Source organism: Glaciecola siphonariae (assembly GCF_042652645.1).
Taxonomy (GTDB): domain Bacteria; phylum Pseudomonadota; class Gammaproteobacteria; order Enterobacterales; family Alteromonadaceae; genus Glaciecola; species Glaciecola siphonariae.
In genome coordinates this window covers 1-57671 of sequence record NZ_JBHSGU010000017.1, presented here as the reverse complement: position 1 = coordinate 57671, position 57671 = coordinate 1, and the positions used below count along the sequence as shown (strand labels likewise).

46 protein-coding genes and 4 tRNA genes are annotated in these 57671 nt (G+C 44.8%); 29 read left to right on the top strand and 21 right to left on the bottom strand.

Annotated features, from left to right (window positions below; translation table 11 throughout):
• Positions 1-9: 9 nt before the first annotated feature.
• The 8 genes from ACFO4O_RS15550 to ACFO4O_RS15515 all read right to left on the bottom strand — a co-directional run bounded on the left by ACFO4O_RS15550 (position 10) and on the right by ACFO4O_RS15515 (position 13417).
• Positions 10-801, bottom strand: coding sequence for a carboxylesterase family protein (locus ACFO4O_RS15550; protein WP_382410180.1), 792 nt, complete (start codon positions 799-801; stop codon positions 10-12).
• A gap of 13 nt (positions 802-814) precedes the next feature.
• Entirely contained in the window at positions 815-2203 is a 1389-nt protein-coding gene (locus ACFO4O_RS15545; protein WP_382410178.1) for an SLC13 family permease, read from the bottom strand.
• Positions 2196-3308, bottom strand: coding sequence for an alpha/beta hydrolase (locus tag ACFO4O_RS15540; RefSeq protein WP_382410176.1), 1113 nt, complete (start codon positions 3306-3308; stop codon positions 2196-2198). The genes ACFO4O_RS15545 and ACFO4O_RS15540 overlap by 8 nt, the downstream gene beginning before the upstream one ends.
• Positions 3309-3410: 102 nt before the next feature.
• A complete protein-coding gene (locus ACFO4O_RS15535; protein WP_382410174.1) occupies positions 3411-6881 on the bottom strand; it encodes a DUF7133 domain-containing protein in 3471 nt (1156 codons plus the stop codon).
• Positions 6878-7618 (bottom strand): DUF6445 family protein, encoded by a 741-nt coding sequence (locus tag ACFO4O_RS15530; protein ID WP_382410172.1) that lies wholly within the window; start codon positions 7616-7618, stop codon positions 6878-6880. Before ACFO4O_RS15530 ends, ACFO4O_RS15535 begins: the two co-directional genes overlap by 4 nt.
• A gap of 84 nt (positions 7619-7702) precedes the next feature.
• Complete coding sequence (locus ACFO4O_RS15525) at positions 7703-9178, bottom strand: tryptophan halogenase family protein (RefSeq protein ID WP_382410170.1); 1476 nt, start codon at positions 9176-9178, stop codon at positions 7703-7705.
• Positions 9179-9206: 28 nt separating this feature from the next.
• Entirely contained in the window at positions 9207-10256 is a 1050-nt protein-coding gene (locus ACFO4O_RS15520; RefSeq protein ID WP_382410168.1) for a cupin-like domain-containing protein, read from the bottom strand.
• Between the two features lie 131 nt (positions 10257-10387).
• Complete coding sequence (locus ACFO4O_RS15515) at positions 10388-13417, bottom strand: TonB-dependent receptor (RefSeq protein WP_382410166.1); 3030 nt, start codon at positions 13415-13417, stop codon at positions 10388-10390.
• A 530-nt stretch (positions 13418-13947) separates the two neighbouring features.
• Between ACFO4O_RS15515 and ACFO4O_RS15510 the strand changes: the two genes are divergently transcribed.
• Complete coding sequence (locus ACFO4O_RS15510) at positions 13948-14670, top strand: SapC family protein (RefSeq protein WP_382410164.1); 723 nt, start codon at positions 13948-13950, stop codon at positions 14668-14670.
• A gap of 143 nt (positions 14671-14813) precedes the next feature.
• Here the strand turns inward: ACFO4O_RS15510 and ACFO4O_RS15505 are convergent, their stop codons facing one another.
• Both ACFO4O_RS15505 and ACFO4O_RS15500 read right to left on the bottom strand, forming a co-directional pair.
• Positions 14814-16775, bottom strand: coding sequence for an endo-1,4-beta-xylanase (locus ACFO4O_RS15505; RefSeq protein WP_382410162.1), 1962 nt, complete (start codon positions 16773-16775; stop codon positions 14814-14816).
• A gap of 121 nt (positions 16776-16896) precedes the next feature.
• Entirely contained in the window at positions 16897-17664 is a 768-nt protein-coding gene (locus ACFO4O_RS15500) for an AraC family transcriptional regulator (RefSeq protein WP_382410160.1), read from the bottom strand.
• 200 nt (positions 17665-17864) lie between these two features.
• On the opposite strand from ACFO4O_RS15500, the gene ACFO4O_RS15495 reads away from it, so the two are divergent.
• From ACFO4O_RS15495 to ACFO4O_RS15480, 4 genes are read left to right on the top strand one after another with little or no spacing between them, the layout of a single operon-like run.
• Positions 17865-18920, top strand: a complete 1056-nt coding sequence (locus tag ACFO4O_RS15495; protein WP_382410158.1) for a sugar phosphate isomerase/epimerase family protein — start codon at positions 17865-17867, stop codon at positions 18918-18920.
• A gap of 26 nt (positions 18921-18946) precedes the next feature.
• Positions 18947-20188 (top strand): MFS transporter, encoded by a 1242-nt coding sequence (locus ACFO4O_RS15490; RefSeq protein ID WP_382410156.1) that lies wholly within the window; start codon positions 18947-18949, stop codon positions 20186-20188.
• Positions 20189-20201: 13 nt separating this feature from the next.
• The gene (locus tag ACFO4O_RS15485) at positions 20202-20816 is read left to right on the top strand and encodes a gluconate 2-dehydrogenase subunit 3 family protein (RefSeq protein ID WP_382410154.1); all 615 of its coding nucleotides are present in this window, start codon (positions 20202-20204) and stop codon (positions 20814-20816) included.
• A gap of 17 nt (positions 20817-20833) precedes the next feature.
• Positions 20834-22567: a GMC oxidoreductase gene (locus ACFO4O_RS15480; RefSeq protein ID WP_382410152.1), complete on the top strand. Its 1734-nt coding sequence runs from the start codon at positions 20834-20836 to the stop codon at positions 22565-22567.
• 194 nt (positions 22568-22761) lie between these two features.
• Here ACFO4O_RS15480 and ACFO4O_RS15475 read toward each other — a convergent pair whose 3' ends face one another.
• The 3 genes from ACFO4O_RS15475 to ACFO4O_RS15465 are packed head-to-tail and all read right to left on the bottom strand — an operon-like array spanning position 22762 to position 28112.
• Positions 22762-26160 carry a 3-keto-alpha-glucoside-1,2-lyase-like domain-containing protein gene (locus ACFO4O_RS15475; protein ID WP_382410150.1) on the bottom strand — a complete coding sequence of 1133 codons (3399 nt, stop codon included), beginning with the start codon at positions 26158-26160 and terminating at the stop codon, positions 22762-22764.
• A gap of 15 nt (positions 26161-26175) precedes the next feature.
• Complete coding sequence (locus tag ACFO4O_RS15470; RefSeq protein ID WP_382410148.1) at positions 26176-26949, bottom strand: 3-keto-disaccharide hydrolase; 774 nt, start codon at positions 26947-26949, stop codon at positions 26176-26178.
• 26 nt (positions 26950-26975) lie between these two features.
• Positions 26976-28112, bottom strand: a complete 1137-nt coding sequence (locus ACFO4O_RS15465) for an SGNH/GDSL hydrolase family protein (RefSeq protein WP_382410146.1) — start codon at positions 28110-28112, stop codon at positions 26976-26978.
• 388 nt (positions 28113-28500) lie between these two features.
• Here ACFO4O_RS15465 and ACFO4O_RS15460 point away from each other — a divergent pair, with 388 nt between their 5' ends.
• Entirely contained in the window at positions 28501-29346 is an 846-nt protein-coding gene (locus tag ACFO4O_RS15460; RefSeq protein ID WP_382410144.1) for a sugar phosphate isomerase/epimerase family protein, read from the top strand.
• 14 nt (positions 29347-29360) lie between these two features.
• Here ACFO4O_RS15460 and ACFO4O_RS15455 read toward each other — a convergent pair whose 3' ends face one another.
• On the bottom strand, positions 29361-29774 hold the full coding sequence (locus ACFO4O_RS15455; protein ID WP_382410142.1) for a transmembrane 220 family protein: 414 nt from the start codon (positions 29772-29774) through the stop codon (positions 29361-29363).
• Between the two features lie 174 nt (positions 29775-29948).
• On the opposite strand from ACFO4O_RS15455, the gene ACFO4O_RS15450 reads away from it, so the two are divergent.
• Entirely contained in the window at positions 29949-31349 is a 1401-nt protein-coding gene (locus ACFO4O_RS15450) for a sugar porter family MFS transporter (RefSeq protein ID WP_382410140.1), read from the top strand.
• Positions 31350-31471: 122 nt separating this feature from the next.
• Here ACFO4O_RS15450 and ACFO4O_RS15445 read toward each other — a convergent pair whose 3' ends face one another.
• Positions 31472-32653 carry a XylR family transcriptional regulator gene (locus ACFO4O_RS15445; RefSeq protein WP_382410138.1) on the bottom strand — a complete coding sequence of 394 codons (1182 nt, stop codon included), beginning with the start codon at positions 32651-32653 and terminating at the stop codon, positions 31472-31474.
• Positions 32654-32799: 146 nt separating this feature from the next.
• Here ACFO4O_RS15445 and xylB point away from each other — a divergent pair, with 146 nt between their 5' ends.
• The gene (gene xylB / locus ACFO4O_RS15440; RefSeq protein ID WP_382410136.1) at positions 32800-34266 is read left to right on the top strand and encodes a xylulokinase; all 1467 of its coding nucleotides are present in this window, start codon (positions 32800-32802) and stop codon (positions 34264-34266) included.
• A 53-nt stretch (positions 34267-34319) separates the two neighbouring features.
• On the top strand, positions 34320-35633 hold the full coding sequence (gene xylA / locus ACFO4O_RS15435) for a xylose isomerase (RefSeq protein WP_382410134.1): 1314 nt from the start codon (positions 34320-34322) through the stop codon (positions 35631-35633).
• A gap of 77 nt (positions 35634-35710) precedes the next feature.
• On the opposite strand, the gene ACFO4O_RS15430 is transcribed toward xylA, so the two are convergent.
• On the bottom strand, positions 35711-37246 hold the full coding sequence (locus ACFO4O_RS15430; protein ID WP_382410132.1) for a GntP family permease: 1536 nt from the start codon (positions 37244-37246) through the stop codon (positions 35711-35713).
• Positions 37247-37277: 31 nt separating this feature from the next.
• Here ACFO4O_RS15430 and ACFO4O_RS15425 point away from each other — a divergent pair, with 31 nt between their 5' ends.
• From ACFO4O_RS15425 to ACFO4O_RS15410, 4 genes are all read left to right on the top strand, one after another.
• Positions 37278-37826, top strand: a complete 549-nt coding sequence (locus tag ACFO4O_RS15425) for a gluconokinase (RefSeq protein ID WP_382410130.1) — start codon at positions 37278-37280, stop codon at positions 37824-37826.
• Between the two features lie 255 nt (positions 37827-38081).
• Complete coding sequence (locus ACFO4O_RS15420) at positions 38082-40235, top strand: FG-GAP repeat domain-containing protein (RefSeq protein ID WP_382410128.1); 2154 nt, start codon at positions 38082-38084, stop codon at positions 40233-40235.
• A 4-nt stretch (positions 40236-40239) separates the two neighbouring features.
• Entirely contained in the window at positions 40240-41508 is a 1269-nt protein-coding gene (locus ACFO4O_RS15415) for an FG-GAP repeat domain-containing protein (RefSeq protein ID WP_382410126.1), read from the top strand.
• 156 nt (positions 41509-41664) lie between these two features.
• Positions 41665-42780, top strand: a complete 1116-nt coding sequence (locus tag ACFO4O_RS15410) for an MBL fold metallo-hydrolase (RefSeq protein ID WP_382410124.1) — start codon at positions 41665-41667, stop codon at positions 42778-42780.
• On the opposite strand, the gene ACFO4O_RS15405 is transcribed toward ACFO4O_RS15410, so the two are convergent.
• From ACFO4O_RS15405 to ACFO4O_RS15395, 3 genes are all read right to left on the bottom strand, one after another.
• Positions 42755-44365, bottom strand: coding sequence for a PH domain-containing protein (locus tag ACFO4O_RS15405; protein WP_382410122.1), 1611 nt, complete (start codon positions 44363-44365; stop codon positions 42755-42757). The two genes, ACFO4O_RS15410 and ACFO4O_RS15405, sit on opposite strands and share 26 nt — an antisense overlap.
• Positions 44358-44888, bottom strand: a complete 531-nt coding sequence (locus tag ACFO4O_RS15400; protein WP_382410120.1) for a PH domain-containing protein — start codon at positions 44886-44888, stop codon at positions 44358-44360. Before ACFO4O_RS15400 ends, ACFO4O_RS15405 begins: the two co-directional genes overlap by 8 nt.
• Before the next feature lie 140 nt (positions 44889-45028).
• Positions 45029-46900 (bottom strand): diguanylate cyclase, encoded by a 1872-nt coding sequence (locus ACFO4O_RS15395; RefSeq protein ID WP_382410118.1) that lies wholly within the window; start codon positions 46898-46900, stop codon positions 45029-45031.
• Positions 46901-47031: 131 nt separating this feature from the next.
• On the opposite strand from ACFO4O_RS15395, the gene murB reads away from it, so the two are divergent.
• From murB to tuf, 8 genes are all read left to right on the top strand, one after another.
• Positions 47032-48027, top strand: coding sequence for a UDP-N-acetylmuramate dehydrogenase (gene murB, locus ACFO4O_RS15390; protein WP_382410116.1), 996 nt, complete (start codon positions 47032-47034; stop codon positions 48025-48027).
• 2 nt (positions 48028-48029) lie between these two features.
• On the top strand, positions 48030-49037 hold the full coding sequence (gene birA, locus ACFO4O_RS15385; RefSeq protein ID WP_382410114.1) for a bifunctional biotin--[acetyl-CoA-carboxylase] ligase/biotin operon repressor BirA: 1008 nt from the start codon (positions 48030-48032) through the stop codon (positions 49035-49037).
• Positions 49021-49785: a type III pantothenate kinase gene (locus tag ACFO4O_RS15380; RefSeq protein WP_382410112.1), complete on the top strand. Its 765-nt coding sequence runs from the start codon at positions 49021-49023 to the stop codon at positions 49783-49785. The genes birA and ACFO4O_RS15380 overlap by 17 nt, the downstream gene beginning before the upstream one ends.
• A 154-nt stretch (positions 49786-49939) precedes the next feature.
• Positions 49940-50015: transfer RNA gene (locus tag ACFO4O_RS15375), tRNA-Thr, on the top strand.
• 9 nt (positions 50016-50024) lie between these two features.
• Positions 50025-50109 (top strand) — tRNA-Tyr (locus ACFO4O_RS15370).
• Positions 50110-50142: 33 nt separating this feature from the next.
• Positions 50143-50217: transfer RNA gene (locus ACFO4O_RS15365), tRNA-Gly, on the top strand.
• An 8-nt stretch (positions 50218-50225) separates the two neighbouring features.
• Positions 50226-50301 (top strand) — tRNA-Thr (locus ACFO4O_RS15360).
• Positions 50302-50350: 49 nt separating this feature from the next.
• The gene (tuf, locus tag ACFO4O_RS15355; protein WP_382409983.1) at positions 50351-51535 is read left to right on the top strand and encodes an elongation factor Tu; all 1185 of its coding nucleotides are present in this window, start codon (positions 50351-50353) and stop codon (positions 51533-51535) included.
• Positions 51536-51634: 99 nt separating this feature from the next.
• Here tuf and ACFO4O_RS15350 read toward each other — a convergent pair whose 3' ends face one another.
• Positions 51635-52591, bottom strand: coding sequence for an integron integrase (locus ACFO4O_RS15350; RefSeq protein WP_382410110.1), 957 nt, complete (start codon positions 52589-52591; stop codon positions 51635-51637).
• Between the two features lie 451 nt (positions 52592-53042).
• Here ACFO4O_RS15350 and ACFO4O_RS15345 point away from each other — a divergent pair, with 451 nt between their 5' ends.
• The 7 genes from ACFO4O_RS15345 to ACFO4O_RS15315 all read left to right on the top strand — a co-directional run bounded on the left by ACFO4O_RS15345 (position 53043) and on the right by ACFO4O_RS15315 (position 56073).
• Positions 53043-53312 (top strand): hypothetical protein, encoded by a 270-nt coding sequence (locus ACFO4O_RS15345; RefSeq protein ID WP_382410108.1) that lies wholly within the window; start codon positions 53043-53045, stop codon positions 53310-53312.
• A gap of 85 nt (positions 53313-53397) precedes the next feature.
• Complete coding sequence (locus ACFO4O_RS15340; RefSeq protein WP_382410106.1) at positions 53398-53712, top strand: hypothetical protein; 315 nt, start codon at positions 53398-53400, stop codon at positions 53710-53712.
• An 89-nt stretch (positions 53713-53801) separates the two neighbouring features.
• On the top strand, positions 53802-54200 hold the full coding sequence (locus ACFO4O_RS15335) for a hypothetical protein (protein WP_382410104.1): 399 nt from the start codon (positions 53802-53804) through the stop codon (positions 54198-54200).
• A 139-nt stretch (positions 54201-54339) separates the two neighbouring features.
• Positions 54340-54585 (top strand): hypothetical protein, encoded by a 246-nt coding sequence (locus ACFO4O_RS15330; protein ID WP_382410102.1) that lies wholly within the window; start codon positions 54340-54342, stop codon positions 54583-54585.
• A gap of 98 nt (positions 54586-54683) precedes the next feature.
• Positions 54684-55109, top strand: a complete 426-nt coding sequence (locus ACFO4O_RS15325) for a hypothetical protein (RefSeq protein WP_382410100.1) — start codon at positions 54684-54686, stop codon at positions 55107-55109.
• Between the two features lie 133 nt (positions 55110-55242).
• Positions 55243-55671 carry a DUF4265 domain-containing protein gene (locus ACFO4O_RS15320; protein WP_382410098.1) on the top strand — a complete coding sequence of 143 codons (429 nt, stop codon included), beginning with the start codon at positions 55243-55245 and terminating at the stop codon, positions 55669-55671.
• 78 nt (positions 55672-55749) lie between these two features.
• A complete protein-coding gene (locus ACFO4O_RS15315) occupies positions 55750-56073 on the top strand; it encodes a hypothetical protein (protein ID WP_382410096.1) in 324 nt (107 codons plus the stop codon).
• A 38-nt stretch (positions 56074-56111) separates the two neighbouring features.
• Here the strand turns inward: ACFO4O_RS15315 and ACFO4O_RS15310 are convergent, their stop codons facing one another.
• The gene (locus ACFO4O_RS15310; protein ID WP_382410094.1) at positions 56112-57062 is read right to left on the bottom strand and encodes an IS110 family RNA-guided transposase; all 951 of its coding nucleotides are present in this window, start codon (positions 57060-57062) and stop codon (positions 56112-56114) included.
• A gap of 291 nt (positions 57063-57353) precedes the next feature.
• On the opposite strand from ACFO4O_RS15310, the gene ACFO4O_RS15305 reads away from it, so the two are divergent.
• The gene (locus ACFO4O_RS15305; protein ID WP_382410092.1) at positions 57354-57575 is read left to right on the top strand and encodes a DUF4288 domain-containing protein; all 222 of its coding nucleotides are present in this window, start codon (positions 57354-57356) and stop codon (positions 57573-57575) included.
• Positions 57576-57671: the final 96 nt, after the last annotated feature.

The following is a 57671-nucleotide window of genomic DNA, read 5'->3' as shown; positions in this document are numbered from 1 at the left end:
ACTTGGCTCTCAGTTTTTGAGGTGAGAAAACACCCAAGGTAGCAAGTTCGCCTCAGCAAAGGCATTATCCCAGCTGTTGTGCTTCACATCAGGGTAAATAGTAAGCTTCGCATTTCCACCTGCAGCATTGATTGCGTTGACCATCTTTTTCGATTCAGCCACTGCTACCACATCGTCAAGCTCACCATGAAAGGCCCAAACCGGCGCACTTAAATCCATAGTATTAACTAGGTCAGGATGGCCGCCTCCGCAAATAGGCACGGCAGCTTTAAATGTGCCCGGCAGGGTAGAAATAATGTCATAGGTTCCCATTGCGCCCATAGAAAGTCCCATAACTGCCATCTTATCTGAGTCAATGTATGGAGTGTTTGATAGTTCTTCTACTAAGCCTAAAAGTAACTGCATAGAAGGCGTTTTGGCTGCATCCACTTTAAAAGTGAACTCAATAGGTCGAGTGTCGCGCTTAACATCCACATTTACCCAGTAATCATCTTTGGCAGCCTGCGGAAAAACAATAATGGCAGGATAGGTCGACCTGAATTGCTCAGTCAAAAACATCTCAGCACCATGGGTAAGCTGTGCAATGTTATCATCGCCGCGCTCGCCCGCGCCGTGTAGCATCAATATCAGTGGGTACTTTTTCTTAGCATCGAAATTATCGGGCATGAGCATACGATAGGGCAACGACTGATTTTGCACAATATCAGCATTGGCGTATTGATGTTTTTCATACTGAGAAAAGTCCGTAGCGTGAGCCTTAAGTCCGAGCAACAACAAAAGTGTTACCAATAGCGTCTTCATAATTGATATTTCCTTATAGGTTTAGAATAAACATAAGCACCACAACGGCCACAACGCAAGCCACATTTAGCGGCGCACCCATGCGCAACATGTCTTGTATAGCAATACGCTGCGTGCCAAATACGATAGCGTTTGGCGCAGTTGCCATAGGCATCATAAACGCGCAGCTAGCGGTCATCGCGGCCGGCAGCATTAGTAACATTGGGTCTACATTTATTGCAATCGCAAGGGCTGCAAGAATGGGCATCATGAGCGCCGCGCATGCCGTGTTGCTCATAATTTCCGTGATAAACGTAATCGATAAACAAATGAGCCCAATCATCAGCCAAATCGGCCAGTTTGAAAAGGCTTCAAAATGCTTGGTAAAATCGCTGATTAAGCCGGTATTGCGAAGCGCAAGCGAGATTGCAATGCCACCCGATACCAATAAAATTACTCCCCACGGTAATTCTTTGGCTTGCTCCCATTCGAGTAAAGGTTTGCCATGCCCATTTGGCACTACAAACAGTGCAATTGCACCTAATAGCGCAGTATACCCGTCGTGAGCAGCAGGGAGATTAAACCATTGGCTCCAGCCACCAAACGGGTCCCCTCGAGTCATCCATGCGATGATAATAAGCACAAAAATAGCCAACACTCGTCGTTCGTCGGTTTGCCATGCGCGCTTTTGAAAATTGCTGTCACACGGTGCATTAGTGCATCGCGAGGTAAGTCTAAAGGTGACGATGGGAAGAAGCACAATTACAAAGGGTATTCCCCACAACATCCAGTCAATAAAACTGATGCTCGTGCCTGTGGCTTGCTCATAGGCCTGCATAAAAACTAAATTTGGCGGTGTACCGATAGGCGTTGCCAAACCTCCCACGCTTGCGGCATAGCAGATGCCCAGTAAGAGCGACACGGTGAATGCAGGTTTACTCTTGGCTTTATCTAAGGTGGCAAGTGCAGCAGGAATAAGCATCATTGCCGCCGCAGCGTTTGATATCCACATACTGAGTAAAGCTGAGCACATCATAAAAGCGACTACTATTTGCTTTTCGGTTTTAGGCCGCAGGAGGCTGAACAACAAGCTGGCTAAGCGCAGGTGGGCATTAGATTTGACCATCGCTATCGACAGCATAAAGCCACCAATAAGCAAAAAGTTGATAGGATTGCCAAACGCGCTGCCAAGTTCACTGCGAGATATCACGCCGCTCAACGGAAAAGCAGCCAATGGAATACATGCGGTCATGGGGATGGGAATAGCCTCAGTTATCCACCAAATCGCGCACAAAGTAACCACAGCTATTGTAAAGCTAGCGTCAAAACCGAGCCCGCTAGTCAAGGCAAAAATAAGGCCGAAAACGGCAACCCCTCCACCTGCAATGAGACTTTTGGGTCTTATCGTTTGAGCGCTACTCACGCGCTTGTGAGCCTAAATGTTGTTCAAAAAAACGCTGCATAATTGTTGTTGTCTGTACAGACTCTGGCACATACATACTCATAAATTGAGCATGCGTGAAACCCTCAAATACATGCAGTTGCGCGGCCTTATTAAGTGCAATGAGTTTGGCATGCATCGCCACCATCGGACTAAGTGAATAGTCGCGGGTCGACGTTATCATTAGTGCCGGTGGAAAGACGGTCAAAGCATCAGAAAAATCGCCCGGAAACGCATCTTTATTATTGCTGTCTAGGCCCTCCCAATACTCTACATCAGATATTTGAAGGGGCTTGCGCTGCTGTAGCGCAGCTGCATAATAATTACTGTCACCATTTAAGGCGGTGGGCGCAGAGCACAAAAAAGCAGCAGCGCCTGGAGAGGGCAAGTCTTGCTTGTGTAACCATACAATTGCTTGCCCGGTTACACGACTGCCGGCAGAGCAACCAAATATGCCAATATTCTCGGCAGGGTAGGTTTTCAATAGATGCCGATATACTGTTTCTACGTCCTTATTGGCGGCTGGGAAGCGGTAATCGGGCGCTTTTTTATAATCAATCGCAATGACTTTGATACCCGCTTGGCTAGCAATTGGCATGCTTTCGAGCTGTCCACCAAAGCGACCGCCATATTTAAAGCCACCACCATGTAGGTTTATCAGAACTCTGTGTTGATTGTTTGCACTGATGCCGTTTTTAGGCACAACAACATCTGTCTGTACACCATCAATCATGAGCGGCGTTATATCAACCTCAAATCGCGCTAAGGCTTTTGGCATAATAACGCTATACATTTGAGCCTCACAGGTGCGAATGTCTTGTGCACTCGTTTTTGTATAAGGATTACATTTGGCGCGAGCTTTTTGCATAAGCGCGTCTTGCTGGGCAAGTCCGTTTATGGTGGCCTGACTAAAATATTTTGATTGTTTGGGTAAACTAAATGCCTCAACTTCAATGTGTTCAGCTTTGCTTTTTGATGGTTTTACTTGCGCATAAGTAAACGTCGCAGCCGATAGCGTGAGTAGAATAATTACGGCATAAATGCTCGAAAAAATGCTCAATCGAAGTTGTACTCGTTTTGTTAACATAGCGGCTATATCCCTAGCGTCATATCTCAGTGATGATTATCTTTTTGAGGTCGATGTTTACATTCAATGTTCACGCCCAATGCACGCATTCATTGCACGCAATTAATGCACATCCTCAACTTTTTCATATTCACGTTCTAGACTTGCCAAATATGCGACTAGATCGCGAATTTGATATTCATCCAAAAAGCGATGCATAGGAGGCATGCCCGACATTGGACGTTGCAGTGTCTCAATATCTTCAAATGCAAACTCTTCAATCAAGTTTTCTTCACGTTCAATTTTAATTATCTGTTCAGTTTCTCCCTGATAGATGCCCGAGAGAGTGCGCCCGTCTTTAAGATTGAGTACCACTGTTCCAAATCCAGGCGCAATAGCGGCGCCCACATCAACAATAGATTGCAAGAGGTATTTATTGTCGTGCATCCGGCCAATATCAGACAAGTCAGGACCGACATCTCCACCGCTCCAGTTAACCATGTGACAGCGCATGCATTCACTTGCACCGCCGCCGGCAAAAATATTGCGCCCTTGTTCAACGCTTCCGCCATATAAACTACTGGCGTATCGCGTCATGATATCTGCGCTCTCGATATAGTTTGAATATTCATTGAGGGCCAACTGAACCGCTTCGTTGTCTCGTGAGCGGGCAAAGTCCAACATTTCCAGCGTCGCACCATTGGTTTGTTTAGACCTGTTGAGTTCGGTCATCGCGCTAAGCGCAATTTCATCATACTCAGGCCCTTTGCCTTTGCTAAGCACCGAATATGCGACTTGATTGTCTTTGCTGTACTCGCTTTGTAAAAACAGCTTCGCCTGCGCAAGGCCTGCTTCTGGATTAATATCAAAAAGCTTGGTGAGCGCATCGCCGCGAACCTCGATGTCTGCGTCTTTGCTTAGTTCATATAAAACATCTTCAATATTATTAAATGCGCGGCTATTTAAATATGTGAGCGCTTGGATGCGCACTTTTGCGCTATTTTCAGTGTTCTGAGCAGCCGCCAGTAAAACGCTGTTAGGAATGTCCATTGCGTTGGTCTCAGCTAAGCGGATAGTTTGCACCAAGGCCTGTACTTGTACCTTTGCCAGTACTTTTGGCAAATATTCTGCCACTGCGGCTTGAATAGGCTCTCTATTGCGAGCCGCTTGCGTAGGTAAACCAGTCGTTGTGTCGATAGGGTTAACATTGTTCCATGCCTCAATCGCAGAAAGAGCTTCGCTGGCAAGGCGAGTCGGTAATCCGTCACTGGCTGCATATTGCAATAAATTTACGGCGTCTTGGACAGTGCCTTGCGCATAGGCTGCATTGATCACGCGATGATGTTGCCATTGCCCGACCTTGTCTTGCGGGTACTGCTCTGAGGGAAGTCCAATTTGCGTTGTTAAATAATGGGCGAGGGCGGGGCGTGCTTCCACAATGGCTAAATCGTTTATTGCGGTAATGGCTTCATTAACAATATGCTCAGCATCATCATTTAAGAATGCCGCAATGTCGGGGCTCTTCAACCTGCGCGCCGCCAACAATATGCCCATACGCACATGTTCTGAATCATCCTGATAATACGACCACCATAAAGACTGTGGCAAACCAGAAAGCGCCATGGTGAGGCCATGTCTTACCCACAGATCTTTATCTTGATATTTTTTGAGCGCGGCTATAATGCTTGGCACACTGGGCGCATAAGATAAACGACCCAAACCGATGCCTGCATACATGACTACGCGCAAATGCTCATCGTTTAAAGCATCTACTAACTTTTGTGCGCTCGGTGCATAACGATGATCGCCCATTGCTCGTGTTGCTTGAATGCGTACCTGGGCATTATCGTCGTCTAGCAGACCCATGATGGTATTAAGCATAGGTTCTGGCGCTTGCGCATAATAAGACATTTGGCTTAAACCCCATACTCCATGTAAGCGCGTTATCTCATCTAATTCTGTGTCTTTTGCTAATGCAGAGAATATCGATGCACCGGCATCACCGCGCTTGGCTAATTCAAACTGCGCGCGCTGCCGTATACGCATATGCTTATTCTTAATTAGGCTGACAAGTTCGTCGTTATCGAAGTCTGCGAAGTCACTGGTCAGTATCTCTTCATTTAACTTTACCGTATTGGTATTGCCATAATCTGGATTTGATAAGCGATATACCGCGCCCTGAGATTCAGGCTCCCAACCGCCATAATTATATTCAGAGATATACATCGCGCCATCGGGGCCAAAATCCAAATCTACCGCGTTGAAGCCTTGCAAGAAGGTATCGTTGCTTACCATGTTGAAGGTAGCGCCGTCATCCTCTAGCGTAAATGTGGTGATATTCGATTGTGCTGGAGAGCCCATATAATGAATGACAAAAAAGGTATCTTCTAAATCGGGGCCAAAACTGCTGCCGGGGTTGTAAACTAAGCCAGAGGGCCCGCCATTTAGGGGGCCAACCGCTGGTAGCATAAACGCGGGTTGTTTATCGTTGCGAGGCTTGTACTGGTCTTGTGTCATCCACGCATTCGGGATTTTGGGATCACCGGTATAATAAGAAGAACGAAGTTTTAAACGCTCAGTAAAGCTCATAATGCTCTGATGGCCAGCATGCCAGCCTGAGTCGCCGCCTTCCACCAAGTAATTGACTCGCTCTAGATCTCCGCCATCGCCATCGTTGTCTGCGGTAAATAGATTGCCGTATTCATCAAAAGCAAGTTCTTGTGGGTTTCGAAGACCTGTATAGAAATACTCAATGTTTGAACCATCGGGGTCTGAGCGAAAGACACCACCTAGATTAGGGCCGTAAAAATGATTCCCCTCTTTGGTGGTGACGTTAAAACCTCGGTCGCCAATGCTCCAGTATAGTTTACCGTCAGGTCCCCATATCAAGCCGTGCAAATCATGCCCGTAAAAACTAATGCGTATTCCAAAGCCGTCCTGTAATGATTCTCGCTTGTCTGCGCTCCCATCACCATCGGTATCTTCAAGCTGCCAAAGATGGGGAATGTTGGTGTAATAGACTTTTCCGTCTCGCTCAATCACTCCTGCGCCGATGCCGTCGAGTACGTCATTGTAGCCATCAGAAAATACTTGGCTATGGTCAGCTCTGTTATCGTCATCGGTATCTTTGAGTAAGCGAATAATGTCATCGCCGGTGCGATAGTATGACATAGGGCGTTCATCGGCGTACCTTTCATACATCGCAAGACGGTCTTCATTGGACGTAATGTAGATATCCTCGACGGTTTTATTTTCGTGACCGCGAATATCATCTACGCCAGCGGTAAAGCGGGCGGTTTCAACCATCAGCATGTCGCCCTTTGAATCAAAGGTAAAATAGGCGGGGTTTTGCGTTTGTGTCTCGTCAGCCCAAAGAGATATTTCAAAGCCTTTTGGCAGCTTGAAATTATTCATTCTCAATTCAGCTTCACGTTCAATTTGCTCGATGCTTTTGTCTTGAACCGTGCTCGAGGTTTTATCCTTAGCAGTCGGTGCCGGTTCGTTAAGCTGCTGCTCGGTCGACTCTTGAGGCGAGCAAGCCATGCATGCAAAAATACTGATGACTAGTAAAACTTTTTCCGATAGATGCTTCATTTTTGTTTGCCTGCTTCAACGTGCTTTGACTGAAATTTAAATAAGAAATTGCTCGATAACCGCCCCTTAACTGGGTCTTCACAAATGTCTCGCTCGGGCTGGTCAATATAAGCTGAATGTAAAATAGAGGTGGGGTAGGCCACGAAACGATTTGGTTTATAGTCGACTTTGTGAATCAATTCGTAATGGTGGTCTGAGTCAGTAAAATATTGCCGTTTAGGCGCACCTTTGCTGTCAAATACCTGCTGCATTGACGCAAAATAACTCGACTCTCTGTGCGAAGTAATGTTTTCATATCCGCTAGGACGATGGCGGTAAAAGCCGGTTCCGCCAAACACCCCGGGATTCATATAGTGCAAGACGGCAAAACAGTTTGGCTCTGACGTATCGAAGTGAGGAACGCACTGAGCTAATTCCATATCTTGGGGCTGTTTTGTAAGGAGCGAGTAGTTTGCATTCATTGGAACGACTTGCATATTGCGCGACAGCCGCAGCCTTTGGTGCAAGGTTTTTGCTGCAAATTGCAATATAGGCAAGCCATAGTCTTTTCTGAGAGGAGCACGCACGCCAGGATAAAAAGCACCGACATCTTCTCTACGTGCAGAGTAAGCAGCCTGCCCCGCTTCTTGAATTGCCAGGTCATAATTAATAAAAAAATCATCTACAATAATTACGCTAGTATTCTCGTGTCCGATATTCTCAATCATTACCTGCATTTTGGGGTTTAACTCAAACATTTTTATCCTGTTGGGGTTGATAAAACCGAATTATGAATAGTTTGCGATGCGTTATTCAATGCGCGTCCTCAACCCAGCCTGCATCTATCTATAATGACTGATAAAGTCCTTGTGCTTCGGCATTTTTTGCACCGCAGCCTCAACACTTTGCTTATAAGAGTTCAAAAATTTATCTAGTTCTGGCACTTGCATCGCTTTAACGCTCGGATGGTACTGTTTGGGTAAAACGCCTTGACCAAGCAGAACTTGCACCCACGAGTCAATTTGAAAAACATCAAACTCTGATTCAAATACATTTGCGCTCTGTTCAAACAACTCGATTCTATGTTTTAAGCTCTCGGGTATTTCCATATTTGACAGGTAGCGCCAAAAATCTGAATCGTCGCGTTCATTTACATGATAATGCAACACTATAAAATCTCGTATGCGTTCGATTTCTGTGGCGGTCTGCTTGTTATACTCTTCAACGTTTGCTTCACTAATATTCGAGTTCGGCAGTAAACGCAGCAAGCGTATGATACCGGTCATGAACAGATGTATGCTGGTTGATTCTAGCGGTTCAATAAACCCGCTAGATAAGCCTAGTGCGACACAATTTTTGTTCCACACTTTTGAGCGCCGGCCAGTTAAAAATTTGATCAGTCGTGGTTCACTGGTCAACTCGCCGTCTACAGACTGGATAAGCTTGTCTTTGGCCGTGCTTTCATCCATGAATTTGGTGCTAAAAACAAGCCCGTTTCCCGCTCTGTTTTGCAACGGAATACGCCACTGCCAGCCGCTTTCATGTGCAATGGCACGCGTATAGGGCGGTAGCTTATCGGCCAAGGTAGTCTGTACTGCCCATGCTCTATCGCATGGAAGCCAATGAGACCAATCTTCGTAGCCAGTTTTCAAAGCATCCTCAATGAGTAAGGCCTTGAAGCCAGTGCAGTCTATAAATAAATCACCTTCAACGTTTTGCCCTGAATCCAGTGTTAAAGAAGTGATATTTCCTGATTCGGGGTCAATATTGACCGCGCTGATTTTGCCCTCGATACGCTGCGCGTTGTTCTTTTCACTGAGCTTTCTTAGGTATTGAGCATATTTGCCTGCATCAAGATGATAAGCATAGTTAATGTTCGCTTTTTCAGACGTTGCAAATTTGTCGTTTAACGCGCATTTAAATTCGAAACAATAATCACCATAAGTGTCAACGAGTCCTTGTTCGCGGCCGTACAGCCAGAAGTGTTGAAAACCCGCTAGATATGAGTCTTTGCCTGTTTTGCCAAAAGAATGGAAGTAAGATTCGCCCTTTACGCGCCAGTTTTCAAAATTAATACCCAATTTGAATGTTGCGTTAGTCTCCCGCACAAACTCTTGCTCGCTAATACCAAGCAATTTATGAAAAACGCGCACAGTGGGGATGGTGGCTTCACCAACACCAATCGTACCGATATCGTCAGATTCAATGAGAACGACATCGAAAATGCTGCTCAGTTGTTTTGACAGCGCAGCCGCTGCCAACCAACCAGACGTTCCGCCACCGGCGATAACAATTTTCTTTCGTTCGAGCTTACTCACACACTACTCCTCAACGTCATGCTTGTATCTATTTGTTTAACCTATCTATTATTAGCGACCGTAGTCGTCTAGCGTGGTTTTCATCCAGAGGCGCTAATATGCCTTTTGCATTTTCAGGCAGATGGTCATGGCTTTGTTCAGCGTCACCAAAAATATAATAATCAAATACGTGTTTCCATGCTTGCTTCTCTGCTTCGCTTCGATCGCGTATTGACAGCATTGCATCATGCAAGGCGTTAATGGGTGAACCCAAATAGCGTGGTGATTCATCCCACCAATAATTTACTAAGACGTTGAATGGGTTCAATCCCTCCACGTGATGCCACCAAAGAGGGGGTATATATAAAGCATCTCCAGGCGATAGCTCGACCTCTTGAGCCGACGATAGTGCATCTTTAAACCTCGGATGCTTGGTAAAATCTGGCGCGGCAAAATCTACCATCGAGATAACTGGACCGCCGGGCGTTACCTCAAAAGGACCAGGATATAGATTGTTTATTTGCTCTGGTGGAAACAAAGTAAACTTGCGCTTACCCGTGGTACAGCACGCTATATTTTTGTGCACATCATAGTGACATGAGGCAATTGTTTTGCCCCCAATCCACAAGTTCGGCACGATACCTTGGCGTGCCTCATCGTTTTGCCCATCGCTTTCAATAACGATGGCATGATCATCCGTAAAACCCGGGAAATGAGTGTTTGCTGGATTTGACGGGATATAATAGTTGTCACCGCCGGCTTCGCTTTCTATGCCTTTTCGAATTGCGTTTAAGACATCATCGATGCGCATCCGTGAAGTGGTGTAATTTAACTTTGTTACATCATCGTTGTAAAAAAAACGTCCACCGTCTTTGCCCAGACCCTTGCAGCTTAGTGTCGTTTTTCCGTTATAAAAAGAAAGAAGATAGTCGATTGCATGGTTGCTTGAACGCATGCTTTTTTGCACTAATGGCCACTGAGACACTAATCCCTTGAGTAAAACAGGCGAATCAGAATTCACCACAGTGCTTGGCACAACATTTGTGTCGCTCGCATCAATGGTGCTGATTTGCCATGTTGTCATAGTGTTAAACGCCATAAGGATAATTCTTCAATACTACTGGTTTATCTTGCAATTTTATTCAGAAAATAAAATAAAAAATAGCCGCTAATGGAAGCGGCTATTTACACAAGATAATGTTTCTACATTGCTAATCTAAATCATTCAGATTAGAAAACGTAACGAGCACCTAATTGGTATCTAGCGCCCTGATCATTCAATCTCCAAAGCTGACGTTCGTTTCTCACGTGAGAACGTTCGTCTTCATCGGTGATGTTGATGGCTTCGAGGAAGACAGATAACTGGTCGTTCACATCGTAGCTAAGATTAACATCAATCTGATCATAAGCTTCAACAAAGATTGGGTTATTGAAACCGCCTCTAGACGCTGTTGCTAGATAATCATCACGCCAGTTCCACGCGATTCTTGCAGCAAATCCATCTTTTTCATAGAAACCAACAAAGTTTGCTGTGTCACTTAAGCCCACTAGCGCAAATTGTGATTCGCTAGGCAGTGCTTCGGTATCGTAGGCAACGTCGCCGTTTACTATGGTGTAGTTCGCTTGGAATCCGAAACCACTTTCACCGAAGAAATGTTGAATAGCGAATTCTGCACCGCGTATCTCAGCATCTTCGTTGTTTAGAGGTTGCGTCGTTCTGAAGACCATTTCAGGGTCACCGGCTTGTGGGATGATATCCACTGCCAATTCAATCTCCTGAACCTGCTGCTCTGAACCGGTGTAGTCAGCCGGTGAGCCACCTTGTTGGATAATACCCATCATGGTAAACAATGAACGGTTATCAACCGCTACGCCTAGGTCTTGAAGCGCTTGTCGTGCCGCTTGCGCTCTTGGGCCAGCAGTTTGGTCTAAGATGCCAGCGAAAGTTCTATCAACCGTACCTATACCGATGAAGTTTGAAACACGCTTTTCAAACAAGCCTACAGATACATAACTATCGTCATAATAATATTCTAACGAAACGTCAAAGTTATCTGATTCAAGCGGTAGAAGCCCCGGGTTAGACGAGTTGGCAGTTGGAATAGCGCTCAGCAACGATGAACCGTTAGTACTAAACCCACCGGCTGATGCTCTAAGCGCACCATATCCAGCTCTTGCGATTGTTTTACTATAAGAAAAACGGCCTTTCAGGTCTTCCGTAAACATGATGTCAAAGTCCATGCTTGGAAGAATATAATCGTAATCAGACTCTTCGCTTAGTGGCGTAGCCTCTGTATCGGCAGGTGTAAAGCTGCTAAAGTCATTATCACTTGCCCACACTAGGTAAGATGGAGCAGTGAATAATGATGTTGACGTTACATCAGTTTTCTCGTAGCGCATACCTGCTAGGAAATTAGTTTCCATTCCGCCAAGTTCACCTTGAAGGGCAACTTGGAAGTAGGCTGCAAATGAATCTTCTTGGAGATTGTCTCTCGCTTCAAAGATGGGGTTAGGCGCGTAGTTATTGTTTGGATCAGGGTATAAACCCAAAGCAAAGCGCATTAGTTCAGCAGCATCACCAATAAAGCCTGTGTTAGGGTTATCAGCGTTGTAGTCATCGAATTCGCCCGCAATATCGAAGGGCTGAATCATGCCTTCAGGGAATTCACCCGGATTAGCAACACTCCATCCACCGAGGTTCATTGGTAACCAAGCGGTTCTTTGAGCGCTCATTTCCATTTCGCGGGTTTCAATACCAAAATCAAACTGTCCATCGTCAAACTCAAAGGTGCCGTCTAGTTTTATTTGAGTCACGTCGGTGATTTGTTGGTGATGGTCGATAACACCAATTGAAGAGCCTACATCACCAGCGTCTAATACACCGTTTCCGTTACCACTTAAGCCAAGTCCACCACGGTCAAAGTTATCGTTAAGTTCGGTTACAAAAGTAGGGATGTCGCCGTCGAATGTAAGCGTTTTAGCAGCTACTGTTGGTGCACCTAAACTAGTTCGTATTTCACTGATGCCTAAATCGCTATCACCCTTACCGGTAGGCAAACTTTCAAGAGTTGAGTCATGGAAATCAAAGCGGAACGAAAGATCGTCGTTCATTTGATATTCAAGATTGAAACCCAAAGATTTAAGTTCGTTAGCTTGGGTACGAAGTTGTTGCTCGTGACCTTGGTCTACCACACCGCTGTAGCGCTCAGAAATTGAGATAGGTGTTGCGACAGCAGAGTTATCAAACACTACTCTTTCTAGGTTAGAGCCGTTTTGAATCCAGTTACCTAGTTCGCCGCGTTGCTCAACCAAGTCGTTTTCTGCATAGGTATAGTCAACCGTTGCAGTAAGGTTTTCCATAGGACGATATTGGAAGGTCACTTGTCCGTTTGTTCTCTCACGCTCTAGATTTGAGAACACATAGCGGAAATCATTTGGACGTGCATATAATTGGCCAGGTGCCGGTGCGTTTTCGAATATAGACGCATCGAATTGATTGTTGTACAGGTCGTTTTCGCCCCACACACCAATATTCCATTCGTTAACCGTTACGCCGGTAGAGCCCGAATCACGTTTCTGGTAACTAGCAGATACGGTTACACCGAATGTTTCATCATCATTAACGAAGTTGTATATACCAGAAAGCTCTGGTGTCACATCATCGCCTGTGCGATTGGTGGTGTCGTGTACCGCTTTTACGCCAATGGTGCTGCGCATAGTTGGGTTTTCAAGTGGGCGAGCGGTTAAGATATTAACGGTCGCACCGATTCCACCGGTTGCTATGTCTGCTTTACTGGTTTTATATACTTCAACCGCGCTAACGCTCTCAGACGCTAGGTTAGCAAAATCGAAGGCACGCGTTGGTGCGCTTGAACCTGCATATACGCCACCGGCTGGCATCATACGGCCGTTGAGGGTAATCATGTTGTTACCACCACCAAAACCACGAACGGTTATTTCAGACCCCTCACCATTCTGACGGCTGATTGATACACCGGTAATACGCTGTAGTGACTCTGCTAAGTTTGTGTCGGGAAACTTACCGATATCTTCTGCAGAAATTGCATCAACAACACCTACGGAGTCGCGTTTTACTGCGGTTGATGCTTGTAAACTTGAACGAATGCCCGAAACTTGAATGACTTCAAGTTCCGCATCGTCATTTTGTTGTGCCATTACAGGTGTCGCTGCTGCGCCGCAAAGCAGAACAGAGATACTGGTAGCTAACACAGACTTTTTAAAACATTTGTGTGCTTTCATCGATGTTTCCCTTTTTGTTGTGTGTACTATTTTTGTTGCTTCTGGTGTCTAATTTAGTTGCTCAGCGCGATGAAACAGCCCTTACGTAAATATTCCATATCGCCTATCAACTTCACCCATTAGCAACAACTACAGCATGCAATATTCTAAATGGTATCGTTTAAAATGTTGCATTTATGTTACGAAAACATAGTTGGTAATTACTATTTTTCGTGAATTCTTTCATTGCCTATTCATTTTTATAATAGTTATGAACGCCTTTGTCCATATCAATCTATAACAAGTTTGACTTTTTCCGCCTTAAGTTTTGCGGTTTGAAGCTTTAAATACTGTACTAGGCCGTAACATTAATTTCACATGTTCGTTTACATCGGCCAATCGTTTTATCTCTTATTCTACTGATGATTCATCAAAAACACGCTCCGCTGCAGGCTTGCTTATCTTCATTCGAAGATTTAATCTCACAGCCCTTATTTTCAAACCGCTAGCGCTAAAAATTCGCTTATTGCCACTAAAGGAGTAATTAAGTCATGGCAAATCACAAAGTCTTAAATAACGTCGAGCATAAACACACAAAGGTGCTTACACACTGCTCTGCTCAATATGGTCATAACGTTGGCGCGATTCAAGTTTTCCCAAACGAGATTACGCGTGCTCAGTGTGAGTATCCTATTTTGTTCCTAAAGCAAGCCGATACCGAACAATTTCAATGCTTTGCAATATTGGGTCTTCATCATGACGAAAATTTATTTTTGGATGAAGAGGGCGTTTGGCGCGCCAGCTATGTGCCTAACATCGTAAAAAAAGGACCTTTTTCCATCGGTTTTCAAAATCAAAGTGATACCAACAACGATGCACCCAAGGCCGTGATTTTGATTGATATGGACGATGCGCGAGTTAATGAAGATGATGGTCAGCCGGTATTCCTGGAATTTGGAGGAAACAGTAGCTATTTAGAAGGTATTCAAAACACTTTGGCAGAACTCGACCAAGGAGCGAATTTGATGGCGCCTATGTTTGCCGCATTTGAAAAGCTGAATTTACTGGAATCATGCGCTCTTGACATTCAGGTCAGTGAAGAAACGACGGTTAGGTTTGAAGGTTACCACACGATTAACACAGAGGCCTTGAATCAATTAAGCGGTGAAGATTTAGCTCAGTTAAATCAGTCAGGTTTATTGTCGGTTGCATTTGCTGCAATATCATCTTTAAACAATATCGAAAAATTAGTGACGCTAAAGCGCGCGAAATAAACATCAACCGAAAGCCTAAAACACGCCATGGAAAACCCCACTAGCACGCTTGGAGTCAAACTAATACACATACGCAGCGTTTGTTCGCTGCGTGTTGTTATGACCAAATTGTTAAAGAGCAATCATTTTGCGGCACCAGGCCGTTAATTAATTTGAACCACCCACTGATTGGCAGCGTTGGGACTCAGAGCAACTGACAATACTTGAGTTTCACCGTCTATGGTTACGCTTATTTCATAGTCGCCATAAAAGCCTCTGCCGGCGTACTCGCCATTAGCATTGGTAGTCCCGTTAAAATCATTCCAAAATGTACCGTAAACCGTTTCTTGCCATGCCGCTTGATTGAGTTTTGGCTGCCAATCTTCTGTATACATGGCTGCGTTTGGACGCCAATGTGCACCGGCCCAAAAACCCCATTTCTGCACGCCAACCGTAGCGGGGTGGCTGAAGAATATGGTAAGAAAGTCGCGGGTAAAATCTGCCTGCATTTCTTCATCAAAGGTATCTACATCAAACTCGGTTGAGCGAATTGCTAAATCAGGAAAAGCGGTATGATATCGGTCGATTATTTCGTAAATACGCGTTATGGGCGTTGGGGTCGTACTAAAATGGCTTTGTATACCGATGCCTGTAATTGGAGCATTGTTGGCAATCAGATAATCAATAGTATTGAAAAAGTGATCTTGGTGAGCAGTATTTGTACCGCCACCAGATACGATTGAATAATCGTTAATGTATAAAGGAATGTCTGGATTTTCTTGAGCAGCTTGAACGAACCAATCAATCATCACTTGGTCGCCAAATGCATCCATCAGATAGTGATTATCAAAGGGTTCATTGAGCACATCCCATTCGTCGACTAAACCTAGGGTTTTTCTGCTGACATCTGCGATATGCTTCTGAACTTCTGTTAATACCTGAGAGTCTGCGTTTTGCGGAGCATCGGCGGGCATGAAACCTTGCACGTAGTTAGGCATGTTGCGTTTTGATGGCCAAACCATGACATGTCCACGGGCATATAAGTTATTATCATTCAACCATTGCAATGCACTCAGCGCGTTTTCCTGCGTAAATGGGTCGCCCCATTCGCCTGCCCACGCGCTCCACTTCAAGTTATTTTCTAATCCGCTTTGATTAAAGTTCTCAAGCAGTTTCTCTCGATATGTTTGGCTATCAGCGTCATCAAAAACCAAATGCCTAGCGGCGGCGACTGAGCCAAAGTGATAGGCATGCTTTTTAAGCTGAATATCGACATTAGCATCGCTTACTGGGCTTCCATCAGCGCGTTGCACTTGCAGTGTGAAGTCGCCTTTTCGATGTTCCTCTATTCGTGCAGCGGCATCAGCCCTCCATGCTGCATCTGCATCTCTTCCTATATAGCTTGGCCGCGTTAAAGGTAAATCGTCAATTGATAACGTATTTTTATAATTAAGTAGCGTAATGTTAGCGAGTTGCACCGTCTGCGACTTGCTGCCGTTTCCAAATCCAAACTTGAGCGATATCTCGTTAGCGTCAAAATCGCTCCCTATGGTCATAGGGAGATAATATTCTTGCCACTCGCCCGAGCTAACTAATTGATAGAAGAGATATTTGGTATAGTCCGGCGCTGGCGATTCGACAAAGGCCGTTACAAAACCCGTTCCCGTTTCGTCTGCCGACGCAAGCATCTTAAATTGCAAATAAAGGAGTACAACATCGCCTTCACTCAAGGCGGCGTTTATAGGGTAATTAACTTGGCCATTCCAAAACTGGCCAGTTGGCTTATCGACCACAATTTGAAGTGCAGAATCGAAATCGGGATGCTCAACCGAAACCGTCTCTGCATAACCTACCGGACCGTTGTTGTCTCCTGCAATTAACGTGAAGTCTGTCGCAGGAGTAGCGGTAATAATAGATTCGCCACCCGCCGGTATGTTTGGATTGTCAGGTGTACTCGGCTGTTCTGGAGCAGGCGGCTGCGATGGTGGAGGCGTTGGAGCCTGTGGAGGCGCTGGTGGAGGAGTGGCTGTGCTTTGTGACCCACCGCCGCCACACGCGCTCAGGAAACAAACGATTCCAGCTAACAACAGAAAAGATTTAATTGGGGAGTGTACCGTGCTGTCCAAGCGACCACCGACGTAATTAACATATGCTTTACATAAGAATAACTGTGCAGCTACAACATCGGTTATGCTGAAATCGGTCGAAAATACAACAAAGTCGGCGTTAACGCTTTTTTAACAAGGTTTAAAAAGCGTCATTTTGACCGCTCGATTCGAGTATTTGTTTACGCAGTTGAGAGGGTAAAACACCAAATAAGGCTTTGAATTGCTTGCTAAAATAGCTGTGTTCTGAGAACCCGCACTGGTAGGCTATTTCCATTATTGGCTGCTGTGTTTCAATCAGTAATCTTCTGGCGTTCTCGAGTCTTATTTCGTTTAAAAACTGCTTAGGCGTTTTTGACAAATATTTTTTAAATCGTCGCTCTAGCGCACTTACCGACAAAAATGCCAATTTAGCGAGTTCTTCAATACTGATGTCTTGATGATAGTTTTGTCTGATGTACTCAACCGGCGCTTTTATAGCACTAATTGTTGAGAGTTCATGAGACGAGCGCTCCAAATGGTGGGTAAAGCCATAGCTACCCACTATGTCCCCATGACGATTAAGTAGGGGCCGTTTTGTGGTTGAAAACCAAGCGAATTCGCCATTTGGTCGAAGGTTGAGTTCGATTCGGTTAGTGACCAACTCTCCGGACATGACTTTTTTGTCGTCCATCATAAATTGTTTTGCGATGTGCGGTGGAGAAAACGAATCGTCGGCTTTTCCAATGACTTTCCCTAGTGTTTTAAACCCATAGGTATCGAGCAAAGCCTGATTTGCATAGATGATTTGACTGTTCTCGTTTTTAATCCAAAACAAAGTATCTGGCAGTAAATCAAACATATGTACGATTTGTTGTATTCCAATTTCGTCTAAAAAATCGGTATCTATCATTTCTTGCCAAGTATTCATTGTTTTTCTCAAATTCTAACTGCTGATTTCCACAATATCATAACGCCGAATATGTTGCATGCACAACCGAATTTCTATTAACCCTTGTTAAAAAACTGCATTAGAGTTTATAACAATTATTTTACATCCAATTTGATACATTCGCAGCAAATTGTGATGATAGCGTTTTCAACCAAACACAGCGAATCGAAGGACACAGAATGAAACAAATTAAAGGGCCTGGTATTTTTCTCGCACAATTCGCCTCAGACGAAGCTCCTTTTAATGACTTAAACAGCATATGTGAATGGGCGTCAAGCATTGGCTTTAAAGGTATTCAGATGCCTTCATGGGACAAGCGCTTGTTTAATCTGGAATTGGCTGCTGAAAGTGATGACTACTGCCAAGAAGTGACCGGCACACTGGCATCTCATGGTTTAGAATTAACTGAACTGTCAACGCACTTACAAGGTCAGTTGGTCGCTTCACATCCCGCTTATGATACGATGTTTGATGGCTTTGCAGACGAGTCAGTTCGAAATAATCCAGCGGCTCGCACCGAATGGGCAATTAATCAAATGCACCTTGCGGCAAAAGCAAGTGGTCGTTTTGGCTTAAAGTCTCATGCAAGTTTTTCAGGCGCTCTGTTGTGGCAAACCTTCTATCCTTGGCCGCAAAGACCTGCAGGCTTAGTCGAGGCAGGTTTTAAAGAGCTGGCAAAACGCTGGAAGCCCATCCTTAATTCGTTTGACGAAGCAGGTTGCGATGTGTGTTATGAACTGCATCCCGGCGAGGACTTGCATGATGGCATCACATTCGAAATGTTCCTAAAAGAGGTCGACAACCATCCCCGGGCAAATATTTTGTACGATCCGAGCCACTTTATTTTGCAGCAGCTAGATTACCTCGCGTTTATCGACATTTACCATGAGCGTATCAAAGCTTTCCACGTGAAAGACGCAGAATTCAGACCGTCAGGTAAAATGGGTGTATACGGCGGTTATCAGCCGTGGATAAATCGCCCAGGTCGTTTCCGCTCGCTTGGTGATGGCCAAATAGATTTCAAAGGCATTTTCTCTAAAATGACTGCCAACGATTTTGATGGTTGGGCAGTGATGGAGTGGGAGTGCTGCATGAAACATCCGGAAGATGGCGCCCGTGAAGGTGCAAAGTTCATTAGCGATCACCTCATTCGCCCCACCGACAAAGCCTTTGACGACTTTGCTGGCTCCGGCGCAGACGATGAACTTAACCGCTCAATTCTTGGCTTGAAGTAAGCTTAGCTTTAATAAGGAATATAATAATGACAATAAGTGAACACTTGACCGAAGCGCAAAAAACGCGTCTGTTTTTATTAAGCTGCATTGCCTTGACCGTCACGGCGATGACCTTTGGTATCCGAGCCGGCATATTAGGTCAACTAGGGGTTGATTTTGGTTTGACTAATACGCAGTTAGGCTACATTACTGCGATGGCCTTTTGGGGCTTCCCGCTTGCTACTATTTTTGGTGGTTTACTATACAACGCGATTGGTGCGCGCATCCTGATTTCGCTTGCCTGCGTGTGTCATATTGCCGGATTAGTGTTGACAATAATCGCCGATAGCTTCTGGGGATTAATGCTGTCTTCGCTGTTGGTGGGCTTTGCTAACGGCTCTGTTGAGGCGGGATGCAACCCAGTAATATCTGAGTGTTATGATAAAAACAAAACAACGATGTTAAATAAGTTCCACGTATGGTTTCCCGCGGGGATTGTTATTGGCGCGCTGATTTCCTTCGCTATGTCGAATGTTGGGCTTGGCTGGCAGTTACAGATTGCGGTCATGCTACTACCCACTGCTGTTTACGGGTTTATGCTCTTAGGAGCGGTATTTCCGAAACATGACGCAGCGATTGTTTCGACCTCCAACAATTTCAAATCAATGTTTACGCCGGTATTTTTATTCTTATTCGTGTGCATGACCATTACCGCACAAACTGAATTAGGTACCACTCAATGGGCCGATAAGATACTTGCCGGAAGTGGTGTTCACCCCATGGTCACCTTAGCCCTAATTTTTGGTATTATGGCTATCGGGCGTTTCTTTGCGGGCCCTCTGGTTCACAAATTCAATCCTACAGGCGTATTGCTATATTCAGCGGTAGTATCGACGATTGGTTTATTTATGTTGTCTCAGTTTAGCGGACCTCTTGCGATTGTAGCAGCCGTGGTATTTGCGCTAGGCGTGACTTACTTCTGGCCTACTATGATTGGTTGTGTTGCCGAGTATTTACCACAAACAGGTGCACTTGGTATGTCAATTGTTGGCGGTGCTGGAATGGCTTCGGTAGCAGTTTGGGCGCCTATTGTAGGTGGTTGGGTTGACGCTGCAAATGCAGATGCTGCCGCGGCCGGTGCAAGTGCAGAAGAGATTGCTGCTATGGCAGGACCTATGGTGTTACAGAACTTAACGCTATTCCCTGTGGTCTTAATCGTCGCTTTCGGTGGATTTTATGTCTACATGAAAAAGCGCAACTCAGCGTCAAGCGAAGCGAACGCTGCTTAATCGGATAGCAATTATGAAAAAAGAAGTACGAGAAACTAATATGGATCGCAGAGCATTTTTACATACGCTTTCTCAGGCCGTGGGTTATACCGCGGCCGCTTCTGTTTTGGCAGGTTCAGGTCTGTCGGTTGCATTGGCGTATTCACCGAAAAGTGATAGTGCCAGCCGCCACGGACTCCTATTTAGCCAAGCACAGATGAAGCGTTTAGCCAGTATCGCCGACACCATATTGCCTGCAACAGATACAAAGAGTGCATCGGCAGTTGATGTTCACGGATTTGTTGACCACCAACTCGTGCAGTGTCACAACGAAGGCCAACAGCAAACGTGTGTGGCCGTAGTGGATTTTATTGAGTCAAATGCCAAAAAGGCATACTCAAAATCGTTTATTGACTTAGATGCTCAGCAGCAAACCAAGGTATTAAGAGATATCGAGGCGCTTAAGACAGCTGATGAAGGTCAAAAAGGGCAATTTAAATTTTTGAAGTCTCTTATTGTGTTTGGTTATTTCACAACAGAAGAAGGCGTTACCAAAGCACTTTCTTTCCAGCCTTTCCCCGGCGGATACAAGGGCTCCATTCCAGTTGAAGCGGACACCAAGGTATGGGGTTCTCTGAATTACTACTAACAGAGTAGATTGATGTTATGAAAGATGACTTATATATAAACGAGACGCGAGAAGAGTTTGACGTCGTGGTAGTGGGCTCCGGTGTAACCGGTGGCTGGGCTGCGAAAGAATTTACTGAGCGCGGCTTTAAAGTATTGATGATTGAGCGCGGGCGCGTGGTTGAACATCGTAAAGACTATCCTACCGAAGCCAAACCGGTATGGACATTTGAAAATCGCACCAAAGTTAATAATTTGCTCACCGAGCAACAGTACAAAGTTCAATCCACTTGTTATGCATGGAACGATGCTACAAAGCACTTTTTTGGCAACGACCGTGATTTGCCCTATAGCACCGAAGAAGGGACAGATTTTTGGTGGATCCGCGGCAATCAACTTGGCGGAAAATCACTCACTTGGCATCGTCAATCGTATCGTATGAGCCCTTACGATTTTGAGGCTAATGCAAAAGATGGTTACGGAAACGATTGGCCTATCCGCTACAAAGATTTAGAAAAATGGTACTCATATGTTGAAAAATGGGTTGGGATTTCCGGTAATGCCGACGGCCTGCCGCAGCTCCCCGACAGTGAATATTTGCCTGCGTTTGAGTTGAACTCTCCTGAGAAGGCTGCAAAGCAGCGTATGGCAGAAGCTTTTCCTGACCGACCTATGATTATTGGTCGCGCTGCACATCTATCAAAGCCCTCAAGGATTCATATTGAACAGGGGCGTATGCAGTGCCAAGCCAGAGATGAGTGTCAGAAAGGCTGTTCATTAGGTGCTTACTTTTCAACGCAAAGTTCTACCCTACCGGCGGCGGTTAAGACCGGTAATTTACATATTGCACCTAACTCAGTAGTGCACAGCTTAATATACGATGAAGCTAAAAATCGCGTGCGCGGCGTTAAAGTGATTGACGCTGAAAACCTAAGCACACGTGAGTACTTCGGCAAAGTCGTGTTTTTATGTGCATCTACGCTAGGGTCTACGCAGGTATTGCTCAATAGTAAATCGAAATCTCGCCCTAATGGCATCGCGAATACATCAGGCGTGACGGGCCACTATCTCATGGACCACAACTATAACGCTCGCGCTGGCGGCAGGTTGCCAGGCTGGGACGATGAATACTATTCAGGAAGACGTCCAACTGGTATTTACGTGCCTAACTTCCAATATACGCCTGAAAAGTATAAGAAGCACTACGTTCGTGGTTATGCCCTAGGCGGTGATGCCGTTCGCTCAAATCATATGGGCGGTGCCCATGCAGACGGTATTGGTGCTGACTACAAAGAGTCTCTTACTAAGCCGGGTTCTTGGCATTTTGGTTTTTACGCGCAGGGTGAAACTTTGCCTCAGTTCGACAATCAAGTTTCACTTCATGAGAGTAAAACTGATAAGTGGGGTATTCCGCAGCTGCACTTTAATACTAAGTGGTCTGACAATGAAAAGGCCATGATGGACGATTGTGCACAAGAGTGTGAAGCTATGCTCAAAGCTATAGGTTGTGAGGATGTGCAGTCGCAGGTGTCATATGAGACGAAGCCTTTCGGTTCTGCTATTCACGAATTAGGTACTGCTCGCATGGGTAAAGACCCCAAGGAATCTGTATTAAATGGCTGGAATCAAAGCCACGATATTCCTAATTTGTTTGTCACCGATGGCGCGAGTTATTGCTCTTCAGCAACGGTAAATCCGTCGCTTACCTTTATGGCGTTGACGGTGAGAGCTGTTGATTATTGTGCTAAAGAGATGAAGCAACGCAGAATATAGGCTTGCTAAAAAGACCATCGTTTACGCTAATTTTTGTTAAACGTTAATTAAGGTCTAGACATAAAAAAAAGCAGAGCATTTAAGCTCTGCTTTTTTTGTGCGTCACGCTAATTTGTGTAGTTCGTTGTTATGTGCAGCTTACTCTGTGCCTCCGCGCTCATTTAGTGAGCGCGTTTATAAGCTAGTTTATAACTTTACTTTTTAAACTCATGGGCGCTGTAATACGCGTTGAGGCTTTGCGTGCCGCTGAGTTCCTGAAGTTCCTCGTTTGTCAGAGCAATATGAAAAATACGTGCGGTTTGTTCAGGGTGTACCGCCGGTATGACTGGGTTTGCCAAAGTAAGCGTTAGCTGATTTTGAGTGCGATTGACACTCACCGATGCAACAGGATTGTCGGCTAGTCCCATCTCCTCTGAACCATAATCAGGTGCATCCCTATACGTCCATGAGTTTACCCTGAGCGATTCTAATAGTGTCTCATCTGAGAGTGAATCGGGAAGAGGGCGAGTGAACGATAGGGTAAAACCGTTTTGTGTAATGTTGACATCTTTAATGTGCAACGGAGTACTCTGGGCATTGTAAGTAATACGTTGTAAGGCTGCAGCGTTGCCGCCTTTTGCATGCCAACCACGGCCTGTTTGCCCCAATAGCATGCTGTTATCGGGCAAAAATACTGGCCTCATTACACCCGATTCCATGCCCTTTGCAAAGGGGATCATAGCGCCTTGCCATTGCCCGTTAACCTTCTCATAAACAACACGCGAGAGGTTAGACTGCGTCTGATCGCCAATAAACATCTGCCCTTGATAAGGTCCAAACGCGCCGTCAGTGCTGTCCCAAACTGGGTTTCCTAATGAGTTGGCTACCTTTCCATGCGCTACAACAATGACCGCTTTTTCTTTACGCTTGATTACCTCAGGCCAGGTGACTTCTTTTGAGTCGGGAGTCATGCCCGGTTCATCTATTAGGCCGGCAGGATGACCGTAAAACTTATCGTCCTCCAGCATAAATATCTTGGAACTGCCCACAAAATCGCCTTGATTATCGGCGTACCAAGGCTGACCTGATAAATCAGCGCCTAAGCCAGCGGGGCTGCGTAAGCCATTGGCAAAGTACTCATATTCGCCCTGCGGCGTTACGCGCACTGCCCAGCCTACATACCCACCATGGCTGCCCATTACATTGCCGCCAGCGGTATAGTAAACGCCCTCGCCAACGCCCAAGTTGAGCGTCAATACATAGTTTCCATCGGCGTCTTTAACTGGACCGTGGGTATAGGTGTGGTAGTTGCCGCCATTAGTAAAGGCATCAAACAGCGTTTCGTAATAGTCGGCAATACCATCACCATTGATGTCACGAATGCGTGTAAGTTCTGCTTTGTTGCCTACAACAGCGACCGATCCATCATCTGATTCTGACAGCACCCCTAAGCTATCAAAAATACCTTCTGCAAAGAGTTGCCATGAATCGTTGGTTTTTTTCCAAACGCCAGCGGTACGGGTCGATACAATCACATCACCGTTTTTTAATGGGTCTAGGCCAATAGCTTCAAATAACTGTTCGCGTCCAACGTTATCTTTGGGCGCATACCAATCTTCGATGCTGTAGCCAGGTGGCAGCTCAGCTTTTGCAGCAGCTTTTTCAAAGGCTTGTTTTTCATAGTTAAAGTCAAGCAATGGTGCTTGCCATGGCGTATCAATCGTATTGATGACCGCGGTCAAGCTTGCTTTTAAATTAGGGCTTGCTGGTAACTCCCATATGCCGTCGGTGAGCGTGCCAACCGATACCTGTAGCGCTTTCATGAACTCAGTATTGACGGCAAACCGTTGAGTTTTATTTACTTGTCCAGTGACTTCAATACTCAGCTTGCCATCAGGGCTAATGGTGTGTGTCAACGCTAAATCATTGCCGCTTACATTAAAATAAAAGCTTACAGGTGCTTTGGGCTTGGTAGAGTCACGAAAATACCCTTTAAACTGTGCGTCTTGCTCAGCAATTCTCTCAGCGAAGGGCACGGTTGAGTAAGCGCTCGCTTTCAGCGTATCAAAGTCTTTGAATTTAGGCGTTTTAAATGAAAAATCTACTAGCTTGCCGGCTTGGTTGTATGGGCGAATGAGGCCGCCGAATGCGCCGAGATTTAACTCAATAGCCTGATAACCCATTTCAAAACCGTTTCCGCCTCTGCCGGTGAGCTCGCCGGATGTCTCTAAAAATCCACCTTGCCATATTTTGGCTACTGATAAGTTTCGTGGGTCAAAGCTATAATGTAGGCCATTAGGTTGGCCCACATGAATGGCTCTTGCACTTACCTCAGGCAGTGGACCTCTTTGCATGCGCACGCGGTCTTGCACGACAAATTGCATAGTATCTTGCATAGGGTCGTATTCAACAGGACCATCAGCAGGCTCTAGCCTGACCAAAGGACCTTGTTTCCACAAGTCGTTTCGGCTGAGTAAAAAGGAGTAAATTGCGCTCACGTCTTTATCGGGGATAACTTGTTCATTGTATCTGGGCATAATGGGTAAATAAGCGCTTCCGGCTTTACTGCCGGTTTCTGCAATTGCTAGCTCAGCCTCAGCGTTACGAATACTTCGCTTTAGATAGTTACTATCAGCCCGTACTTCGTAAATGTGCCCTTCTTGGTTTTGCACTTCACGCTTTCTGGGTTCGCGGGTAAACAGAGCATACAAATTAGGTCCGGTTTTCACCGATTTATCATCTTTTTGAATAGAGTGGCATTCAGCGCAGCCGTAATTTTTAAAGGCAGATTTTCCTTGGTCAACGAGGTTCACTAGTTGTGCTTCATTTGTTGGCTCGCCGCTCTTTGCTGGCATGCTTATTTGACTAAAATCGGCTCTGGCAACCAGCACATTTTTAAGGGCGGTTTGTCCTTCAATCGCATCCACAGACAAAGGGCCGTTGAGCTCCTCCCAGTGAAAGGTTGCGTTTTGCGATGGTGCAGGTGCCACGTAGTTACGCTGCACCTGCTCCCCGTTGATGATGACCGACATAATCAAGGCATCTTCAATCTTATTGTGCCCTTGGTCATGACGCGGAGCACGAAACATAATACTTAAGGAGTGCCATTGGTTTGGCAAAAGTTGCAAGGCTTTTAGCGGGGCACTTCCACCAAATGAGCGATTTGGATTATCTTTATTCCACTCGTCCCAGCTTGGCGCTACTGCGCCGGGTGAGTTGAGGTCGGCCGTGCCATTGTCGCTCATGCTCAAACGCACAGGATAGCGCCCCATCAATAATATATCAGCTGCGCTACCGGGGGTTTGCATAAACTCTAGCGTTACAATTTTGTCGGAATAATAGTCGGCAGACATTATATGTGAGCTGGTATCTTCAATGTCGGTGCTTACAGGATTCGGCGTCGCAATAATCGTCCCGTTTTTGTCAGCCTTCACACTAATTAGCCGGCCGTCAGACTCGGCTGAAGCGGCGGGTGTCCAGTGCGGCGCGTCTTGAAAAAATTCACCGTTGAAGATTTGCTTAGAAGCAACATGTTCTGGATCGTTCGCATGCGCCGGGAGCACTGCCAATAAGGCGCTCGCTAATCCACTTATGAGTATTGTTGTGTGTTTCATTTATGCTCCTAATGCTTAAATTTCTCTTACCCAGATATTGCGAAAACTATTTGCGCTGCCGTGGTCTTGAAGCTTAATTGGCAAACATCCGTGTGGGTAATATTTAGGTTCGCCAATCCATTCAGTCTGACCTTTTAGCGCGATATTATTGTGCACTAAAACGCCATTGTGCAGCAGCGTTAGGTAGGCTGGTTTGACGAGTTCGTCGTTTTCAAATATCGGTGCGGTAAAGATAATGTCATAACTTTGCCATTCTTCTGCAGGACGGCTTGCATCCACCAGCGGAATAAACTGTTTATACACCGATGCAGCTTGGCCATTTGCGTAGGTTTTATTTTCATAGGTATCGAGTACTTGTATTTCATAGCGTTCTTGTAAAAAAACGCCACTGTTTGCTTTGTTTTGCCCCTCTTTTTCTTCTTCGCGTGTGGCGCGCCACTCTATGTGCATTTGCACATCACAAAATGATTGTTTGGTAAAAATATATCCAGTACCGGGTTTGACGGTAAGCGCATAGGGTGAGTCCTCCCACTGCGGATTATTGCCGTCTTTGTCAACCCAGCTATCAAGACCGTTACCGTCAAACAATACAATCGCGTCGGAAGGCGCTTGTCCCGGCATTGCTTCAACCTTCTTTGGCATAGGGCCCCATACTTCTGTCTTTTTTGACTCTTCAATTTGTGCCTGTGTAACATCGGCCATAGGCGATGAAGAGAACATGACTAAACACGCGGCAATACACGCGGTTGATACTGATGTATGTTGGGTAAAAAATCGAAGGTGTTTCATAAAAGCTCCAGTCATTCGTGTTTGTGTCACCAGCCCAAGCGCTCACGTAAAGCCTGCTCCAAGTCTTGTGCCATTTTCTCATGTTGCCCTGCGGTTGGATGGGGGTCGCAAGCGTCTCCAGGATAATGATTCGCAGGCTCATAACTCAAGGTCGCTACGTTTGCCCTTTGTTCAATATCTTTCATGTAAGTGCGCACTACGGTCTTGTTTGGTCGCTCGGGCACCCCATCGTTTAACATGGCGCCCTCGGTAATTAAAATATTGCTCTTTGGATGCACGCTCGCCAGACGCCGTACAAAATCAATGTAAGTGCTTACAAACTTATTGCGGTCTGGTATTCCTGGATTAAAATCGTTTGTACCTAAGCTAATGATGATTGCATCAGGCTGGTATTGTTGATGGTCCCATGGTGCATTCTCTTCTTTAAACGGCAGCGCCATTTCAAAAAATGCAGGCGCTTGAATGTCTTTCGGGTTTTCATCCCAGCTACGAATAATGCCCCTTCCGCCAAAGCATACCAAATGTACATTGGCGTCTAGTTTTTCACCCAACAGATACCCGTAGCTATTGCGTGCGTCAGTACCCTTTATGTGAGTATCGCATTGTTTGCCTGTCGATACCCCAGAACCGCATGTTACTGAATCACCAATCAGCAAAAGTTTGCGACTAGACACGCGAGGCGCTGGCAGTAAATCACCGTCGAGCAATTCGAGGTTAAATACCTGATTAATGCTTTGCCAACTCTCTGTGCGATTAATTAAATGAACAGTATGGCGATTGTTCTGTGGATTAAAAAATAGTGGGTGCTTATGTTTGTCTTTTGATAGCTCAATTGTGTGGCTATATTTATTATCGATAATGACATCGATTCGACCATTACCTGATTCGCTGAGTGCACTGAGCGTCGCTCTTTTTGCTTGGGCAACAAAGCTAATAGTCACGCCCGGATAGCTCATCCTAAGGCTGTTGTCTTGCTCCACAACATAGCGACCCATGATATTGATGCGCTCATTGTTGGATATTCCGTAGTCTTTTGAAGCTGAATCTGCCGATATGGCGGGCAGCGATATTAGCATGCTTAAGCTTAAAAGCAGCAATGCGCGTAAGCCGGGTAGCATAGGTTTAAAGAGAGCGATTAAAAGCTCAAAGGTCCACATCAACATTCACTCACAAAAAAGTTAATACCTTGTTACAATTAGATAGAAAAACCAACGACACGGTTAATAACTAATCGGTTAATCATAATAGATTTTCGGCGTTAAGTGTGTATTCGCGTTAGCCCAGTAAACTATTATTGGTAAATGCGCTGCCGTATCAGTTGTTTAAGCCACTGAAATACCGAGAAATTGATACGCCTAATCCCTTAGTCACCTCAAACTAACGCCGAAAATCTATTAGCAGCAACCGAATTACTATTACCCCACACCTGCAGCCTATGGCTACAATGCAACTTGTTAAAAAATTGTATACAGTGTGTGCATTATTAGACTCAAGCCCATGTCGGGTATGCAATGCACAAGCACTTTTGCTTATTGAGGCCTTGGAGAGCTTATGAAATTACCTTCTATTATGAAAAAAACTTTAGCCGCCTGCATACTTGCAGGGGTGACGGCAACATCCTTTGCTCACGAAATGGGAATTCAGGTCTATAGCTTGCGCAATCAGTTTGAGCAAAACGGTGTAGCCGATACATTCTCTACCATTCAGGGGTGGGATTTGCAGCTATTAGAGGCCGCCGGCAACCTATACGGTCTGTCTATTTACGATTTTAAAAACGAATTGGTCAAGCATGACCTGCAGGTAGTAAGCGTAGATACAAACTACGAAGAAGTGAGAGACAATCCAATGGCAGTGGCCTACAAAGCTGCTTTTTACGGTGCTAAGTTTGCTACCTTTTACTGGATACCTCACGAAGGCGAATTTAATTTTGAACATGCTAAAGCCGCTGTTGAAATGATGAATGCCTCCGGCAAAATTCTTAAGCAGAATGGTGTCACGCTGCAATATCACCCGCATGGTTACGAATTTTTCAAACATGAAGATGGCACCCTATTAGATTATATGGTGCAAAACGTAACGGAAGCAGAGTTCCAGATGGACGTGTTTTGGATAAAAAATGGTGGTGGCGATCCTGTTGAGTACTTACAAAAATACCCTGGACGTTTTAAGACGCTACATTTGAAGGACCGCTTGCACGGTACTGAAAACTCAAGCAGCGGTCATCAAGACGTAGAGACGAATGTGGTGTTAGGCGAAGGTGATGTAGGTATTGAAGCTGTCGTGGCTGAAGCTAAAAAGCAAGGCATCCGCTACTTCTTTATTGAAGACGAGTCATCGCGTGTTGAGCTGCAAGTGCCGAAAAGCATTGAGTATTTAAAAGGCCTTGGCGTTCACTAATTAGAACATGTAAATCAGTACGAATAAGGCGGTAACTTACTCTGGCGATTACTTACAATTATAAGTTGTACAAGCGCCCAGATAAGCAAAATGACTAAACCGCCAGATTCGTTGGTTTGCTGCACCATTTGATTGCCCGCTTCATTCCAGTATCGGCTCGGGTCAATCCAATCAAGGTGCAGATTGCCTCGGTCGTCTTGCATTCTAAATAGAAGTGCTCCAGCGGTAAAACCAAGCCACAAATAATGGACGTTTTTAGATACTGTTGTAAGCAAAGACAAAAGGTTTAGAAATGCTGCGGTGCCGTAAAGTGCAATCCAAACCCACGCATCGTGATTAGAGTATTGAGACGCGTCGTTGAATTGCAAATATGCAAAAACGGTAAATAAAATAACACCACAAGCGTGGAAAAGATGAAACGCTGACATAAATCTGCCTTACTTTGTAATTATTTTTATTTGAGTAGGATAGAGATTGGTTCAAGTGCTTGCAACTAATATAAAGCGAATGCTTTGATATTAAGGGCGAGCAGTATATGCGCAATAATAGCATGGCTTATGTATGTTATGCGCTCATGATGCACAACAAAAAAAGGAATACCAATGAGCACTCACAATCATGAAAATACGGGATTTATCATACTGGTGACCATCGTCGCCACTATCGGTGGATTTCTATTTGGCTTTGACAGCGGGGTTATTAACGGAACCGTTGATGGCCTTCAACAGGCGTTTAACGCAGACAGCATAGGCACCGGATTTAACGTTGCCAGTATGCTGCTCGGTTGTGCGGTGGGTGCGTTTGTTGCCGGCCGTTTAGCCGACCTGTACGGACGACGCACCTTATTAATTGTTGCTGCTGCGTTTTTTCTGATCAGTGCTTGGGGCTCTGGTATTTCCACAAGCTCTATGGAATTCATTATTTATCGGATTTTAGGGGGCTTTGCAGTTGGTGCTGCCTCGGTGATGGCGCCTGCTTATATCAGTGAAATTGCACCAGCACGCTATCGCGGTATTTTGACCTCTATTCAGCAGGTAGCCATTATTTTTGGCCTCTTTACCTCATTTTTAAGCAATTACTTTTTAGCAGACATTGCGGGCAGTTCTACAACGAAATTTTGGATGGATTTTGAAGCATGGCGCTGGATGTTCTGGGTTGAAATGCTTCCTGCTGTATTGTTTTTTCTACTGTTGTTTTTTATTCCAGAAAGCCCGCGTTACTTAGTATTAAGCGGTAAGATTGCAAAAGCTAAACAGGTACTCACCAAACTCTATGGAGCTGAAGACGGAAATGAAAAGCTCGCTGAAATCGAAAAAACGGTTGCTGCGAGTGAGCATCCTAAACTGTCTGACTTGGTCGATAAGTCTACTCAGAAAGTTCGCCCCATTGTGTGGATTGGCATTGGATTAGCGACCTTTCAGCAGTTAGTGGGTATAAACGTAGTATTTTATTACGGGGCGGTATTATGGCAGGCCGTTGGATTTTCTGAAAGTGACGCATTATTGACCAACGTCATCACAGGTGGTGTGAGTATCTTGGCCTGTTTTATTACCATTAGTCTGATAGAAAAAATAGGCAGAAAACCGCTATTGATGATCGGTTCCATCGGTATGTCAGTATCTCTAGGGGTTATGGTGCTGGTGTTTGCTACTGCATCTACCGCCGCTAATGGCAATTTAGAACTCGGTGATATGGGCATTGTCGCTTTGATATCAGCCAACACCTTTGTTTTCTTCTTTAATATGTCATGGGGCCCGGTTATGTGGGTAATGCTTGGGGAAATGTTCCCCAATCAAATTCGCGGCTCAGGTTTAGCTGTAGCGGGTTTTGCGCAATGGACCAGTAACTTCTTAGTGACCATGATGTTCCCCATTATGCTAACAAGCATAGGTCTGGCGGGCGCATACTCGTTCTACTTTGTAGGTGCAGTGGTATCCATTATATTTGTCTATAAGTTTGTCTATGAGACGAAAGGCGTTGAGCTTGAGGACATGAAAGGCTAGTGAGTTTCTCCCTAAGTGGCGGATATTAAGCTCGGTTGTATAAACCCTCTTAATGACGCGCCGCACAAAAAAACGGCCATCAAATGATGGCCGTTTTTATATTAATGTTAGCACCCTAGCTTTTATGCGCTTGCTTTGGCGCGGTTCCGATTGCGGTATTCACTGGGTGTTATCCCAAAGTGCTGATTAAACACAGCATACAAGTACTGCAGGGAGCGATAGCCGCACACCAGCGCAATCTCTTTAACTGGTTTGTTTGAATTGCTTAACAACTCGCAGGCGCGATTGAGCTTTTCTTGGTGAATAGCTGCATGTACGCTGTGTCCACGCTCTTCCATGAAGCGGTTTTCAAGATTTGATCGAGAAATACCGATATGATCAAGAACCTGTCCTACCTTTATACCTCTGCACGCATGTTGGCGAATATAGTGCATCGCCTGCATCACATAAGGGTCTTGAATAGACTTAAAGTCTGAAGACTGACGCTCTACTACACCAACCGGCGGGATAGTGACTCGCTTGTCTTTGAGGTTGGGATTGTCCATGCGCTTGTGCAGTAGCTTAGCGGCTTGAAAGCCCATGTCAAAACAGCCCTGCGTGACCGAACTTAAACTAATGCGGCTTAAGTTTCTGGCAATATCGTCATCGTCGATTCCAACAACGCAAATGTGGTCTGGCACCAAGCGGTTAATATTTGCACATGCCTGCAGAAGATGACGCGCTCTCGCGTCGGTGACCGCTACGATACCGATAGGCGTTGGCAGTGAGTCGAGCCAGTCGGCTAGACGATTCATGTTATACTGCCATGTTTCAGCGCTTGTAGGCTGACCACGATAAAGCGCACATTCGCGCGAGTCGGCCTTGCATAGCTCAAGCATGGCCTGCTCACGCTCATAGGCCCACAAGTGGCCTTCATCAACCGGCAAGCCGTAAAACGCAAAGCGCTCCATGCCCTTTTGCTTGAGGTGCTCATAGGCGCTTCTAACGATTGCAGTGTTGTCGGTGGCAACGTAAGGCACGTCGGGGTAAAGCGATTCGTCAGAATAAGAACTACCCACGCCTACCACTGGAATTTTTATGTCTTTTAGTGCGTCTCGAATTTGGGGATCATCGAAGTCGGCAATAATGCCGTTGCCGCCCCATTCGTGAATATGCTCTAGGCGGCACTGAAAGTCCTCCTCCAGATAGACATCCCAATCCACTTGTGTGGACTGCAAGTAATGTCCAATACCTTCTATGACCTGTCGGTCAAACACCTTATTAGCGTTAAATAGCAAACTGATACTATGTGCAGCAGAAAACATGAATACGACTCCAAATCTCCATTTCGTTAAATGGTTTCAACCGATGCCAACAAATTACGAAATTTAATTGCAAAATTTCGTAATTGTCCCTTCGAAGCACATCATACACCATACGTTACAAATTATTAACATAAAATTTTGGTCTTATGTATATCGGAATTGATTTAGGCACTTCGGGCATCAAATTGGTGCTTACCAACCAAGATGGGCAGGTTATAGCGACCCAAAGCGCAGACCTAACTGTGTCTCGACCAGCGCCTTTGCACAGCGAACAAGCGCCTCAAGATTGGGTAGCGGCATTGCACAGTGCCATGAACCAGCTCGCGCAAGACCATGCACTAAATCAGGTCAAAGCAATCGGTTTAAGTGGACAAATGCACGGTGCAGTTTTGTTAGACAGCAATAATGATGTTGTGCGGCCTGCAATTTTGTGGAATGACGGCCGTAGTCACCAAGAGTGTATTGAGCTTGAACAGGCCGTTCCCAATAGTCGAGAAATAACCGGCAACTTGATGATGCCGGGTTTTACCGCACCAAAATTGTTGTGGGTTAAAAAGCATGAGCCAGAGAACTTCGCGAAGGTCGCGAAGGTTTTATTGCCAAAAGACTATTTGCGCTTTGTTTTATCAGGCGATTTTGCCAGCGATATGTCAGATTCTGCGGGCACACTTTGGTTGGATGTAGGTAAGCGTGCATGGAGTAAGCCTCTGCTTGCAGCATGTTCGTTAACTGAATCTCACATGCCAAATCTGTTTGAAGGCAGTGAAGTGACAGGACATTTGCACCAAGATTTGGCTCAGCGATGGGGTATGGATGCTGTTGCTATTGTTGCCGGTGGTGGAGACAATGCCGCAGGTGCGGTAGGCGTCGGTTTAACTCAGCCTGGGCAAGCGATGCTCTCGCTAGGTACATCGGGCGTATATTTTGTTGTATCAGATGAATACACCAGTAATCCGGAGTCGGCGGTCCACAGTTTTTGCCATGCGCTGCCAAACACGTGGCATTTGATGTCGGTTTTATTAAGTGCAGCTTCATGCGTAAGTTGGTTTGCCGAAAGCATTGCCAAACAGCATTTGCCTACCTTACTCGCTGAACTGGGCGACGACATTGTTATTGACGATAACTCCCCTTTCTTTTTGCCCTATTTGAGCGGTGAACGCACGCCCCATAATAACCCCTACGCTGCTGGCAATTTTTTTGGCTTGAGTCATGAGACTGATAAAAAAGCGATGTTCTTCGCAGTACTTGAAGGCGTATCTTTGGCCTTTGCTGACGGCGTAGAGGCATTGCATGCATCGGGCACGCAGGCTAAAGAAATTATGCTAATAGGTGGGGGCGCAAAGCATGTTGGCTGGCGTCAGCTGTTAGCGGATGTTTTAAATCGCCCTATAAAGTTCTGTGAGGCTGGCGAGGTTGGCCCAGGACTTGGAGCGGCCCGATTGGCACAACTTGCAGTAGATAAAGACACACCATTTGCACACATCTGCAGAACACCAGACACGGTTGCGGTTTACGAGCCCAACGCGCAGCGCCATGCCATGTTTGCGAAGCGCCAAGAAAAATTTCGCGCAATTTATCAACAACTGAAACCATTGTTTGTTGCAGACGAATGACCTTCGTTTACGGCTTATAAATAACACCATTTTTACCACCATTGGAACTCACTATGTATTTTAAAGATATCGACAAAATTGCTTTTGACCCTTCACAGGTTGAAAACCCACTTACCTTCAAACATTACAACGCTAATGAAGTTGTTGCGGGTAAAACTATGGCAGAACACTTGCGCTTTGCAGCATGCTACTGGCACAACTTTTGTTGGGACGGGGCGGACGTGTTTGGTCAAGGTACCTTTGGCCGTGAGTGGTTGAAAATTAGCGACCCAATGGCACAGGCAAAAGCGAAAGCAGACGCGGCTTTCGAATTCTTTAGCAAACTCACTATTCCTTACTACTGTTTTCATGATGTTGATGTGTCACCTGAGGGCAACTCAATAAAAGAATACGTTGACAACTTTGCCCAAATGGTTGACGTACTTGAGCAAAAACAAGCTGAGACAGGCCTTAAGCTTTTATGGGGAACAGCAAACTTGTTTAGCAATCCTCGCTATGCAGGCGGCGCTGCCACCAGTCCTGATCCTGAAATATTCAACTATGGCGCAACACAAGTATTCCATGCAATGAACGCGACAAAGCGTTTAGGTGGTGAAAACTACGTATTGTGGGGTGGTCGTGAAGGTTATGAGACCTTGCTCAATACCGACTTGCGTCAAGAGCGTGAGCAATTAGGTCGTTTCATGCAAATGGTGGTAGAGCACAAGCACAAAATTGGTTTTAAAGGCACGCTGTTAATTGAGCCGAAGCCCCAAGAGCCTACTAAACATCAATACGACTACGACACTGCAACGGTCTATGGCTTTTTGAAGCAGTACGGTATTGAGAAAGAGTTCAAAATGAACATTGAAGCGAACCACGCTACTTTAGCTGGCCATTCTTTCCACCATGAAATTGCAACTGCGGTAAGCTTAGGCATTTTTGGCAGCATAGATGCAAACCGTGGGGATGAGCAAAACGGATGGGATACCGACCAGTTCCCAACTAACGTAGAAGAGCTTACGCTTGTAATGTACGAAATCATAAAAGCAGGCGGTTTCACTACTGGTGGGCTTAACTTTGATTGCAAGTTGCGTCGTCAAAGCGTTGATCTTCAAGACTTGTTCATTGGACATATTGGCGGCATGGATCACATGGCCATTGCGCTTAAGAAAGCATCTAAGATTCTAGAAAATGACTTTTTAGCGAAAAAAGTCGCTGAGCGCTATAAAAATTGGAACGGCCAGTTGGGCAGCTCTATCATGAAGGGCGAGAGTTCTTTAGAGCAGCTTGCACAGCTAGCGCTTGACAATAACATTTCACCTGCACATAAGAGTGGTCAGCAAGAAATGTTGGAAAATCGTTTAAACCAGGTTTTATTTTCCTAAGTTTTATTTACCTTCCCTGGGTGTTAGCCTCGCATTCGTGCGGGGCTTTTTTATTGATAAGAAATATTGGTAAGACATTAAAAAAAGATACTCAGCAATGCAGCAAACAAGAATGCGCACACGCCAATCAGAGTTACCATGGGAGTCCATGTTTTTAGGGTGGTCTTTTCATCCATGTTAAATAAACGACTAACTAGCCAAAATCCAGAATCATTAAAGTGAGACAATACGCTCGCACCGCCGGCGATGGCAATCACAATAAAACATAAGTCGGCTGGAGAGAGCTCGGTATTTGCGCCAATCATTGGTGCTATTAGTGCGGCGGTTGTAGTTAAGGCTACTGTGGCAGAGCCTTGTGCAACGCGCAGGCTCGCAGCAATCACAAAAGCGGCAACGATAATTGGCATGCCGGTGTCGCTCAATGCAGCCGATAAAGCGTCGCCGATACCTGTGCCGCGCAGTACACCACCGAACATGCCACCGGCTCCAGTGACTAAAATAACGGCGCATATCGGGCCAAGTGCATCGTTGCATAAATCGTGAACAGTTTGCTTACCCATTTTAGGAGCAAACATAACAAGGCTCAGTAAAAGCGTAATTAGCAGTGCAATGGGAGTCTGTCCTATTAGTACCAATGCAGTGAGAGCAGGGTGAAGTGTGTCAATGTCGCGAGCAATTTGATAGGTACTTATTCCGGTGTTTAGGCATATAAGTAGCAGCGGTAGAAGTAAGATAAACAACACCTTAGCGAACGAAGGTGGCGCCGTAACAGGCACCTGATGACCGGTATTGCTGAACAGCGTTGGCATGGCAATATCAAATTTGCTCGCAATCCACTTGCTAAACACGTAGCTGCCTAGATACCAAGTGGGAATGGCAACTGCGACACCCCATAACAGCAAATAGCCAATATTGGCACCCAATAAATCAGCCGCTACTACCGGCCCCGGATGTGGGGGCACGAGGGCGTGCATCACTGCAAAGGCTCCTGCCGCCGGCATTGCATACAGTAGGATAGAGCCCCCAAAACGTCTTGCTACGCTCAAGATAACGGGCAGCATTACGATTAAGCCGGCGTCAAAAAAGATGGGAAAGCCGAAAAGCAATGAAGCAATGCCAAGCGCGAAAGGTGCTTTTGCCGGTCCGAAGCGATTGATTAAGGTATCGGCGAGCACCTGCGCGCCGCCGCTAATTTCCAACAATTTCCCAATCATTGCGCCAAGCCCTACCAACAGAGCAACAGCAGCCAAGGTCGAACCAAAGCTAGCCATCATGAGTGGCATAATGTTACCGATTGCAATTCCGCCCAGCCAAGCGGTAAGGGCGCTCACTAGCACTAAAGCAATAAAGGCATGCAGTTTGACTTGTATAATTAATACGAGCAAAAATATAACAGCCGATGCGGCAAGAATAAGAGGGTAGTCGGCAATCACGTTGTATGTTACTCCATAATTTATTAGGCGATATAAGGCTCTATCTGGCTCTAGAAAATCACTGTAAACTGAATGTTTTAACAAAACAATAACAATACGTGCAGCGCTAAGGTGTATCAACTTAATTGCAGGAAGCCGCTTGAAGAGGCTTATCTTGAGGGGGGCATCTTGAGGGGGCATCTTATGAGAGATCATCTTGAGAAGGACTAGAATGAAAGATACACAAGGCCTAAACGTCCTCGTGATGGGAGTAAGCGGCTCAGGTAAGACAACCATTGGCCGCATGCTCGCGCAAGAGTTAGCCGGAGAATTTATCGATGGGGACGACCTGCACCCACAGAATAATATCGATAAGATGCGTCAGGGCATTCCCCTAAATGATGGAGACCGTCAACCCTGGTTAAGCAAAGTGGCTGAGTGTTTTGCTACAGCCAAACGGCAAGGAAAGATACGAGTGATCGCCTGCTCGGCACTCAAACGGCAGTATCGTGATGTTTTGCGCAGTGGTGACAGCAAGCTGTGTACTTTATTTTTAAATCCTGACCCACAGTTGTTAAAAAAACGGATGTTGAGTAGGGAGCATTTTATGCCCACTGCACTTTTGCAAAGCCAACTCGATACACTTGAGTCTCCTACTGGTGAAGGTTTAACGTTTGAGTATCAGTCTGCATCAGGCGATATCTCGGCGCAGCACATAACATCTGCATTTTTATCTTGGTTGTTGGAAGAACGTATCTACAACGGTAAGCAAGAGATATGAGGGTGGCGGTGAGGATGACAACAGCAGTGTTCGACAGCAAGTGAAGCGGTAATTTGTAAAAAATGTGTAAACATCAAAACACCTTAAACAAATATCGTAAGTTTAATTCTCGTTTCACTAACGGATACTCAAACACACAGCTTTGGATAAGAAATAGCGCCACTGAATATAGAATTAAAGAGAGTAATGAATAGCAAAAACTAACTTATTCTTATCCAAACTGAGGTTAACTATAGAAAATTTCTAGAGGTTTTCATGCAATTAATTAGTCAGAGCAAAAGCACAATCGCAAGCATATTGTCCACATGCATATTTTCTGCGCGCATGGTGTCTGCACGCATGGTGTCTTTATGCATAGTTTCGATATTCATTACTGCAGGCTGCAAGCCATCACCACCACAATCAGATGAATCGATAGCGCGAGCTCCCGCAAGTCAGGTCACCACAGTTGATGTACAAACAGCCATGCGGGTAGCAAATGAGCCTTGGCAATACATTCAGGTGGATGACAGCAAACAAATGTGGGGCGATTGGGATGAGCCCGAATGGCTCCGCTATTTCGGCCTTGCCGCCGGCGACGTTGACGGCGATGGTTTAAAAGATATTGTGTCAGGTCGTTATGTTTACCTGCAGCAAAATACCTCTGCCCAGCCCAAGGGCAGCCAGTGGAGACGTTTAGACTTAGGCGACAATGTAGATTCAATTTTGGTTTTAGACGTTGATGGTGACAGCAACTTAGACGTGATTGCGCAGGCACTCCCTAATTTATACTGGTACGAACTACTCGACAGTGAAGCGGGCACCTTCAAACGTGAGCAAATTGGCCAAGTTCCTGCGACCACGCATGTTAATAGCCAAGGGTTTACCACCGCAGACTTAGTGGGAGATGATAGTAAGGAATTTGTCATTGCAGGCAATGGTAATTTGTATGCATTTAAAGCAGACATAACTGACAGTGGCGCCGTTGTGTGGACCGAACAGCTTATTGCCGCGAATACCAGTGATGAAGGAATAGGTGTAGGCGATATTGACGGCGATGGCGATATGGACGTTGCGGCGGGGCGCAGACCGGGTAACGAATCTGAACCGAAAGAAATCATTTGGTTTGAAAACCCAGGCCATATGGACCGAGCATGGAAGGAGCACTTTGTAGGACGAGGTGGTCATCCGATAGACCGCGTTGAAATTGCCGACCTAAATGGCGACGGTAAGGGTGATATTGTGTTTACAGAAGAGCGCTATCCCGGACTTCAGCCTGACGCACAGATGGCAATTTTTATTCAAGAAGACGCCTACCGTTGGAACAAACAAGTGCTGGTTACGCAATACTCTATGAATAACTTAGATATTGGTGACGTTGATCAAGACGGTGACCTCGACATTGTAACCGCTGAACACAAAGGCGAAGAACTGGAAACCGAGCTTTGGCTTAACGACGGCAAGGCACGCTTTAAGGTGGTGGTTGTAGATAGTGGTAAAGAAAGCCATTTAGGCACGCAATTGTTTGATATAGACGACGATGGCGATTTGGATTTAATCAGCGCCGGCTGGGACCAACATCAATTCGTGCATGTTTGGCTCAATCCGCTTATAAGTGATGTAGAAATAGCACAAACGGTTCATCTTCAAAGGGAACACTTCAAAATAACTACTCCCAGTGCCACTTATCTGTTTGATAAAAAAGGAGGCGGATTTTCATCTATCGTGGATGCGAGCGGAAATGATTGGGTAAATTTTAAGTTGCAGCCGTGGGGAGATTATCCTGCGGCTGCGGCGGGCGGATTCAGAGGCATACCAAATGCAGTGCATAATCAGGGTGACGACAGCGGCGCTGGGCATCCTGGCTTTGACACCATGAGCAGTGTATTAATCTCAAGTGACAGTATCGAAAGCACGAGTAAATCGGGCTCGTGGAAGTGGCGATATACGTTTTTCCCAGAAGGCGTAAAAATGCAGGTTCTACAAACGCCCGATGATGCTAACTACTGGTTTTTGTATGAAGGAACGCCTGGTGGGCGCTACGACCTCTCAAACACGGTCTACGGAACAGACGCGTTAGGCTGGCATGACGATCAGCCTGATTTTTATTTGGGTAGCATTAAAGAGGGACAATTCAACTGGGTTTACTTTTCTCATGCAAAGGCTGAGCAGTCTTTGTACATTGCGCAACTTACAAAAGACGACACTACAGACATTATGTCATATCTAGGCAATACCCAAGAGGGTGCACAAAGCCCTGATGGGATGGTGGTGTTTGGCTTTGGTCGGGATGCCGCTGGGTCGGCACTGATGTCGGGTAATCATTCTTTTTTTATCGGGCTTGCACCTATGCAAGTTGTTAAAGCACAGCAGCATACAGCCATGTCTGAGTATATTTCAGAATCGGTAAAACAATATTCAACGGAGTAATAATATGCAATTAAGTACCACCTTGCCTCTCATTGCCAGCATTTGTTTGTTAGCAGCATGTCAGCCGAAACCTGAATCAGACGCCGAATCAACAAGCGTAGCAGGCGAAGAACAAACGCAGGCTACTGAGGCTGTATCGGTTGCGTTTGAAGATTCACAGATTGTGGCAGATGCTAAGTACTTCTGGGCGCATACCGCAGGTGATGTCAGCGGTGACGGCTTAGCTGATTTAGTATTCATAAACAATAATGCCAGTGGTGGCGCCCTTGGTTACTATAAAGGGCAACTCGAGCAGGGCTTGTGGGAAAAGGTGATCATTGCTCAAACGCCGCCAACAGGAGGCTTGTTTGCCGGTGGCGATTTAGAGGTTGCCGATATTGACCAAGACGGCGATATGGATGTTGTGGGCATAAAACATCCCGGTGAGTGGACAGATGCAAGTGCCACTGCTGAAATATTCTGGTATGAAAATAATGGTAGCAACTGGCAAGCGCATTACATCGGTGATGTGCCAGACGCTGTTAAAGATGTCAGCTTTGCAGATTTTGATAAAGACGGATTACTCGACGTTGCTCTGTTAACCTTTGATTCGCATTCGCTAAGCATATTTAAACAAAAAGACGCTGACGATTGGTCAAAAGTGCAGTTCATTCAAAATGATACACTCCATGAAGGGATGGATGTGGGTGATTTTAATGGTGACGGTTATCTTGATATCGTGGCTAACGCTTATGTTTTTTACAATCCCGATGGTGTACTAGACAGTGATTGGGAGCAAATTAATCTCAACGAGCGATGGAATAATCAAACCGGCGATTGGTCGCGTAACGGCACCAAAACATTTGTAGTCGATACAAACGGTGACGCGCTCGATGAAATATTTCTCTGCCACTCAGAGCGAGCAGGCTATCCGCTAGTGAAGTACGAACCACAGCTTAAGACCGATGGCAGCGTGATATGGACAGAAAGCGAAATATTACCTGAAATCACGGCCTGTCATACGCTGCAAGTATATGATTTTAATCAAGATGGTAAGCATGACATTTTGACGGGCATTAACTTTGGGCGTGCGGTAAATTTAGACGCAACGAATTTCGACCTTAAATTGCTGCTGGGTTCCGATAAGGGCTACACTACACAGTTGCTGCATCCCGAGGGCATTTACAACGGTTTTGCGATTGATTTTGACGGCGACTCCGACATGGACTTTTTTCGGTATCCTAACCATGAATCCACCGATCTATTTTTGTTTAAGAACCAAACGCAATACTAACGACGCTTGAGTGCTTCTATCGGAACTAAAGTTATGGTGATAAACGGGCCTGTGCAATTCATTTAATCAATGCGCTAATATCAATATAGGTGAATTGCCAATCCCATACCTGCTGGGTAACACTGGAAGCACGATGTTTATGCGGGTGGGTCTAATATGTCAGCAAAGTCTTCCGAACACGCTTCTTTAATGCACGGCCATGAGCATGCTGACGCTCAGGATGTTGCACAACGCAGCGAAGATGAGCATGTTATAGAAGCGCTCGCGCTTGAATTACCAAAGGCCGGGGAGCTTTGCGCTGTTGATGAGGACATTTTTTGGCTGAGAATGCCTCTACCCTTTGACCTTGACCATATCAATTTGTACCTCATAAAAGATGGTGACGGCTATGCCGCTATCGATACCGGGATTGGTACGCAAACCACCGAAGATATTTGGGCCGCTATTTTTGACCAACTCGGCGCGAAGATCACCCGAGTGATTGTGACGCATATGCACCCTGACCATATTGGTATGGCAGGATATTTAAGCGAAAAATTTCGCGCACCCCTATATATGACTATGGCTGAGTACTACGTGGCCAGAAGCATGGTGGCAGGCGGGCGTGGTGCTTCAGATTGGCAAGACCGAGAGTACTTGCAGCGCTGCGGTATGCCCAGTCAATACATTGAAAAAGCGTCACAAAATAAAGGAGGCATTCAGAAGGTCGTTAAGCCTATTCCTCTTGGTTTTAAGCGTCTTACCGAAGGACAAATCTTAAGCATTGGCAATCATCAATGGCGCGTGATGATTGGCAGAGGACACTCGCCAGAGCATGCTTGTTTGTATTGTGAAAGCAAGCAGATATTAATCTCGGGCGATCATGTGCTGCCCAACATATCTCCAAATATTGGCGTATATTCAACAGAGCCCGATGCGAATGCGCTTAAACTCTACCTAGCAACGCTGCCGCAGTTTAAGGATTTGCCAATTGATACCAAAGTGCTTCCTTCGCATAAACTGCCCTTCACCGGGCTGCATGTTAGGGTCGATGAGTTGATACATCATCATCACGCTCATCTGGCTCGATTGAGAGATTTTTGCCAAACACCGAGAACCGTTGAGGCATGTCTTGGGGTGCTGTTTAAACGAAAACTAAATCCACACAACATGTTTTTTGCCATCGCTGAGGCGCTAGCACATCTTAATTATCTCTACTTTAACGACGAACTCGCGCGTCATATCAATGAAGACGGCGCTTGGATATTTACATCCAAGCAGGTTTGTCCCTAGCCACTTTAAGTAAAGCTTCATCAATAATAGAAGTGACCTGTTCGGCGGGTAAATAAGGGACTTTCATGCCTCCGGACGCCAGTACAAATTTCAGCGTCGCAAGGCCGCGGGCGCGCATGAGTAATGTTTGTGTAAATTTGGTCTGCTGCATTTTAGCGATTGGAAAGACGATAAAATCTCGTCCAAATAATCCCTTTCTGATGTACAAAAAATCTTCGTCTTTTGCAATTCCCCAGCGATACCAACGCAAGGTACACAAGCCGGTCATTAATCCCATGATGACCATTACAACTATCCAGCCTGTGAGGCTAAATTCTTGAGTTGTTGCTAATGCTGCCAGCGCTATAAATATCGGCAAGCAAGGAAACAGCAACAAGCGCAGAATATAGCGAGGACTTATGCTCTGAAAGTGCAAGTTAAAAAGCGCCTGAACGTCAAATACATCTTGAGCGAGTTCGTCGGCCTGCTGCGGATAAACAGACGGAACGATGAGTTTATTAGCGCTATTTATTTGCGCGGCTTGATTGCCGCCCGCTATGCCTGCGGAATTTTGTTCGAAGCGAAGATTAACGCGTCCAATAATAATATCTAACCAGTCTTGCTGAAACACAGCACGCTGTATTCGGCTTACGTTCATGCTTATTTCTTGCTTAGTTAATAGTCCACTTCGGCGAATATATCGCTGGCCAGAGCGGCTAAGTCGATAATCATAAAACACAAAAATTGAGCCAACGATTGAAAACAAAACGATAAACAACATGATAACCATAGCAACAGACAGTACATGCAAAATGAACACCCAAAGCGTTTGGCTCTCGTAGTTTAAGTAGCTGGATATATCGAGTCCGATGACGCTAAATATTTGGCCAATGTTTTCTGATATCACATTGTAAAACGGCGCTAAAAAACCCAAGAAAATCCATACGCGGTTATTGGTGATGCCGTGCACGACTAAGTCTTTTATAGACCTACGATTGAGTATTTCCTCTTGCTCGCCGATTATCTTATGACTCTGCCCAGCGTCGCCACTCAATGATGGATTGTCAGCAGAAACGTCGGCAAAAACTGCCTGTACTTTTTGCTTAAAAGACTCTGCTATAGGTAGGCGAATTGCCACAATGTTAGCTTCTTGCTGGGCGGAGCCAGCAGTATCAAGCTCTAAAATAGAATAATCGCTAAAACGATAGTAAAAAGGTTGGATGATTTTTACGTTTTGTATTTTTCCAAACGGTAAGTCCAAATGAGATTTTTTGATCATGCCCTGGCGAATCTCAACACGATCTGCGCTTAGGCGATAGAAATAAAAGAGATACTTAACTACCGCCCCTATCATCACAATAACCATAAGGCCTAGCGCCGCACCAATAAATAGTAATGGTTGCGCCTTGACCTTGCTGAAATTAAGCGCAAATACCGGTAGAAGGTAAATCAAAAAATTGCTCAATGCAGCAAGCGTTTTTACAAAAAAATATAAGATGGCGATAGGAGATACGCGCAACCAATCATCGCTCGCAATTTCTTTAGCTAGCTGCTTTTCACTCTCTACGCTGGTGTCGAGACTGTCAATGTCTATTTGCTCATTCATCGACCGTTAAGTCCTTATGGTTGATGATGAACTTGCGCAGTGATATGGCCTTTTCGTATTCAAGGCCCGGTATTTCGAAAGTATGTGATACGCCGCCGGCGCTAAAGACTTGAAGCGTCGCGAGCTTGGCCTTTCTTTCTATTGGTCCGCGCTTAAGCTCAATGTGTTGAATGCGCAGAATAGGTTGGCTCACCAAATTACGAAAGAATAGACCCGATTGAAAATGCACATCTTGCTCACGCACCGCATATTGAATCAGTGGGTCTGCAAAAAAATGATAGGTCATACTCAATAATCCAAAGCCCAAAACGCCCGCATAAAGCGGTTTACCAATATCTTGCATCACTTCGGAGGCATCAAAGAATAGGTTTATATCGATTACCCAAACCACCGCGATGCCGATAAGCGTCAGCAGTAGATTGATTGTAATATTGATTATGCGATAGCGAGCAGAAATTGAGTTAAGCTGTAGTTCATTGATAGAAACCACAGGTAGTTCCACGTTCTCATTAGTAAAGTCCATTCAATAAAGCCTTTGAGGAGATTGTATTTGTAGGCATTGCTAGAGGCAGCCGCCCATTAAGCACTTGTTGTTTACATTGGGCATCATAGCGTAGAGTAAACTCTCTGGGCAATTGCTTGTGTGCGCCTATAAGCTAATGCTTAAAAACCTTCGCTCACAATTTGGTTACGTCCTCGATGTTTTGCTGCATAAAGCGCTTTATCAGCGCGGCTGATTATGCTGCTTGGCGCTTCATTTTCTTCAGGTTGCACTAAACCAATAGACGCAGTAGTAGGTTGTTCAATATCTGCTTGTTTACCTACCGCTGCTAGGCGCTTAGCGTACTTTTGCAGCAGCCTTTTAGTTTGTCCAAGTGGAGTGTCTGGAAATATAAACAAAAACTCTTCTCCACCGATGCGCCCCACGCTGTCGGTTTTGCGAAAACTCTCTTGTGCGAGCTTGGCAGACTCAATAAGTATTTCATCGCCTTTTTGGTGGCCGTAGGTATCGTTTATTCTTTTAAAGAAGTCTAAATCTACAATCGCGACGCAGTAAGGTAATAAGTTGCGATTAAACATATCTTGCTGAAAATCGAGAATTTCTAAAATGCGCCGACGTGAATAAATGCCGGTTAATGCGTCGGTATGAGCGATTAATTCTAGTTTTTGACGGTGTTTTCGGCTGCGGATAAACATCAGTAATAATAAAAACGTGATGCACAACAAAAGACCAATGACCAAAAAGAAGAGCTGATTAAGCATCTGCTTGTTTTCTATTTCTGTTGATTGAAACGCATTTTTTTGCTTGAGCTCAATATTTTCTTGCTGTTGCAGCTGGAGCTGGAAATTTGTGTGCATATCAAGCATGCGCTTTATTTCATCTATAGGTTGATTGATGTCGCGAGCGGCGATGACGTTTTTTGTGACACGATAAGCTTCTTCAAATTGGTCAAGACTGCTCAGAAGTTCCGCGCGGTGCAGATGAATACTCTGCACTAAGTTAAAGTCTTCGCTATTTTCGGGAATGGCATTAAATGCTTCAACCAAATATTTAATAGCAGCGTCCATATCGTCTAACTCGGTATATGCCCTGCTTAAAAATAGATTAATTTGTGCGACTTCTATCGGATGCTGTGAGTCAAATAGTGCAAGGGCGCTGCCTAGCTTTTCGATAGCGGTGTTAAGGTCACCGTCGTTATATGCAAGTTCTCCTGCAAATTGCAGTGCTTTAGCGTTATAAAACACCTGCTGATTATTGCCCAGTAGCGCTTCTATCTGGCTTAGGCGCTTTGCAGCGTCATCTAACTGCCTGCTCGATAGCAAGCTTGGCATACTAATCACCAAAATGTGTAACAGTGCACTGTTGTTATTGGTTTTTTGGGCGGTCTCAATGGCGCGCTGAGCATAGCTTAGCGCAATGGCGTGTTCGTTACGCTGCTGGTGAATCAAAGTAATAGATGTTGCAATTTCAACGATATCATTTTGCAAATCTAAGGTTGTTGCTAGCTGCAATGCCAACTGAAGGTCTTGCAGTGCGGATATACTGGCACCAGAGAGATGATCGATTTGTGCTCGCTTCATTAGCCTAGCCACTAAACTCCCTTCATTGTCGGGGAGAGCAGTGTTATCAACCGCACTGGATATTGCAGTGCGCGCTTGGTTTAACCGATTATCGGCGAGATAAACATCCGCTAGCTTTTCATAAAAAATTGCATTAAACGTTTCGAGGTCGGGCTGCTCGTATAAGCTAAGGGCTTGAATGCCCGCGTTTAACTCGCTAATGGCGGCGTCATATTGCCCTTCTAGTAAAAGCGCTTCGGCACGCAGGTAATGATGTTGCAGAGTGTCTAATAAACTAGCGTCTTCTTCTAGTAGTGTATTCGATTGTAAAAAAGACAGTGGCGCATCTTGAATTTGAGCGCGTTGCTGCTGGTAGTTTGCATCAAACAGCACTGACTGAGCGGCATAGCTGGCACTCACATAAAGCAAGAATACTGGTAACCATATTAGCCTAACGCTAATTTTACTGCTCATAAACTGTTCTTACATCTCAGGATAATTGAAGTATTGCCGAGGCGATAAATTATTTCGCCTACGTTCTTTATACATCAGTGTATAATTAGGTAACATTGAAACGGATTACATTAACGGAAGTTATTTCCACTTTGCACTCACTTACTTCGCTCCACACATTTGGTCTTGCTGCGCATGCTAAAGACTTTTTGACCATCGACTCGGTAGAAGGTTTACTGCGAATTTTATCGTCTTTACAGAAAACGCCCTATTTATTGCTCGGTGAGGGCAGCAATACGGTCTTTACGGAAGACTATAACGGTCTGGTGATTAAAAACGCGTTAACGGGTATCAATATTAGTGAAGATGATAACTTTTACCACTTAAATGTTGCGTCTGGCGAAAATTGGCACGACTTGGTGCGCATGTGCATGAACAAAGGTATGTTTGGCTTTGAGAACCTAGCGCTTATACCGGGCAGTGTTGGAGCCAGTCCCATTCAAAATATCGGCGCTTACGGCGTTGAGATAGAGCGATTTATTCAAAGCGTTGAGTTTGTGGATTTGAGAAGTGGGATGTATGGGCACTTTAATAAGCGAGAGTGTGAGTTTTCTTATCGTGAAAGCCGCTTCAAGCGAGAACCTGGCGCCCGTTTCATCACATCGGTGAATTTTGCTCTGCCCAAGGCAAATCAAGTTGTTGCTACCTATGGACCTTTGTTAGAGATAAGCGACCCCACGCCTCAAGCTATTTTCGATAAGGTAATAGAGACGCGCAAAAGTAAGCTACCCGACCCCTCAGTATTAGGTAATGCCGGTAGCTTTTTTAAAAACCCCACGATAGATGCAGAGCGGTTTAGAATCTTGCAGCAGCGCTACCCGAACATTCCGCACTTCGGTGCACCGGCTGGTAGAGTCAAACTCCCTGCCGCTTGGTTGATTGACCAACTTGGATTTAAAGGGCAAAAGCGCGGAGACATTGCTTGTCATGAAAACCAAGCCTTGGTGTTAGTAAATCATGGACAGGGTACAGGTGAGCAGTTGCTCAGTTTAGCCAGAGAGATCCGGCAACAGGTGCAATCACAATTTAACATTAGCCTCGATAACGAAGTGCGTTTAGTGGCCGGTTCAGGGCCTATTGAATTGTGACTATGACCCAATCGAATAGCTCATCAAGGCAAAGAATCAACGACCTGAGAACACAAATAGTAGCACTGCTAAACAGCGAGAATTTTGTGTCGGGCGAAGAAATTAGCCGCGGGCTCGGGATTACGCGCTCTTCAGTATCTAACCATATAAAAGCAATAAGCGAGCTCGGTCTTGATATATTTAGCGTAAAAGGGCGCGGTTACAAACTGGCAAAGCCACTAACACTATTGAGCGAAGGCAAGATACGTCAGCACATGGCGATTCAAAGCACGTCTCAAAGCACGTCAGATATTTTGCTTCGCAATATTGTGAGTTCAACCAACGATGTTGTTAAACAACTGGCGCCGTCGCTAAAACAAGGCAGTGTTTGTTTAGCTGAGTGTCAAACGCAGGGGCGAGGGCGCAGAGGGCGGACTTGGGTATCACCTTTTGGTTCGAGTATTTATATGTCGATGCTGTGGCGATTTGACAGCGGCTATCAGTCGATGGCCGGACTGTCGCTTTTAATCGGTATCGGTCTTAACCGCGCACTTCAGCGTTTAGGTGTGCACACATGTAAACTAAAGTGGCCTAACGATGTGTATAACGCCGGTAAAAAACTTGCAGGTATTTTGATTGAGGTAGAAGGCCAGATTGGAGAGCAAACGCTCGCTGTAATAGGCGTTGGCGTTAATATCGAACTTGCTGACGGCTTAGAAGCGATAGACCAAGCGTATACCGATGTTCAAGAAGCATTAGGCGGGGCGGTTGACCGCAACATATTTACTGCCTATTTGCTTGAAGCGCTTTGGGATATGTTACCTGAGTTTCAGCAAAATGGTCTGGCGCCTTTTATGGAAGAATGGCGCGCTGCAGACCTATATTTTGATAAAAAGGTATCGCTTATTTCAGGGAGTTACACAACTCACGGCGTAAGCAAGGGGATAGACAGCAGTGGAGCACTATTGCTTGAAACTAACGGCGCAGTAAAGCCTTACCACGGAGGTGAGATAAGTGTTAGGCCGTGCTAGTTTACTGATAGATGTGGGAAATACTAATATCAAATATGTTTGGTATGCAGAGGGTGAGAGTTTATTAGGTATTTCACCTCACATAATCGCCAACGAATCGATTGAGCAAGCCTTACCCGACTTGCTAGCGTCGAGAAAAGATATTTCCAATATAAACGCTTTTATTTGCAGCGTTAAATCCTCAGAGCTAACACAAACTATCCTCTCAATCTTCAATGAAGCCGGGATAAGTTGCGTACAAGCACAGAGCCAGTCTTGCCAGTTTGGACTTAAAAACAGCTATGAAAATGTGAGCAATATGGGAAGTGACAGATGGCTTGCTATGCTCGGTGCCGACGCGATTTGCAATCAAGATGCACTAGTGATTGATGCCGGAACCGCGATCACCTGTGACTTTATAGTAGACAAGCAGCACCTTGGTGGCTGGATTGCTCCGGGTTTAAGCCTGTTGAGAAAATCAGTAGTAAGCAATACACAACGGGTATTTGATTTTGATTCGGTGACACCAGCTTTGTTACCTGGTCAAGATACGAGCAATTGTGTTGCAAATGGCGCCCTCGCACAAAGTATAGGCATTGTTTATCAAGCCTATGCCTTAATGAATGAAAAAAGCAGTGAGTTTACCGTGTTTTTAAGCGGCGGCGACCACGCAATAATTAAGCAGTATCTGCCGCCAGCGCTTGGCAATGCTCAGATTCATCCCAACCTAGTGTTAGCTGGTTTAGCTAGATTAAGCAGCAATCCTTAGTATCCATAATGACTCAAATATGATGCTTATTTGATGTATTTATGGCGTAAATTTCAGCACTTAATAAAAATACCGAAAAAAAGCCGCTTTTTTGTGATTTGTCTCTTGCCATGAAGGGAAGCTTACTCTAGAATGCGCACCCACTTGATGCAGTGCCGACTTAGCTCAGTTGGTAGAGCAACTGACTTGTAATCAGTAGGTCACCAGTTCGACTCCGGTAGTCGGCACCATCAATCTCAGGAGGGGTACCCAAGCGGTCAACGGGAGCAGACTGTAAATCTGCCGGCTCAGCCTTCGCAGGTTCGAATCCTGCCCCCTCCACCACTTTTTTATGAGGTGGCCAGAGAATATAGGAATGCGGGCATCGTATAATGGCTATTACCTCAGCCTTCCAAGCTGATGATGCGGGTTCGATTCCCGCTGCCCGCTCCATCCAATTCGCTGATATAGCTCAGTTGGTAGAGCGCACCCTTGGTAAGGGTGAGGTCGGCAGTTCGAATCTGCCTATCAGCACCATTCTCTGTCCTCTTCAAGAATTTTAATTAACTTTGCTGGGAAAATAGAAATGGCAAAAGAAAAGTTTGAACGTACGAAACCGCACGTAAACGTAGGTACAATCGGCCACGTTGACCACGGTAAAACGACGCTAACCGCGGCAATCACTACAGTACTAGCAAAGACCTATGGTGGTAGCGCGCAAGCATTCGACCAAATCGACAACGCTCCAGAAGAGCGCGAGCGTGGTATCACAATCGCTACTTCTCACGTTGAGTATGACACGCCTAAGCGTCACTATGCTCACGTTGACTGCCCAGGACACGCCGATTATGTGAAAAACATGATCACCGGTGCTGCGCAAATGGACGGCGGTATCTTAGTTGTTGCGGCAACTGACGGTCCTATGCCACAAACACGTGAGCACATCTTGTTAGGTCGCCAAGTTGGTATTCCTTACATGATTGTTTTCATGAACAAATGTGACATGGTTGACGACGAAGAATTACTAGAGCTAGTAGAAATGGAAGTTCGTGAGTTGTTAACAGAATACGAATTCCCGGGTGATGACTTGCCAGTTATCCAAGGCTCAGCACTTAAAGCGCTTGAAGGCGACGAGAAATGGGAAGCTAAAATTGTTGAGCTAGGCGAAGCGCTAGACAACTATATCCCAGAGCCAGAGCGTGCTATCGATAAGCCGTTCATTCTTCCTATTGAAGACGTATTCTCAATCTCAGGCCGTGGTACAGTTGTAACCGGTCGTGTAGAGCAAGGTATTGTAAAAGTAGGCGAAGAAGTTGAAATCGTAGGTATTAAAGATACGACTAAGACAACGTGTACGGGCGTAGAAATGTTCCGTAAGCTTCTAGACGAAGGCCGTGCTGGTGAGAACGTTGGTGTTCTACTACGTGGTACTAAGCGTGAAGACGTAGAGCGTGGTCAAGTATTGGCGAAGCCTGGTTCAATCAACCCGCACACTAAGTTTGAAGCTGAAGTATACGTACTAAGCAAAGACGAAGGTGGCCGTCATACTCCTTTCTTCAAAGGATATCGTCCACAGTTTTACTTCCGTACCACTGACGTAACAGGTGCTGTTGAGCTACCTGAAGGCGTAGAAATGGTAATGCCTGGCGACAACTTGAAGTTTGTAGTTGAGCTAATTGCACCAATCGCGATGGACGAAGGTTTACGCTTCGCAATCCGTGAAGGTGGCCGTACCGTAGGTGCGGGCGTTGTAGCAAAAATCTTAGACTAATACTTCATAGAGCGTTATCTGACGAAAGTCAGGACCTCCTTGGGTAAAGTAAGAGTACACATTAAAAAAGCCAGCATCTTGCTGGCTTTTTTATTGCCATTAATGAAGTTTATCTAATGGGCTCTTGCTACCTGCAAATTTATTGCTGACCACATGAGTGTAAATTTCAGTTGTTCGAATGTCTGTATGACCTAATAACTCTTGCAAAGAGCGTATATCCATACCCGATTTAAGCATTTCAGTAGCAAATGAATGACGAAAACTGTGCGCTTTAACAGGTTTGTCGATACCCGACTCAACAACAGCCCTTCTCAATTGCTTTCTGAATGCTGTTTCATGCAAGTGATGTCTGCAAATATAGCCATCTACTGGATGTCGACAGCGCGTAGTCGAAGGAAAGAGATACTGCCATTTCGCATCTTTAAGAGCCTTCCCATATTTTTTGTTTAAACTTGCTGGTAGCGAAGTTGAGCCATAACCATGTTGCAAGTCTTTTGCATGCATCGACTTTACCTTCTTAATTTGCTCTTGAAAGGGCTGAACAAGCGCGTTAGGCAGCAACGATATCCGATCTTTTTGCCCTTTCCCTCTAAAAATAAAAATAGTTTTATAGCTAAAATCTATATCCTTCACTCTCAGTCTTAGGGCCTCTGTAATTCTTAAACCAGCGCCATAAAGCGTACATGCAATCAAATGATGGTCACCGCGCAAGTGGTTTAAAATCACTGATACTTCATTTGCATTTAAAACTGTGGGCAGGCGTTTTGGCGTTTTGCTATAGCCGAAAGACAAATTAACCAGCTCTTTGTGTAATATATTTTTATACAAAAATACTATGGCACATAGCGCTAAGTTTTGAGTCGATGCACTTATTTTCTTTTCGTTTGCTAAGTAGTTTAAGTAAGCTTCAACATGCTCTTCTCGTAATGTTGACGGGTGTTGATAGTTGTGAAATCGAATATAACTTTTTATCCAAGTAATGTAAGACTTCTCAGTTTTAAGACTATATCGTTTGGTGCGCATAAAGAGCACTATTTGATTTATAAATGCAGACACACTACCTCCCTATGTGTGTTTAGAAACATGTTCTTGCTAAGTGACATCCGATGTCTTTATAAAAGTTGTTTGCTTACTTTGCTAACTATCTGAAAAAGTGAGATCTATTTCAAAACATTAATTTATCAAGAGGCTCGCTAAAAACCGGCGCGCTAAAAACGTGTATTTTGTGCAAGTAATGCGCTTGATAACTTCATAAATACCAAGTAAAACAGTAATAAATAATAATTGAGACTTTAAAATATGAAACTGAACCTCGGTATTTATTTAAAATTCTCGATAATAAGTTGTTAGAAGTCAGGGATATGATAGAAATAGAATTTGAAGAACCACACATCTTAAAATGCGATTGTTGCGATAATGATGTCATTAGATTAACCAGATTTGTCTACAAAGACGGGATGCTTTTGCCGTTTATTACGCACAGTTCACGCCAAGCCACGAAGACGGAATGGTCAAACTGCTCGTTGGTGTTGGCGAATGGGAGACCGAAGAAGAACTTACTATGAAATATGCTTTTCCTCTCGTGCTTTGGCAGACAGAAGACAATTGGAATGTTCAGGCAGTCAACGCTTCAGAGAGTCCATGGAATACGGAGGTCATTGGAAAAATGTTGGACCGTACAACTGCTTTAGAAAATCGGTTTATAAAAGATGTGTTTCATATCACCGACCACATCGTTTTAGAAGACAAAGAAATTCTAGGTTATTTTGGGAAATGACTTCTAACAAGGCGCTCAAGGGGACAAATACATGGCATGGCTTGCGCCATTGTAATGCCATGTATTTGCCCCTTAGCTTAGTGTTATGTTTCTTGAGGATGTATCTTTGGTTGTCTATTCACACCTTGAAAAATTAAGAGCTTCTTTTGATAGTATACCTCTTGAACTTAGAGTTGAAGCTATAAAGACATACGAAGCAAGGGAAATTGAGATAGATTCAAAGTTATATATTGAATCAGTATGGATAGACCAAGTTGGGACTGATCAAATTTTGATTGTTCAAATTCAGAAAATTGGATTTACCGCAAATTGTTGCTTTTGCTTGGGAAGTAAGTTTCTCCGCAACGATAATGTGGAGCATTTAAGCAATGAGCAGCTTTGGGATTTAGGGATACCGTAAGATGAAACATAACAAAAAAATTGAAGACGGATATCTGGGAAGAGCGCCCAGCTACCGCTTAATTTGGTGTTAGGTTTCAGGAGGTTAATTTGAAGTCAGAATTGTTCGATGAAGACTCGGTAAAAAAGGAAGCTAAAAGGCAAAACGATTACCTTAATACTTTCTTGGGCATTCTTATGTTTACTTTAGGTTTTTCGTGCCTTGGTTTAGAAAAACCATGGAAAGGATCGGTCGTATGTCTTGCTTTGCTATTGCCTCTTTTTTATAAAGCGATTCAGTATGTTCCAGAAACAGTATTGACACTCCGTACCCTTTCAAAAGATCACCCCGAAGACTTAGAGATTAAGGAATCACTTAAATACTTAGAAAAGAAATACTTGGGTTTCAAGTCAGTTCTTACAAGCAACCTTGTATACTTAGTCGGCGTCGTAATGTTCGGCTTGGTGCTTCTCTCGCCAGATTTCGTTCAGTGGATTAAATCGAAATGAAACCGAACAAGGCGCTTAACTCGTTCCCTTCGGTCACTGGGACACAAACGCAATGCGAGGCTTCGCCAATTATCGCATTGCATTTGTGCCCGTTAGCTTTGCGTTATACGTTGTTCTTTAAGTCGTAAACGAGGCTATTTTGAAGGTTAAGTTTTTAGTTGCCTATGATTATGATTGTGGGGGAATTTGGAGAGTCATTGATGCTGATGGAAAAACCCAGATTGTAGAGAAATACCCTGAATTAATTATAGTTGATGAGAAGCCACATTGGATGTCTGAGGAGAGACTAGCAGATCTCACGAAGAATGCGATCAATATCGAGAATAGTGATGATACGTTTTTTAAATCGGTAGTCAGTCAAAGGAGTATAGACAATGATAGCTGAGACTAGATTGTTTCTTCGATTAACGTATAACAAATACATCAACCGGATGCTGGCAAGAGCAGCCATCACCGGTTATGTAAGGTGTTAGGTGCTACCTGATGTTTAATTATTATGGATTGAAATGGCCGGCTTCGAAATCGTTTATAACTAGCCCTAGACACTTGAGTCATTTGAAGGCTGTTATCTTCTTTTTGGGCACGCCGTTGGTACTAAGTGCGTTAGTAATTACTGGAGGCAAAGGTTCGCGGGCGTTATCAGAAGAGGTAGCCTTGTTGATTTTGTTCATGGCCGTGCTTTTTTTATTTGCTTGCTTTGCTGAGGAATACATCAAAACATTTCTCTCGGTAATTATTGTTGTTTCAGTATCAGGCTTTGTTTTCTCTCTATGCTATGTGATTAGCTTATTTGATAGTATTACAATATCAGCGGTGGTTGTATCAATGCTTACAGCCGTTTATTTCTTACTCATTGTCGCAATGTCGCTCAGGAGTTTTAAATGCCATCAGCACCTAACAAAACACTGAAGTCAGTCGCTATCGCTCCTTCGGACAGGTTTGATTGGCTAAAAACTGCATGTCACTGCGTTCAATTATCGCAGTTTTTAGCCAATCAAACCCGCCGCTTAGTTCGGTGTTAGCGTCTTTAAGGGAAGTTGTAATGGAGAAGGTTGTATTTGCACTAGAAATTGAAGACGGTTGGCCACCTCTAGGAGCAGAAGGAGTATGGTGCAAGAAAATTGGAGAGCATTATCAGTTAGATAATATCCCATTTTTTATACAAGGCTTAGCTGTAGGTGATCTCTTTAGTGCTTGCCCAGATCCAGTTAATAAACACATTTTCGAATTCGAAGTTTTAAAAGAATCAGGTCATTCTGTCATTTCTATCTTAAATAATATCGACCTAGATTTAGAAGGTTTCTTGGGTTCTGTAAAGGCACTAGGATGCTCATTTGAACAATTTAAACAATATTCGTTGACTGTGATCGACGCACCACCAGATATAGAAATCGATAGATTGAATAAGTTAATCGATCAATATGAGGATTTAGGAATTGATTTTGCCTTTCCCGTTTGGCGTTTTGAATAGGCACGACGCTAACAAAAACTTGAAGCGGACAAAAATAGAGAGCAATTTTCGCCGCTTAAGTGGGTGTTAGGTAACTACATGGAGTTTTTCAAGTACAAAGACCTGAAAATGCCAAGTGAACTTGGATATGAGCACTTACTTGATATACAGTACTATTTAAATACCGAATTATCCCTATTGTTTAGAGATTTGAAAGGTCAAAGCCGAGAAAAGATTGCGAGAGAATTAGTTACTAAGGTGGAGTCTTTGACAGATTGTATTAACGAATTTGGTTATGATCTTCATCGTTGCAATTATTCAGGTGATGTCAACTATGAAAATAGTAAGCAAATATATTGCAATAAAAGTCTTAATATCAGATTTCATGGATTTTCAGCACAAATATCATGGGATGTATGGTGACGTTACCTAACAAACGACTATGGCGTCAATAAGTAAATTCACGCCATTTTCGATTCCCACTTTTTACCATCGCGAAGCATTGAATTTAGTATTACTATCATCTTTCTTATGCAGGCAATTATCGCTACCTTCTTCGGCTTCCCACTGGCAACTAATTCTCGGTATTTTTGTTTGAAAACAGGATTACATTGGATAGCTGACATCATTGCCATGAACAGTACTTTTCTAACTTGAGGACGCCCCCCTTTGATGGCTCGCTTACCTTGATATCTCCCGCTTTCTCGGTTAATTGGCGCGACTCCCACCAATGCAGCGGCCTGTTTGTTAGTAGCATAGCCAAGCTCAGGCATGTAGCTAATGAGCGCAGCCGCACACACTTTTCCAACACCAGGCATACTTTGCACTATATCGCTTTTCTCTTGATAATCGGGACAGCTTTCAATAAGCGTAATGAGTTGTTGCTCAATTTTGACTAACTGATTTTTAAAGACGGTCAGCACTTGCTTGATTGTAGATGCCACCGTTTTAGGCATTATTTTGAGCCTGTTTTTTTCCATTGTTTGCATCGTTAAAATTTGATTTCGGCGTGCAACTAGATCAGCCATGAGGCGCATACTTTCTGGTTTTAATGTTGATAGCGTGGGTTGAACGGCTTCGCCATAGTGAGCAATTAGCTTTGCATCAAGCTTATCAGTTTTAGCTTGCAGCCCAATGGCCCCAGCGAACCGTCGAACATGAATTGGATTAGCGATTACAAAGGGCAGATTAGCCTTCGAACAAGCCATAACGAACAGCAGTTCAAGACGACCAGTTGCCTCAATTATTACTCGCGATGGTGTGTGTTTCTTAATCTCAGAGATGGCCTTATTGATACCCTTTACATTATTTTCAACGACAAAAAAGATATCCAAAGGACGAATGTAAATATCCAATTGATGTTTGCCAGTGTCAACACCGACATTAATATTTTGCGAATTGATTGTTTTCATAATAAGCTAACTCCAGTTTGCGTGATGCGAGCTCTTGAGGCCCAGTAGACTATTCGAGTATTTATGCTTGGAGTTCTATGGGGTGTTCTCGTTTGTTATCGGTCTCTCTACAGAGGAGCCAAGCATGAACCGAACTACCTCACAGAAGAACATTGGTTGCAGCCAATGTCTGGGTCTCACTTTACCACTTTTGGAGAGGGGATTTTGCCATACAAATGCATGAAGACGGATTTGTCAGAAGAGCGCTGCCAAACCGCTTATGCAAGTTGTTATTTGCTTAAGGAGTAACTAATGAGTGACCCAAACCATTCTCCAGTTGGTTGGTATGTCGCCTCTTACTTACTTCGATTTGTAGAATTGAACGAAGAAGGTAATTTCGATGAAGAAAAACAGTTCACTGTTTGGGAAAATACAATATTAGTAAAGGCGAATGACATCGTTCAAGCATACGACAAAGTTGAGTCTGAGGCACTTTTAGCAACTGAACCCTATAAAGGAGGCGAAGAAGGGTAAGCGTCCAGTAAACCACATATTTCCAAGTTAAGTCCAACCCTGCACCATGAGGCCTCAACTATCAAGTAGAGGTCTTTATGCAAAACAAACGACGAA

What these genes read in the sequence shown, in the direction of transcription:
- ACFO4O_RS15305 (WP_382410092.1), top strand. Translation starts at nt 57,354, where the DNA reads ATGAGTGACCCAAACCATTCTCCAGTTGGTTGGTATGTCGCCTCTTAC.
- birA (WP_382410114.1), top strand. Translation starts at nt 48,030, where the DNA reads ATGACCCAATCGAATAGCTCATCAAGGCAAAGAATCAACGACCTGAGA.
- ACFO4O_RS15510 (WP_382410164.1), top strand. Translation starts at nt 13,948, where the DNA reads ATGGCAAATCACAAAGTCTTAAATAACGTCGAGCATAAACACACAAAG.
- ACFO4O_RS15405 (WP_382410122.1), bottom strand. Translation starts at nt 44,365, where the DNA reads ATGAATGAGCAAATAGACATTGACAGTCTCGACACCAGCGTAGAGAGT.
- ACFO4O_RS15540 (WP_382410176.1), bottom strand. Translation starts at nt 3,308, where the DNA reads ATGTTAACAAAACGAGTACAACTTCGATTGAGCATTTTTTCGAGCATT.
- xylA (WP_382410134.1), top strand. Translation starts at nt 34,320, where the DNA reads ATGTATTTTAAAGATATCGACAAAATTGCTTTTGACCCTTCACAGGTT.
- tuf (WP_382409983.1), top strand. Translation starts at nt 50,351, where the DNA reads ATGGCAAAAGAAAAGTTTGAACGTACGAAACCGCACGTAAACGTAGGT.
- ACFO4O_RS15315 (WP_382410096.1), top strand. Translation starts at nt 55,750, where the DNA reads ATGGAGTTTTTCAAGTACAAAGACCTGAAAATGCCAAGTGAACTTGGA.
- ACFO4O_RS15415 (WP_382410126.1), top strand. Translation starts at nt 40,240, where the DNA reads ATGCAATTAAGTACCACCTTGCCTCTCATTGCCAGCATTTGTTTGTTA.
- ACFO4O_RS15535 (WP_382410174.1), bottom strand. Translation starts at nt 6,881, where the DNA reads ATGAAGCATCTATCGGAAAAAGTTTTACTAGTCATCAGTATTTTTGCA.
- ACFO4O_RS15410 (WP_382410124.1), top strand. Translation starts at nt 41,665, where the DNA reads ATGTCAGCAAAGTCTTCCGAACACGCTTCTTTAATGCACGGCCATGAG.
- ACFO4O_RS15475 (WP_382410150.1), bottom strand. Translation starts at nt 26,160, where the DNA reads ATGAAACACACAACAATACTCATAAGTGGATTAGCGAGCGCCTTATTG.
- ACFO4O_RS15550 (WP_382410180.1), bottom strand. Translation starts at nt 801, where the DNA reads ATGAAGACGCTATTGGTAACACTTTTGTTGTTGCTCGGACTTAAGGCT.
- ACFO4O_RS15400 (WP_382410120.1), bottom strand. Translation starts at nt 44,888, where the DNA reads ATGGACTTTACTAATGAGAACGTGGAACTACCTGTGGTTTCTATCAAT.
- ACFO4O_RS15345 (WP_382410108.1), top strand. Translation starts at nt 53,043, where the DNA reads ATGGTCAAACTGCTCGTTGGTGTTGGCGAATGGGAGACCGAAGAAGAA.
- ACFO4O_RS15490 (WP_382410156.1), top strand. Translation starts at nt 18,947, where the DNA reads ATGACAATAAGTGAACACTTGACCGAAGCGCAAAAAACGCGTCTGTTT.
- ACFO4O_RS15485 (WP_382410154.1), top strand. Translation starts at nt 20,202, where the DNA reads ATGAAAAAAGAAGTACGAGAAACTAATATGGATCGCAGAGCATTTTTA.
- ACFO4O_RS15500 (WP_382410160.1), bottom strand. Translation starts at nt 17,664, where the DNA reads ATGAATACTTGGCAAGAAATGATAGATACCGATTTTTTAGACGAAATT.
- ACFO4O_RS15420 (WP_382410128.1), top strand. Translation starts at nt 38,082, where the DNA reads ATGCAATTAATTAGTCAGAGCAAAAGCACAATCGCAAGCATATTGTCC.
- ACFO4O_RS15515 (WP_382410166.1), bottom strand. Translation starts at nt 13,417, where the DNA reads ATGAAAGCACACAAATGTTTTAAAAAGTCTGTGTTAGCTACCAGTATC.
- ACFO4O_RS15450 (WP_382410140.1), top strand. Translation starts at nt 29,949, where the DNA reads ATGAGCACTCACAATCATGAAAATACGGGATTTATCATACTGGTGACC.
- ACFO4O_RS15395 (WP_382410118.1), bottom strand. Translation starts at nt 46,900, where the DNA reads ATGAGCAGTAAAATTAGCGTTAGGCTAATATGGTTACCAGTATTCTTG.
- ACFO4O_RS15425 (WP_382410130.1), top strand. Translation starts at nt 37,278, where the DNA reads ATGAAAGATACACAAGGCCTAAACGTCCTCGTGATGGGAGTAAGCGGC.
- ACFO4O_RS15460 (WP_382410144.1), top strand. Translation starts at nt 28,501, where the DNA reads ATGAAATTACCTTCTATTATGAAAAAAACTTTAGCCGCCTGCATACTT.
- ACFO4O_RS15430 (WP_382410132.1), bottom strand. Translation starts at nt 37,246, where the DNA reads ATGCCCCCTCAAGATGCCCCCCTCAAGATAAGCCTCTTCAAGCGGCTT.
- xylB (WP_382410136.1), top strand. Translation starts at nt 32,800, where the DNA reads ATGTATATCGGAATTGATTTAGGCACTTCGGGCATCAAATTGGTGCTT.
- ACFO4O_RS15445 (WP_382410138.1), bottom strand. Translation starts at nt 32,653, where the DNA reads ATGTTTTCTGCTGCACATAGTATCAGTTTGCTATTTAACGCTAATAAG.
- ACFO4O_RS15340 (WP_382410106.1), top strand. Translation starts at nt 53,398, where the DNA reads ATGTTTCTTGAGGATGTATCTTTGGTTGTCTATTCACACCTTGAAAAA.
- ACFO4O_RS15480 (WP_382410152.1), top strand. Translation starts at nt 20,834, where the DNA reads ATGAAAGATGACTTATATATAAACGAGACGCGAGAAGAGTTTGACGTC.
- ACFO4O_RS15325 (WP_382410100.1), top strand. Translation starts at nt 54,684, where the DNA reads ATGTTTAATTATTATGGATTGAAATGGCCGGCTTCGAAATCGTTTATA.
- ACFO4O_RS15530 (WP_382410172.1), bottom strand. Translation starts at nt 7,618, where the DNA reads ATGTTTGAGTTAAACCCCAAAATGCAGGTAATGATTGAGAATATCGGA.
- ACFO4O_RS15470 (WP_382410148.1), bottom strand. Translation starts at nt 26,949, where the DNA reads ATGAAACACCTTCGATTTTTTACCCAACATACATCAGTATCAACCGCG.
- ACFO4O_RS15320 (WP_382410098.1), top strand. Translation starts at nt 55,243, where the DNA reads ATGGAGAAGGTTGTATTTGCACTAGAAATTGAAGACGGTTGGCCACCT.
- ACFO4O_RS15455 (WP_382410142.1), bottom strand. Translation starts at nt 29,774, where the DNA reads ATGTCAGCGTTTCATCTTTTCCACGCTTGTGGTGTTATTTTATTTACC.
- ACFO4O_RS15465 (WP_382410146.1), bottom strand. Translation starts at nt 28,112, where the DNA reads ATGTTGATGTGGACCTTTGAGCTTTTAATCGCTCTCTTTAAACCTATG.
- ACFO4O_RS15310 (WP_382410094.1), bottom strand. Translation starts at nt 57,062, where the DNA reads ATGAAAACAATCAATTCGCAAAATATTAATGTCGGTGTTGACACTGGC.
- ACFO4O_RS15495 (WP_382410158.1), top strand. Translation starts at nt 17,865, where the DNA reads ATGAAACAAATTAAAGGGCCTGGTATTTTTCTCGCACAATTCGCCTCA.
- ACFO4O_RS15520 (WP_382410168.1), bottom strand. Translation starts at nt 10,256, where the DNA reads ATGGCGTTTAACACTATGACAACATGGCAAATCAGCACCATTGATGCG.